Below are 57,671 nucleotides of genomic sequence, written 5' to 3'. Positions count from 1 at the left end.
GCAGACCGATATCAAACGTGTGCTGGCCTACTCCACCATGAGTCAGATCGGTTACATGTTCCTGGCGCTTGGCGTACAGGCATGGGATGCGGCGATTTTCCACCTGATGACCCACGCGTTCTTTAAAGCGCTGCTGTTCCTGTCCTCCGGTTCGGTGATTCTGGCCTGCCATCATGAACAGAACATCTTCAAGATGGGCGGCCTGCGTAAGAGCATCCCGCTGGTGTACACCTGCTTCCTGGTCGGTGGTGCCGCGCTGGCTGCGCTGCCGCTGATTACCGCAGGTTTCTACAGTAAAGATGAGATCCTGTTTGGTGCGCTGGCGAATGGTCACATCAATCTGATGGTCGCGGGTCTGGTGGGGGCGTTCCTGACCTCTATCTATACTTTCCGTATGATTTTCATCGTGTTCCATGGCGAAGAGAAAATCCATGCGCATGCCGGTAAAGGCATTACTCATCATCTGCCGCTGATTGTGCTGCTGGTGCTGTCCACCTTCATTGGTGCGCTGATTACGCCACCGCTGGCGGGTGTTCTGCCGCAGAACGAGTTTGGCGAAGGCGGCAAAGTGGCACTGGAAATCACCTCTGGCGTGGTTGCCATCGTCGGGATTCTGATTGCCGCCGCATTGTGGCTGGGCAAACGTCAGTTGGTCACCAGCGTGGCGAACAGTGCGCCGGGCCGCTTCTTTGGTACCTGGTGGTTTGCCGCCTGGGGCTTCGATTGGTTATACGACAAAGTGTTCGTAAAACCTTTCCTCGGCATTGCGTGGCTGCTGCATCGTGATCCACTCAACTCGCTGATGAACTTGCCAGCCCTGATTTCGCGTATTGGCAACAAAGGTCTGGTGGTCAGCGAAAACGGTTATCTACGCTGGTATGTGGCGTCGATGAGCGTCGGTGCCGTGGTAGTGCTGGCACTGTTGCTGGTGATCTAAAAGATTGATGAGCGGGGTGGTTAAGTTCACCCCAATTAAGAATGTTAAGAAATGCCTGACGCCAGGCAGAAAAAAGGGAAAAAACCGCCGTGTTATTACCTTGGCTAATTATCATACCCTTCGTTGGGGGCTTGCTGTGCTGGCTGGCTGAGCGCCTCGGCAAGAAGGTGCCGCGCTGGATAGCCCTGATCACCATGGGGCTGACGCTGGTGCTGTCACTGCAACTGTGGTTGCAGGGTGGCTACTCACTGACGCAGGCGGCAGGTATGCCGCAGTGGCAATCGACCTTCCAGGTCGCGTGGATTCCGCGCTTCGGTATCAATTTCCATCTGGCGCTGGATGGTCTGTCGCTGCTGATGGTGGTGCTGACCGGTCTGCTTGGCCTGATGGCGGTGCTCTGCTCGTGGAATGAAATCGAGAAGTATCAGGGCTTTTTCCACCTCAACCTGATGTGGATCCTCGGTGGCGTGATTGGTGTGTTCCTCTCCATCGACATGTTCCTGTTCTTCTTCTTCTGGGAAATGATGCTGGTGCCGATGTACTTCCTCATCGCGCTCTGGGGACACAAAGCATCGGACGGTAAAACCCGTATCACGGCAGCGACCAAGTTCTTCATCTATACCCAGGCATCTGGTCTGGTGATGTTGATTGCTATCCTGGCGCTGGTGTTTGTGCACTACAATGCGACCGGCGTCTGGACCTTCAGCTACGAAGAGTTGCTGAAAACCCCGATGTCCCACACCGTCGAATATCTGCTGATGCTGGGCTTCTTTATCGCCTTTGCCGTCAAAATGCCGGTGGTGCCGTTGCACGGCTGGTTGCCGGATGCGCACAGCCAGGCACCAACCGCCGGTTCGGTCGACCTCGCCGGGATTCTGTTGAAGACCGCAGCCTATGGTTTGCTGCGCTTCAGCCTGCCGCTGTTCCCGCATGCCTCGGCGGAGTTTGCGCCGATTGCCATGTGGCTGGGCGTTATCGGTATCTTCTACGGTGCCTGGATGGCGTTCGCACAGACCGATATCAAACGTCTGATCGCCTACACCTCCATTTCGCACATGGGCTTCGTGCTGATCGCCATCTACACCGGCAGCCAGCTCGCGTTCCAGGGCGCGGTAGTACAGATGATTGCCCACGGCCTGTCCGCCGCGGCGCTGTTTATCCTGTGTGGTCAGCTGTATGAGCGTCTGCATACCCGTGATATGCGCCAGATGGGAGGCCTGTGGTCACGTATCAAATGGATTCCGGGTCTGTCGCTGTTCTTTGCCGTGGCTAACCTTGGGATGCCGGGCACCGGTAACTTTGCCGGGGAATTTATGATTCTGACCGGTAGCTTCCAGGTGGTGCCGGTGATTATCGTGATTGCTACCTTTGGTCTGGTGTTCGCTTCGGTGTATTCCCTGGTGATGATGCAGCGCGCGTACTACGGCGAAGCGAAATCACAGGCCCCACTACCAGGCATGTCACCGCGTGAGTTCATTATGATTATGGTTCTGGTGGTGTTGCTGGTTCTGCTGGGGGTTTATCCGCAGCCGATTCTTGATACCTCCCATGCTGCAATGAGCAATATTCAGCAGTGGTTTACCGCTTCAATTTCAACTACAAGGCCGTAATTCGCCATGACAATAACTCCTCAACAATTGATCGCGTTACTGCCGCTGTTGATCGTCGGATTGACGGTGGTGGTTGTGATGCTGTCCATTGCATGGCGACGCAACCACTTTGTTAACGCCACGCTGACGGTGATTGGTCTTAACCTGGCGCTGCTTTCGCTGTGGTTTGTTGCCCATGTCGGGGCAATGGATGTGACGCCGATGCTGCGCGTCGATGGCTACTCCATCTTCTACACTGGGTTGGTGATGCTGGCGAGCCTGGCAACCTGTACCTTCGCCTATCCGTGGCTGGCCGGTTTTCCGGACAACAAAGATGAGTTCTATCTGCTGGTGCTGATTGCCGCGCTGGGCGGTATCGTGCTGGCGAGTGCTAACCATCTGTCGGCGCTGTTCATCGGTATCGAACTGCTGTCGCTGCCGCTGTTTGGTTTAATTGGCTACGCCTTCCGCCAGAAACGTTCGCTGGAAGCGGCGCTGAAATACACCATCCTGTCAGCAGCGGCGTCATCGTTCCTGCTGTTTGGTATCGCGCTGATTTATGCGGATTCCGGCAGCCTGAGCTTTGTGCAGCTGGGTAAAAGCCTGAATGACAGCATGATGCAGCAACCGCTGCTGCTGGTCGGCCTCGGTATGATGATTATCGGGCTTGGCTTCAAACTGTCTCTGGTGCCATTCCATTTGTGGACGCCGGATGTGTACCAGGGCGCGCCAGCGCCGGTATCGACCTTCCTCGCCACCGCCAGCAAAATCGCCATCTTCGGCGTGATCATGCGTCTGTTTATGTACGCGCCGGTGACCGACAGCGAAGCGGTACGCACCGTGTTGGGTGTGATCGCCTTTGTCTCCATCCTGTTCGGTAACCTGATGGCGATTTCGCAGAGCAACATCAAACGTCTGCTGGGTTACTCCTCAATCGCCCACCTCGGCTATCTGCTGGTGGCGTTGATTGCAGTGAAAACCCATCAGCTGTCGCTGGAAACCGCCGGGGTTTATCTGGCCGGTTACCTGTTCAGCAGCCTTGGCGCGTTCGGTGTGGTGAGCCTGATGTCCAGCCCTTACCGTGGCCCGGATGCCGATACCCTGTACTCCTATCGTGGTCTGTTCTGGCACCGTCCGATTCTGTCGGCGGTCATGACTATCATGATGCTGTCCCTGGCCGGTATCCCGATGACACTGGGCTTTATTGGTAAGTTCTACGTGATCGCTTCCGGTGTGAATGCCCATCTGTGGTGGCTGACCGGTGCGGTGGTGGCAGGTAGCGCCATTGGCCTTTACTACTATCTGCGCGTTACCGTCAGTCTGTACCTCAGCCCGCCGGAACTGCACACCCGCGATCGTGATACCCCGGCCAACTGGGCTTTCACTGCCGGTGGTGTCGTGGTTCTGATTTCTGCGATTCTGGTGCTGCTGCTGGGTGTGTATCCACAGCCGCTGATCACGCTGGTGCAGATGGCCCAGCCGCTGATGTAACCGACGCGTTATTGCTTCAGCTAAATCAGGCCTGCGGGCCTGATTTTTTTTGCCTGTCATCTGACAATTCCGCTGCGGATTGCTAATTTTTAAGCAATGTTCACTCGTCGCGCAGAGGCCTTGTGATCAAGTTGATATTTTTGCTCACCGGGGCACAGGTGATCCGCAGACGCTGGTACTGGCTGGCTATCGTTGGTCTGGTGTTACTGGTGTTGTCCGCATTGATCCTCTATGACATTAGTAGCGACGGCCTGCTTTCGGTGCCGCTGGATCTGCTGGCGGTATTTTTTATTATCGAAGGCCTGGTGCAGGTGACGTTGGCGTTTATCCGCGAAATGCGTATTGACGGTTTGACCCTGTTGAAAGCGCTGGGATTGTGCTTTATCGGTTTTCTGATCCTCAATATTCCGCAGGACAACAATGATGTTTCGGCGGTGCTGTTTGGCATCGCGTTTATGGTTGATGGTCTGTTCCGCTTTGTGGCGGCAATCGTATTACGGGGTTGGCGTTGGCGTAAACAATGTCTGACCGGGGTGGTGGAGTGGTTTATCAGCATCCTGATCCTCAGCGACTGGCCGTTTCATCATCACATCGCTGTCCCGTTGTGTTTTGCGTTGCTGCTGCTGAGCATCGGTACCACGCTGCTACAAATGGCGCGGCAGGCGCATTTGCTGACAGAAAACAGCACGGTCACCACGCTACCGCTGTTTAAAGTCGGGGGATTGCGGCAGTGGCACAGCAGCCAGTACGTCCATCCGCCGTTTCCTCATCAGCCACCCGCCCAGCCACTGGAAGTTTACGTCTGGACACCGTTAGGAGCCGGCAGGCTGCGCGAAAGTTACCGGCTAATCAATCGTTACATCGCTGCCGTCGATCAACATGGTGTGATCTCAACCGGACATGCGGCGATGGCCGCCGGAGAGGCGCTTTATATCAGCCACTATCCGCTGAATGATATTGATCGCGACAGCAGTAATTTCCGTGCGGTGTTGCGTTCGGGCGCACATAACGATGTGGCCGGACGTTTTCTGGCCTCTCTGCCGCAGGAGGTGGCTGACTGGTGCGCACCGGACAAGCAAATCCAGTTTGCACATTACAATTTCAAGGCATTACGTAATTTCTGGCACAGCTATCGCCTCGACAGCACCTACAATCTGACCGCGCGTAACTGTTCCTCTGCGGTTATCCAGGCGTTGGATGTGGCGATTGAGGGCATTCTGGCCAGAAAACCCTATGCCGGATTACGGTTGTTCAGCGACCCCAATTTTTGGCTATTGGGGGTGGTGCGCGGCAGGGCGGAGGAGATGACCTGGACGCCCGGTTTAGTCCTGGATTACGTGCGCCTATTGCACCGCGTTATTGATCCCCAACCCAGTACGCTGTGGACGGTACGACTGTGGCGTAGCCTGTGCCTGCGCTATGCGCTGTGGCAGCAGAAGCGGACACCCTCGCGGAGTGTGATTAAATGACGCGCAGCCGCGTAATTATCCTCCTCGCCATTACCCTCTTTGGTCTGACTTATGGTTTAAGTGCGCCGCTGATTGCCCTCCGGCTGTCGGCGGCGGGTTATAGTGAAACGCTGATTGGCCTCAATGCCGCGATGCATGCGGCAGGTGTGTTGATTATCGCGCCCGCCTTGCCGGGACTCTGCCGCCGTTTTTCACCGCAAGCATTGCTGATCACCGCGCTGCTGATATCCATGCTGCTGTTAATTCTGTTTCCCTGGTTACCGATTGCCAGCAGCTTCTTGTTACGACTGCTGCTCGGTATGGCTTCGGAAGTGATTTTGGTGGTGACGGAAACCTGGCTTAATCAACACGCTGCCGAACACCAGCGGGCGAAGATGCTGGCAACCTATACCGCGATGCTATCGGCAGGATTTGCGCTCGGCCCTTTTATATTGACGTTGCAGGGCAGCGGTGATGGCGCATTCATCACCGGCGCGGTGTTAGCTGCCATCGCCGCGCTGGCGTTGTTTGGCAGCGGTAACCTGCGTTTCAGCACAGAACAAGGGGTGCCACGTTCTTTTTCACGTTGGTTGCGATTGTTACCACTGGCGCTGTCTGCGACCATCCTTAATGCGGCGCTGGAAGCGGCAGGCATGAACTTGCTGGCGCTGTATGCGATCAATCTGGGTTGGTCCGAAACGCAGGCGACATCGTTGATCACCATTTTACTGGTCGGTGCGATCCTGTTGCAGCTGCCAATCGGGTGGCTGGCCGATCGCATGGATCGCCATCATTTAATTGTCTGGTTGGCCGCGTTATCCACCCTGGGCGCGCTTGCCTGGCCGCTGGCATTGCAGTCGTTGTGGCTGGCACGATTGCTGTTGTTCTGCTGGGGTGGGGTATTTGTCGGCATTTATACGGTGATCATCACGCTGGTGGGGCAGCGTTTTCAGGGTTCGGAACTGGCGGCAGCCTATGCGGTGCTGTCGGTGGCGTGGGGTATCGGTGCCTTTGTTGGCCCGGCATTGGGGGGATGGGCGATGTCGCTCACGCTGCATGGCCTGCCGTGGATGGCGGCGCTATTGTGCGCTTTCTTCACCGGTTTTGCCCTGCAACAACGGCGTTATTAAGGTAGAGTGGCAGGCCAATAAGGAGAGAACATGGATATTAACTGGCTGGATATTCATCACCGCGATTTAACGGTGCCACAACTTTATGCGTTGCTGGCATTGCGCAGTGAGGTTTTTGTCGTGGAGCAAAACTGTCCCTATCTCGATGTGGATGGACAGGATTTGGTGGCAGAAAATCGCCATCTGTTGGGCATGCTGGGTGATGAGCTGGTGGCGTATGCACGTATTTTATCGCCCGCCGATGCGCAGAGTCCGGTGAAGATTGGGCGGGTGATTGTTTCCGGTCGCGCCCGTGGTATCAACCTGGGCAACCGTTTAATGGTGCAGGCATTGCAGGTTTGCCAGCGCTACTGGCCACAGCACACGCCTTTTCTCTCAGCCCAGGCGCATCTGCAATCGTTCTATGCCGGTCATGGCTTTGTCGCGGTGAGCGCTATCTATCTCGAAGACGATATCCCGCATATCGACATGCAAAAATAATGGCGAGGTTGGCACCTCGCCATGGTCATCAACCCGGCGTCATCTGCCGGTCATCAACGTATTTACGCTGATCCGGCGCGGGTGGGAAGTATTGATACAACCAGGTTTCACTCAGGGTTTCGTCTTTGGTGCGCAGGAACAGACGCATATCCACCGGTTTGGTAGAATCGCTGTTGGGGTACCAGTCAAACAGGATACGGTAACCATCGATGGGCTCCACGTACAGAATCTCGACCTGCTTGATGGTTCCCGCTGACACGGTGATCACCGGCTCAATCCCCTTCGGCGCAGCGGCTTTCAGGTCACCACCGACGAAATCGATGGCAAAGCGGCGGCTCCATTGTTCCGGGAAGTGCTCGCCTGGCGCCCAACCTTCCGGGAAACCACCGATACCGGTACGGGTGGCATCCACACGCGCCAGTCCGCTACGCACCGGTGGCAGACCGCTCCAGTAAAGTTTGTACTGGAAGTTGAATTCGCTGCCCGCTTTCACCGGTTTTTCCGGTTGCCAGAAGCACACCACGTTATCCAGTGTTTCACCGGTCGTCGGGATCTCCATCAGGTTGATGGCCCCTTTGCCCCATTTGCCAATCGGCTCAACCCACAGGCTTGGACGTTTGTCGTACCAGCCAATCACATCCTGATAATCCTTGAAGTCATGATTGAGCTGTAACAGGCCAAAGCCACGCGGGTTTTCATCCTGATAGGCATTGAACTGCAAACGCTGCGGGTTATTCAGTGGGCGGGCAATCCATTCACCGTTACCGGTCCACATCGCCAGGCGATCAGAGTCGTGGATTTGCGGGTGATAGGTGTTGCACATACGACGCTCGTTGGTGCCGCAACTAAACATACTGGTCATGGGCGCGATACCCAACTGGCGGATATCACTGCGTGCGAACAGGTGGTTTTCCACCTCCATCACCACGCGTTTGGCTTCGCAGTGAATGGTGAACTTGTACGCGCCGGTCACGCTGGCACCGTCCAGCAGGGCGTACACCACAAAGGTGGTGTCTTCGGCTTTCGGCGTTTCAAACCAGAAGGCGGTGAAATCCGGGAACTCTTCATGACCGTTGCTGAAGGTGTTCACCGCCACACCACGGGCGGAAAGGCCGTACTGGTAGGTTTCATCAACGGCGCGGAAGTAGCTGGCACCGAGGAAGGAGACGATGTCGCGGCGCGCCAGTTCTGGTTTCTTAAAGGCACGGAAACCGGCAAAGCCGAGATCGGTTTTGCCGACCAGTTGTTTGGTATCAACGTTGGCGTCGTTGTAGTTAAACAACTCCGGGCGGAAGTGGATTTCACGCGCTTCGCGGCTGGCGGCATCAACGGAGAACATCTGGATGCGGCGTTTAAAGCCCATGCCAACATGGAAGAATTGTACATCCAGTTCGCGATTGGGGATGTTGTTCCACAGCGAATGGTTGGCGTCGTACTGAATGGCGTTATAGGCCTGTGGGGTCAGATTGGCCAGGGTGTCAGGCAGCGGGCCAGGCGCGCCGCCCCAGGGCTGTTTCGCCAGTGCGGCGGCTTTCTTTTTCAGTACATCGAAATCGAAGCGAACCGCAGTGCCGTCGGCAATGCCATCTGCCGCCCAGGCGGACTGTGCAAACAGCGTGGACAGACCCGTCATGCCACTCAGGGCAGAGAGGGCCATGGACGCTTTCATAAACTTTCTACGATTCATGCCAGAAATCTAATCCTTAGCTGCTCGGGTTTAAGGTGACTGCCGTGCATCATGCACGCATTTCAGACCTGATAGCGTCAGGCTACAGGGGGTTACGACAGTCGCCGAATGAAAAAATTCAGTCCGAAGAAATTTATCAGATAAATCATAGAAGCGAAGCAGATTTCAAATCTTTACCCTTTACGGATGAAACTCGGGCAATTCCTGGCCGCTCATTGCCCCGAATGGGCGTTTAATGACTATAGTTAACCGACAGGTAAGTTAAATACATGGAGGAACTACGTAATGTCATCCACCGATCAATTTGAAACCCGTCTTGATGACGATTTGGCGCTGCTGACCGAAACACTGGAAGAAGTGTTACGTTCATCCGGTGATCCAGCCGATCAAAAGTACATCGAACTGAAAAGCAAAGCGGAGCAGGCGTTGGAAGAGGTGAAATCCCGCGTCAGCCAGGCATCTGACAGTTACTACTATCGGGCGAAAAAAGCTGCTTACCGCGCCGATGAGTATGTGCACGATAAACCCTGGCAGGGCATTGGTATTGGTGCCGCCGCCGGACTGTTCTTAGGGTTGCTGCTGGCCCGTCGCTAATCGTTATCGGGCGCGTCGCGCGCGCCCATCCTCCCCTGAAATACCCCGTACCGCATCGACAGCGATTGTGTTTCTCTCGCCCTCTTTCTAAATTAAAGCGACAGGGATAAAGGAGAATTGACGTGATTCGAGTTGAAATGCTCTCGACGGGCGATGAAGTGTTACATGGGCAGATTGTCGATACCAATGCCGCCTGGCTGGCTGACGTGCTGTTCCAGCATGGCTTACCGATGACCAGCCGCAGCACGGTGGGGGATGCACTGCCTTCGTTGGTGGAAGCATTACAAAGCCGTAGCCAGATTGCTGACGTGTTGATTGTGAATGGCGGCCTCGGCCCAACCAGCGACGATCTCAGTGCGCTGGCGGCAGCGACCGCCAGCAATAGCCATCTGGTATTGCATCAGGAGTGGCTGGAGAAGATGGAAGCCTGGTTTGCCGGTCGTGGACGTGTCATGGCACCGAGCAATCGCAAGCAGGCAGAGATTCCCGCCAACGCAGAATTAATCGATAACCCGGTCGGCACTGCTTGTGGCTTTGCGCTGCAACTCAATCGCTGCTGGATATTCTTCACCCCGGGCGTGCCGTCCGAATTTAAGGTGATGGTAGAGCAGGAGATCCTGCCGCGTCTGCAAGCGCGTTTCGATCTGCCAGAACCACCACTTTGTCTGCGCCTCACCACCTTTGGTCGCGGCGAGAGCGACATTGCGGCTGAGCTGGAACCGTTACCGTTACCCGAAGGCGTGGTCATGGGTTATCGCTCTTCGATGCCGATTATCGAAATCAAACTGACCGGACCGGCCAGCCAGCGGGTAGCGATGGAGCAGGTATGGCAGCAGGTCAGGCTGTTGCTGGCGGAATGCACCCTCTTTGAAGGGACGGAAGGATTGCCGGTGTGGCTGGCACAACAGCTGGCCGCACGGGGGTTAACGCTGGCGGTCAGCGAATCATACACCGCCGGCTTGCTGCAATGGCAGCTGGCATCAGCCGAGGTGCCGTTGCGCGCCGGTAATGTGCTGCCGGAGCAAACGGAAAGCCTGGAACAGCAGGTGCAGCGTCTGCGTGATTTCGCGGCACAGCAGCAGGCTGAAGTCGGGCTGGCGGTCGGAACCTTGCATGAAGGGGAGGTGACGATTGCACTGCACACACCGGAAGCGAGCTGGGGTCAACGGGTGAAGTTCAACCACGGACGCCACAACCTTGAGATCCGTCAGAAAGTGGTCGCGATGATGGCGATGAATATGCTGCGTCGCTGGTTGCACGGTAGCGACGTTAGCACCGGGCACGGTTGGATTGATGTGCTGGAAACGGTGAAAATATAAGCAGCCCCGTAGCGGCGCGATTAATCGCGCGGTTTTTTCCGTCAGGCGCACGGATTGCGCGATAAATCGCGCCGCTACGGGAGCGTGGGTTACAGCTCGATCTCAATCTCGCCTTTGGCTTTACAGCAACAGGGTAAAAACTCACCCTGTTGAATAAACGCCAGTGGGGTCTCGGCGTAGTGCACTTCCCCTTTCAGCAAGCGCATGCGGCAGGAGCCACAGTAGCCTTCGCGACACTGATACTCAACGCAAACATTGTGTGCTTCGAGCGTGGTCAGCAGATTGGGATGATCTTCTGCGCACTCCAGCCGGGTGCCGGAGCTACGCAGAATAACAACAGAACGGCTCATACTTACAGCTGGAAGTCGTTAAAGTCGTCTTCGCCCACTTCCGCGTCAATTTGACCCACCAGATAAGAGCTGACTTCAACTTCCTGCGGGGCCACCTGAACGTTGTCAGACACCAGCCAGCTGTTGATCCACGGAATCGGGTTCGAACGCGTCTGGAACGGCAGATCAAGACCCACCGCCTGCATACGGATGTTGGTGATGTACTCAATGTACTGGCACAGAATGTCTTTGTTCAGGCCAATCATCGAGCCGCCGCTGAACAGATATTCTGCCCACTCTTTTTCCTGCTCGGCCGCTTTCTTGAACAGGTCGTAGCATTCATCACGGCACTCTGCCGCAATCTCTTTCATCTCCGGATCATCTTCGCCGGTACGCATCAGGTTCAGCATATGCTGAGTACCGGTCAGGTGCAGCGCTTCGTCACGGGCGATCAGGCGGATGATTTTGGCGTTACCTTCCATCAGCTCACGCTCGGCAAAGGCGAACGAGCAAGCGAAGCTGACGTAGAAGCGAATCGCTTCCAGCGCGTTGACGCTCATCAGGCAGATGTAGAGTTGCTTCTTCAGCGCACGCAGATCAACGGTCACGGTTTTACCCGCTACCTGATGCGTGCCTTCACCCAGCAGATGCCAGTAGTTGGTCATCTCAATCAGGTCGTCATAATACTTCGAGATATCCTGCGCACGGGCGAGGATCTGCTCGTTAGTGACGATATCATCAAACACCAGTGACGGATCGTTGACGATGTTGCGGATGATGTGGGTATAAGAACGCGAGTGGATGGTCTCGGAGAACGCCCAGGTTTCAATCCAGGTTTCCAGTTCCGGGATCGAGATCAGCGGCAGCAGCGCGACGTTCGGGCTACGACCCTGGATCGAATCCAGCAGCGTCTGATACTTCAGGTTGCTGATGAAAATGTGTTTTTCGTGCTCCGGCAGCGCCTGATAGTCGATGCGATCGCGTGACACGTCCACTTCTTCCGGACGCCAGAAGAAGGAGAGCTGCTTTTCGATCAACTTTTCAAAGATGTCATATTTCTGCTGATCGAAACGGGCAACGTTAACCGACTGACCGAAAAACATCGGCTCTTTCAGCTGGTCATTCTTGGTTTGTGAGAATGTGGTGTAAGCCATAGGGATGTCCAAATATGGGCGGAGCCGTCGCTCCGCCTCTGATTAAATCTTACAAGCGCCGCTTTCGCAGCCGTCGTCCTGAATGGAGGGGGCCAGATCGTCCTGCGCATCCTCAGCACCGTCACGGGTGTTCTGGTAGTACAGGGTTTTCACGCCAAACTTGTAAGCGGTCAGCAGATCTTTCAGCAACTGCTTCATCGGCACTTTGCCGTTCGCGAAGCGGCTCGGATCGTAGTTGGTGTTCGACGAAATGGCCTGGTCGATAAACTTCTGCATCACGCCGACCAGTTGCAGGTAACCGTCGTTGGACGGCATTTCCCACAGCAGTTCGTACTGATCTTTCAGACGCTCATACTCCGGCACCACCTGACGCAGGATACCGTCTTTCGACGCTTTGATGCTGATGTGGCCGCGCGGCGGCTCGATGCCGTTGGTGGCGTTGGAGATCTGCGATGACGTCTCTGACGGCATCAGCGCGGACAGCGTTGAGTTACGCAGACCGTGCGTTTTGATCGACTCACGCAGCGCTTCCCAGTCGAGGTGCAGCGGTTCGTTGCAGATACTGTCGAGATCCTTTTTATAGGTATCGGTCGGCAGAATGCCCTGCGCATACGTCGTTTCATTGAACCACGGGCAGGCACCTTGCTCTTTCGCCAGCTCGTTTGACGCCTTCAGCAGATAGTACTGAATGGCCTCGAAGGTTTTATGCGTCAGGTTGTTAGCGCTGCCATCGGAGTAGCGCACGCCGTTTTTCGCCAGGTAGTAAGCGAAGTTGATCACGCCGATACCCAGGGTACGGCGGCCCATCGCACCGCGTTTGGCGGCCGGGATCGGGTAATCCTGGTAGTCGAGCAGGGCATCCAGCGCACGTACCGCCAGAATGGCCAGTTCTTCCAGATCATCGAGGCTGTCGATAGCACCGAGGTTGAACGCTGACAGCGTACACAGAGCGATTTCGCCGTTTTCGTCGTTAACGTCTTCCAGCGGTTTGGTCGGCAGCGCGATCTCAAGGCACAGGTTCGACTGGCGTACCGGGGCGATGGACGGATCAAACGGGCTATGGGTGTTGCAGTGGTCAACGTTCTGGATGTAGATACGGCCAGTAGAGGCACGCTCCTGCATCATCAGTGAGAACAGTTCGACGGCTTTAACACGCTGCTTGCGGATGCTGTCATCTTTTTCATACGTGGTGTACAGACGCTCAAACTCGTCCTGATCGGCAAAGAATGCGTCGTACAGGCCAGGCACGTCAGACGGGCTGAACAGGGTGATATCTTCACCTTTCAGCAGACGTTGGTACATCAGTTTGTTGATCTGCACGCCATAGTCCATATGACGCACGCGGTTGCCTTCAACACCACGGTTGTTTTTCAGCACCAGCAGGCTTTCTACTTCCAGATGCCACATCGGGTAGAACAGGGTGGCCGCACCACCACGCACGCCGCCCTGCGAACAGGATTTCACTGCGGTCTGGAAGTGTTTGTAGAACGGGATACAACCGGTGTGGAACGCTTCACCACCACGAATCGGGCTGCCCAGCGCACGGATACGACCGGCGTTGATACCGATACCGGCACGCTGCGAAACGTATTTCACAATGGCGCTGGAGGTGGCGTTGATGGAATCCAGGCTGTCGCCGCACTCGATCAGCACGCAAGAGCTGAACTGGCGGGTTGGGGTACGCACGCCGGACATGATCGGCGTCGGCAGCGAGATCTTGAAGGTCGAAACCGCATCATAGAAACGCTTGACGTAATCCATACGCGTAGCACGCGGGTAGCCAGAGAACAGGCAGGCGGCGACCAGAATGTACAGGAACTGCGCGCTTTCGTAGATTTCACCGGTCACACGGTTCTGCGCCAGGTATTTACCTTCCAGCTGTTTGACGGCGGCGTAGGAGAAGTTCATATCGCGCCAGTGGTCAATAAAGCCGTCCATCTGCTCGAACTCTTCTTTGCTGTAGTCTTCCAGCAGATGGCGATCGTATTTGCCCATCTCGACCATTTTAACCACCTGATCGTACAGCGCTGGCGGCTCAAACTGGCCGTAGGCTTTTTTACGCAGATGGAAAATCGCCAGGCGTGCGGCGAGGTACTGATAATCAGGGGCATCGCGAGAAATAAGGTCTGCAGCGGCCTTGATGATGGTCTCATGGATATCGGAAGTCCGAATACCATCATAGAACTGAATGTGAGAACGCAGTTCAACCTGTGACACGGAGACGTTGTTCAGCCCTTCAGCTGCCCAGTCCAGTACCCGGTGAATTTTATCGAGATCAATGCGTTCCTGACGGCCATCGCGTTTAGTAACGAGCAGACTTTGGTTCATGTCGCGTTTTTACCTTTGCGTGAGTATCCAAAAATTAAAAGAAACCCCGGTTTATACACAGCATATTCATTGTGAATAATGTTGTGGATAAACACTACATCTAGGGGGTGAGGGGAGAAACCATAACAACATGGAGGCATATTTTAGTATTTTAACGCGGGTTAACAAGAGGAAAAAATGATGTTTGCGGGGGTTGTAATTTTTGCGAAATTTCTTAGGCCTTGTCTTATAAGGCCCGACCTCGTGTCAACCAAAATGCAGATTTTTTTCAGAACTTGATCGAGCGCGTATTTCTTATGCAATCCTCTCCGGCAAGCCAAATTTCTGGTGAAAAAATGGCAGCATAAGCTACGCGCAGTCGGACTTTTCTGGTTTTTCTTATGAAATTTTTATGAAATTAAGGTGCAGTTTTGCGCGATGAATCGTGCCGCTACGGCGTGTGCACCCAATCGTAGCGGCGCGATTTATCGCGCACGTCTTTACAACCCCGGCGCTTTCCACATTGAAGTGGTCAGTCCGTTATCCACTAACGCCAGCTGATCCGCATACACCTTCTGCCATACGGTCTTCTGTTGTTGATACAGGGCATGGTGGGTCGCATTGGGGGTAAATTCGCGCTCCCAGCGCACCAAATCCCGGCCAGTCTCTGCCAGATTGGCGTACAGCCCGGCCCCTACACCCGCCGCAATCGCGCAGCCCAGTGCGGTGGCTTCTTTGACCTGCGGCACCTTCACCGTCAGGCCGGTGACATCGCTGAGGATTTGGCTCCAGAGCTTGCCCTTGGCACCGCCACCGGCAAACACCAGATGCGACGCCCGCACGCCGGAAAAGGCGGCGACCTGGTCGAGGTTGCAGGCTGAGACAATGGCAGCGTTCTCCTCCAACGCACGGAACAGGGTTTGCTTATTACAGCGTTCGGGATCGATAGACAGATTAATAAAGGAGGGCGCGGCGTGATACCACTTATTGAAATGCATCGCGTCAGAGAACACGGGCATCACTCCCCAGGCACCGGCCGGGACACGCGCGGCCATCTCTTCCAGCAGGCTGTAACAATCAACCCCCAGCCGCTCTGCCAGCAACTTTTCCTCACCGCAAAATGCATCACGAAACCAGCGCATGGTTAGCCCGGTAAAAAAGCTGATGGCTTCGGCCTGCGCCATTCCCGGGATCACGTGGGGATTAATGCGGATATTCATTGCCGGATCAACCTGCGGCTGGGGCAGATTGACCACTTGTTGCCAGAAGGTCCCTCCCAATACCGCGGTTTCCCCGGCCCTGACCACGCCTAACCCCAGCGTACCGAGCTGGACATCGCCACCGCCCATCGCGACCACGGTCCCTTGTTGCAGCCCACAAGCTTCCGCTGCTTGCGCGGTGACAGCGCCGAGCGGCGTGCCGGTTTCCGCGACCGGCGACAGGATATCGCCACGCAGACCGGCCATCTCCAGCAGGTCGGGACGCCAGTTACGGGTAGATAAATCGAGCAGGCCAGTGGTCCCGGCATTCGAAGGATCGACCGCCAGTTCACCGCTGAGGCATTTCGCCAGCCAGTCGCTAATCATCGTCAGCGTGGTGGCCTGACGATAGATATCGGGACGATGATGCGCCAGCCACAACAAGCGCGGCATGGCACCCAGCGCCAACGTTTGCCCTGAGCATTGGTAGATTTCACGCTCAAACTCGCCGTGATGAATCTCTTTCAGTTCGCTGACTTCACGGTTGGCACGGGCATCGACATTGGCGCAGGCCCAGATGGCGTCACCCGCCTTGTTATACAGCACGATACCTTCGCGCATCGAACAACAGGCGACGCCACGAATGGCGCTGGCCGGCAGTTGTGCCTGATGCAGTGACTGGCGAATGCACTGACAGGCGAGCTGCCAGTTTTTGGCCAGATCAAACTCCATTGAACCGGGCACATCGGGCAGGGCAAGGTGCTGCCATTCCGCTTGTGCCACGGCAATTTGCTCGCCTTGCAGGTTAAAAATCACGGCGCGAATGCTGCCTGTACCGGCGTCGAGCGCCATCAAATGCGGGGCGTGGGATATCGTCATCTCAGTAACTCCTGCAAAAATCTGACTGGATCGACCCCGCCGCAGGGCTACGACAATAATGCCAACATCGCGCGGGCTGTTTCCTCTTCTGTCACCAGCGCATTAATCCGCGCCCCCTTGAGGGCGGCAATAATCGCTTCGGCTTTTTCAATACCGCCAGCCACCCCCACCACCACCGGAATGGTCGCCAGTTCATCAGGGCTGACGGCTATCAATTCATCATGTATCGGCATCGCCTCAGCCAGTTGTCCGTCGTGGCTCATAAAGTAGCCGAGGATGTCGCCGACCGCGCCTTTACGGCCATACATCAGCTGTTCACCTTCGCTGATATATCCCGAGCGCAAAATCGTGGCCTGCCGTTTCTGATTGAGTGCACCGATGCCGACAATCGCGACATCGGCGGCACAGGCAGTCAACATCACATCCTGTACGCTGCGTTCATGACGCAAAATTTGCGCGACGCTGGCACTGGAGGCACGCAACGGCGCAGGGATAATGCTGATGCCACAGGCAGGATCTAACTGCCCAATCCCGGTCATATACGGCCCCACACCGCCGGACAGCGTCACCATGCGGATTTGCTGTGAGGCGATAAAACCACTCAGATGTTGCAGCGTGTTCATGCTGGTCTCACCAAACCCCACCCCCAGCAGCTGCTGCGGTTGCAGCAGCGACATCAACATCTGCGCCGCCCCGACCCCCAGTCGCTGGCTGAGATTGGGGCCGGTCAGTTGCGGCAGCACCCGCACCTGCTTAAGGTTAAAGCGCGCCAGCAGCGCATGTTCCAGTGCCAGACAACCCTCATAACGTGAGTTGATCTGCACGCGGATCACCCCGGACTGACGGCCCTTCTCCAGCAGGCGCGACACTTTCAGGCGCGTCAAACCGAGCCGTTCGCCAATTTCGTTCTGTGTCAGTCCGTCGTGGTAATAGAACCAGGCGGTGCGCGCCAGCAGCTCTTCTTCACTCATACTGTTTTCCACAGTGAGACCCGTTGCCGGGATAAGATCGCTTTTCATGATGAACACTTTATAAAAAGTAAATCAATTGTTCGTTCAGGGTGTTAAAGAAAATGTGAAGTTGCTGGCAGTTCGCACAACAAGTTCGCCACAATCATACGCGCCATTGTCACGAAATAACAATCTGTGACCGCTGCGAGAGATTTATCGAAAAAGCTTATCCAGGATTGTGAACATAATGTTTTTAAAAAATCATTTGTTCGTAACGGGAGTGGCGATGGCGCAGGAACAGGATCACGGACAGCTGTTACACATTACCGGGGTGAGCAAGGCCTTCTCCGGCGTGCCGGTGTTGCGTGGTATCGATTTTCAACTGCTTAGCGGGCAGATCCATGCGTTGCTGGGCGGTAACGGCGCGGGCAAATCGACGCTGATGAAGATCATCGCCGGAATTGAACAACCGGATAGCGGTACGATCCGGCTTGTCGGGCAGCCTCTCACCCTGATGACACCGGCCAAAGCGCACCAGTGCGGCATTTATCTGGTACCGCAGGAGCCGCTGCTGTTTCCCAGCCTGACGGTGCGCGAAAACATTTTGTTTCGTCTGCCGCGAGGGCAGGCCGAACAACAAAAGCTGCACACTTTACTCAGCCAGATGGGCTGCGCGCTATCGCTGGATGCGCTGGCAGGCACCCTCGCCGTGGCCGACCAGCAACAGGTGGAGATTCTGCGTGGCCTGATGCGCGACGCCCGGGTACTGATTTTCGATGAACCCACCGCCTCGCTGACGCCGGTAGAAACCGAACGCCTGTTTCGCCTGATCCGTCAGCTCGCTGCGCAAGGCGTTGGCGTGGTGTTTATCTCCCATAAACTGCCGGAAATCCGCGCGCTGGCACATCAGGTCAGCGTGATGCGTGACGGCTGCGTGGTGCTGCATGGCGATATCGGCAGCCTCAATGATGACACGCTGGTGGCGGCGATGATGCCTCCCGAACGGCAGCCGCCCCTCAGCGCTGAGCAACAACTGTGGTTGCAGGCGGGTAACACGCCATCCGGGCGCCAGGGTGAGGTGTTGTTGCAGGTGGACGCGCTATGCGGTGAAGGTTTTCGTGAGATCTCTTTACAGGTCAAGGCCGGTGAGATCCTCGGGCTGGCGGGCGTAGTGGGTGCGGGACGCACCGAGCTGGCAGAAACCCTGTATGGCTTACGTCCCGCCAGTAGCGGCTCAGCACGTTTGCTACAGCAATCACTGCTGGCACTGTCGCCAGCACAGCGTCTGCGTGCCGGATTGGTCTATCTGCCGGAAGATCGGCAAACCTCGGGTCTCTATCCGGATGCGCCGCTGGCGTGGAACGTTACCGCATTAACTTTGCCACGCCGTAGCTGGTGGCTGCGGCCCGCGCAGGAGAGGGCAGTGCTGACGCGTTACCAACGGGCGCTGGGTATCAAATTCAGCCGTAGCGACCAACTGGCACGCACCCTGTCTGGCGGCAATCAGCAAAAGTTGCTGCTGGCGAATTGCCTGGAAGCGATGCCGAAAGTGCTGATCGTTGATGAACCCACGCGTGGCGTGGATGTGGCAGCGCGCGCTGACATCTATCAACTGCTGCGCTCTGTGGTGGCGCAGCAGATCGGTTTGATCATTATCTCCTCGGATCTGGATGAAGTCGCGCAGCTGGCGGATCGCGTCGTGGTCATGCATCACGGGGAGTGGGTCGGTGAATTAACCCAGTCGGCGGTCAGTGCCGAAAATATTGTCCAGATGGCCTGGGGACGAAACGCTCAGGCGGCAGGAGAACATCGATGCTGAAATACCTGCAAACTCACCGTGAGCTGAGCACGCTGCTGGCTATTCTGCTGCTCTTTATGCTGCCGTGGCTGCTGGATCGGCAAAATGTCAGCCTGCAACTGGTGGGGATGATTTTTGGCAGCGCGCAGATCGCCATGCTGCTGGCGATGGGGGCGACGCTGGTGCTGTTGACCCGCAACATTGACGTCTCCAGTGGTTCCACCATGGGGTTGTGCGCGGCGGTGCTGGGCATCCTGTTGAATCAGGGGATGGCACTGCCACTGGCCTGTTTCCTCACGCTGGCAACCGGCATGGGTGCCGGATTATTTAATGGGTTGCTGGTGACCGGGCTGCGGATTCCAGCGATTGTCGCCACGCTTGGCACCCTCGGGCTGTATCGCGGCCTGATGCTGCTGCTGACCGGCGGGAAATGGATTGAAGGGCTGCCCGAGCAATTGAAAACCCTGGCCGCGCCGCTGTTTGGCGGGGTATCGCCACTGGGCATCATGGTGTTACTGATTGCCGTGGCGATGATGCTGTTCCTGGCGCGCAGTGCGGCGGGCCGTAACTTTTATGCCACCGGCGATAACCTGCAAGGGGCGCGCCAGTTGGGCGTGCCGGTCAATCAGGTACGCCTGCTGGCGTTTACCGCCAACGGGGCGATGGCCGCGCTCGCCGGGATGGTGTTTGCCGCACAAATTGGCTTTGTACCCAATCAAACCGGTACCGGCATGGAGATGAAAGCGATTGCTGCCTGCGTTCTTGGCGGAGTAAGTCTGCTGGGCGGTTCCGGCACGCTGCTGGGCGCGGTGCTGGGGGCGTGGTTCCTGACGCAAATTGACAGCGTGCTGGTGCTGCTGCGCTTGCCCGCCTGGTGGAACGATTTTATCTCGGGGCTGGTGTTGCTGCTGGTGCTGGTGATTGATGGGCGTTTACGCCAGGCGTTGGCACGGCGTTTACATCGTCAACGCTACGCGCGCTTTTTAACCCCGCCGACACGAAAAAAAACGCAGTTAACCCGCCACCGACATCGGCGACGCGCCGGGGAGCGACCGAATGAAACGCTATCTGAACTGGGAAGGGGCGCTGGCGCTACTGTTGGTTCTGGAGATCTTGCTGTTCGGCTGGGCCAATCCACGGATGTTGAATATCGATACCTTATTGTTTAGCACCAGTGATTTTATCACCGTTGGCATTGTGGCATTGCCGCTGACGCTGGTGATTGTCAGTGGTGGCATCGATATCTCCTTTGCGGCGGTTACCGGTTTGTGTGCCATCGCCCTCGGCATCATGTTGCAAAGCCACTGGCCGTTGCCTGCCGCCTTGCTGTGTACGTTGTTGCTCGGCAGCCTGTGCGGATGGCTCAACGGGGCGCTGATCCTCTGGACCGGCGTCAACCCGCTGGTGATTACGCTTGGCACCCTTTATCTCTATGGCGGCGGCGCGCTGCTGCTTTCTGGTCTGGCCGGAGCCACGGGTTTTGAAGGCATCGGTGACTTCCCGGCCAGCTTCACCGATTTAGCCAATCTCACTCCGCTGGGCATACCGATGCCGTTGCTGCTGTTTACGCTGCTGTGCCTGGTGTTTTGGTTACTGATGCACCGCACCCGTACCGGACGCTATGTGTTTTTGCTGGGCCAGAACCTGCGTGCTGCGCGTTATGGTGCACTGCCGGTCAACCGCACCTTGCTGCTGCTCTACAGCCTGGTTGGCCTGGCATCCGCCGTCGCGGCGGCGGTAATGAGCGCCTATTTCGGATCTGCCCGCGCTGATCTTGGGGCACCTTTATTAATGCCCGCCATCACCGCCGTGGTGTTGGGTGGGGCAAATATCTACGGCGGAGCCGGTTCGGTGCTGGGCACGGCGCTGGCGACGTTGGTGATTGGTTTTTTGCAGCAGGGTTTGCAAATGGTGGGAGTGTCGAGTCAGGTCAGCAGTGCGCTTTCTGGTGCCTTGTTGATCCTTGCGGTGATCGGACGCTCCTGGAGCCTGAATCCAGGCATCGTGCGCCAGCTTAGCCGGCGCTTACGGGCGCGCTTCACGCGGGAACGTGCATCTTACCAGGAGTAAAAATCATGAAAATGCAGCGGTTATCACTGGCGCTTTGCTGTGTACTGGGCGTGAGCTTCAGTTTGCAGGCAGCTGAGCGCATCGCCTTTATCCCCAAGCTGGTCGGCGTGGGGTATTTCACCAGCGGCGGCAAAGGTGCCACCGATGCCGGAAAAACGCTGGGGGTGGATGTGACTTATGATGGCCCGACCGAACCAAGCGTCTCTGGCCAGGTTCAGATGATCAACAACTTCGTCAATCAGGGTTACAACGCCATTGTGGTCGCGGCGGTGTCCCCGGATGGATTGTGCCCGGCCTTGAAGCGCGCCATGCAGCGTGGCGTGAAGGTGCTGACCTGGGATTCGGATACCAAACCGGAATGCCGTTCAATCTACATTAATCAGGGCACACCGACGCAATTGGGTAGCATGCTGGTGGATATGGCGGCCAGCCAGGTGAAAAAAGACAAAGCCAAGGTGGCGTTCTTCTACTCCAGCCCGACGGTGACGGACCAAAATCAATGGGTCAAAGAAGCCAAAGCCAAGATCGCTAAAGATCACCCGAATTGGGAGATTGTCACCACCCAGTACGGTTATAACGATGCGACGAAATCGTTGCAGACCGCAGAGGGCATCCTGAAATCCTGGAACGATTTGGATGCGATTATCGCCCCGGATGCCAATGCGTTGCCCGCTGCGGCACAGGCGGCGGAAAATCTCGGGCGCAAGGATGTCACCATTGTGGGTTTCAGTACGCCTAACGTGATGCGCCCGTATGTCAAACGTGGCACGGTGCAACAGTTTGGCCTGTGGGACGTGGTCAAGCAGGGCAAAATCTCGATCGCGGTCGCCAACCAGTTGCTGAAGGGTAACCTTAATCCGGGGGATACCTTAGAGGTGCCTGACGTGGGGAAAGTGACGGTCTCGGACAACAGCGTGCAGGGCTACAATTACAAGGCCAAAGATAACGGCATCGTGCTGCTGCCTGAACGGGTGGTGTTTACCAAAGACAATATCGATAACTACGATTTTTAAGGAGCGAACGAATGGAAGTCACTTTGGTGGAAATTAATGTCAAACCTGACTGTATCGACGCATTTTTACGGGTTTTTCGCGAAAATCATTTAGGTGCCGTGCAGGAGCCGGGCAATATGCGTTTTGATGTTCTACAGGACAGCAAGATACCGACGCGTTTTTTTATTTATGAAGCTTACGCGGATGAAGCGGCGGTACTGGCCCATAAAAAAACACCGCACTATCTCGCCTGCGTCGACGCGCTGGAGGCGCTGATGTCCGAGCCGAGAAAGAAAACGGTGTTTAACGGTATATTTCCCTGATGGTTCCGGGCCGGGCCGGGTTGTTGCAGTTGGCACTGAGCATATTTCGTTCGCTATGGGCACTGGCAGTTGCATTTCGCCGGTGCGGCGACCGAGCAAAGGGTGCCTGGCCGCACCCTTTGCAATCCCGGGCCTCGCGCCAGCCTCCCTCGCCGCTACGCGGTGTTTTTGCGCGATAAATCGCGCCGCTACAACTGCCGACGGACCGGCGTCGATTCGCTCCTGCTCAACGCCGCCTTTCGCCGCATCCATGCGGCTCATCCTGGCAGCGTTCACTCGCTCAGCGAGTCCGGATGGCGCCCCACCTGCCGCTGCAGCTGCCGTTATCTTTTTGTTTGTTTCTTTTCGCTTTTTGCTTTTTTTCTGCGGTCTTTCAGGCGGTGGGGTGGGCGGCATCCGCAGCGCCGAGCGCAGAGGGAAGGCCAGGACGAGCCGCATGGATGCGGCGAGAGAGCGGAATGAGCCATGGATGGCGAATCCGCGCGGTCCGTGCGGCCTGAGTGATAAGCGAGGGGACAGCGCTATGCGCTGCGCGAGGACGCCGCAGGGCGCGGATTGCAAAGGTCCGCGCCCTCGGACCTTTGCCCGTCCGCCTGCACGTTGCAGCTGAAACTCCCCAATGCCTGGCGGGCGGAACTTTCTCAGAGCCAGACCGCTGCCGTCTGGCGGGCGGAACCTTCTCGGTGTTAAACCGCCGCCTGCCGGTGCGTATGCACCATATAATTCACATCCACCCCGCGACCGAGGCGGAACTGGTTGGTCAGCGGATTGTAATGCAAACCAATCATCCCCTGTTCACGCAGCGACGTCTCATCCACCCAGTTCAGCAACTCTGCCGGACGGATAAACTTCTTCACGTCATGCGTGCCGCGCGGCACCATGCGCATCACATATTCGGCACCGAATACCGCTAAAAGCCAGGCTTTCGGGTTGCGGTTGATGGTGGAGAAGAACACTTCGCCGCCAGGTTTTACCAGTTGCGCACAGGCCAGCACCACGGAACGGGGATCGGGCACATGCTCCAGCATCTCCATGCAGGTCACGACGTCATATTCCCCGGCATGGCTGGTGGCATGATCTTCCACCGTTTGCTGTACATAATTAACGCTGACGCCGCTTTCCAGCGCATGCAGACGCGCCACTTCCAGCGGTTCAGCGCCCATATCTAATCCGGTGACATTGGCACCTTCACGCGCCATGCTTTCCGCCAGAATGCCGCCGCCACAGCCAACATCCAGTACCTTTTTGCCAAACAGGCCGTTGCTGTGCTGGGCAATCCAGCCAAGACGCAGGGGATTAATACGGTGTAACGGCTTGAATTCACCCTCTAAATCCCACCAGCGCGATGCGACTGCCTCAAACTTGGCAATTTCGTTGTGATCGACGTTCTGGCGGCTTTCCTGCGGTTGTTCATTCATTGAATCATGACTCCAGACAAAATGTGGCCTCAGTATAAACGCTTAAGCACAGCCCGCGCACCTCTCAGTACAAATGAAAAGCGGTATTAAACCGCGCTTAACATTCACCGTGAGCAAGCTTTGTGATATACTTTCGCACCTTTGAAATCCGGGATTATGTAGAGGGATAGCGGCTCCATGAGCGACCTTGCGAGAGAAATTACACCGGTCAATATCGAAGAAGAGTTGAAAAACTCGTACCTCGATTACGCCATGTCGGTCATTGTTGGCCGAGCCTTACCCGATGTACGTGATGGCCTGAAGCCGGTGCATCGCCGCGTACTCTTCGCGATGAGCGAACTGGGTAACGACTGGAATAAACCCTATAAAAAATCTGCCCGTGTCGTCGGTGACGTAATCGGTAAATATCACCCGCATGGTGATTCTGCCGTTTATGACACCATCGTTCGTATGGCCCAGCCTTTCTCCCTGCGTTACATGTTGGTAGACGGTCAAGGCAACTTCGGCTCCATCGATGGCGACTCCGCCGCAGCGATGCGTTATACCGAAGTGCGCATGGCCAAAATCGCCCACGACCTGTTAGCGGACCTGGAAAAAGAGACCGTCGATTTCGTTCCTAACTATGACGGTACAGAGCAGATTCCTGAAGTTCTGCCGACTAAAATCCCCAACCTGCTGGTAAACGGTTCTTCCGGTATCGCCGTAGGTATGGCAACCAACATTCCGCCGCACAACCTGCGCGAAGTGATCAACGGCTGCCTGGCGTATATTGATGATGAGAACATCAGCGTTGAAGGGCTGATGGAGCACATTCCGGGGCCTGATTTCCCGACCGCCGCCATCATCAATGGCCGTCGTGGTATTGAAGAAGCCTACCGTACCGGTCGCGGCAAGATTTATATCCGTGCCCGTGGCGAAGTGGAAGCTGACGCGAAAAGCGGTCGTGAAACCATCATCATTCATGAACTGCCGTATCAGGTGAACAAAGCTCGCCTGATCGAGAAGATTGCCGAGCTGGTGAAAGAGAAGCGTGTCGAAGGCATCAGCGCCTTACGCGATGAATCTGACAAAGACGGCATGCGCATCGTCATCGAGATCAAACGCGATGCCGTCGGCGAAGTGGTGCTCAACAACCTCTACTCGCTGACGCAGTTGCAGGTATCGTTCGGCATCAACATGGTGGCGCTGCATCAGGGCCAGCCGAAGATCATGGCGCTGAAAGAGATCCTCGAAGCTTTCGTTCGCCATCGTCGTGAAGTGGTGACGCGTCGTACCATTTTCGAACTGCGTAAAGCCCGTGACCGCGCCCACATCCTGGAAGGCCTGGCAATCTCGCTGGCGAATATCGATCCGATTATCGAACTGATTCGCCGTGCACCAACGCCGGCAGAAGCCAAAGCAGGATTGATCGCGCAGTCATGGGATCTCGGCAACGTGGCAGCGATGCTGGAACGTGCCGGTGATGACGCGGCCCGTCCGGAGTGGCTGGAAGCGGAATTCGGTATTCGTGATGGTCGCTATTACCTGACTGAGCAACAGGCTCAGGCCATTCTGGATCTGCGCTTGCAGAAACTGACCGGCCTGGAGCACGAGAAGCTGCTCGACGAATACAAAGAACTGCTTGAGCAAATCGCTGAATTGCTGCATATCCTTGCCAGCGCAGAGCGCCTGATGGAAGTGATTCGTGAAGAGCTGGAAGCGATGCGCGACCAGTTTGGCGACGATCGTCGTACTGAAATCACCGCTAACAGCGCCGATATCAACATCGAAGACCTGATCAATCAGGAAGATGTGGTCGTGACGCTGTCGCATCAGGGTTATGTCAAATACCAGCCGCTGTCGGACTATGAAGCCCAGCGTCGCGGTGGTAAAGGCAAATCCGCCGCGCGTATTAAAGAAGAAGACTTTATTGATCGTCTGTTGGTGGCCAACACCCATGACACCATTCTGTGCTTCTCCAGCCGTGGCCGTCTCTACTGGATGAAGGTCTACCAGCTGCCGGAAGCCAGCCGTGGTGCGCGTGGTCGTCCGATCGTCAACCTGCTGCCACTGGAAGCCAACGAGCGTATCACCGCCATTCTGCCGGTGCGTGAGTACACCGAAGGTTTCAATATCTTTATGGCGACCGCTGACGGTACCGTGAAGAAAACGGCGTTGCAGGAGTTCAGCCGTCCGCGTAGCGCGGGCATCATCGCCATCAACCTGCGTGAAGACGATGAGTTGATCGGCGTGGCGCTGACCAACGGCAGCGACGAAACCATGCTGTTCTCGGCGGCCGGTAAAGTGGTGCGCTTCGCCGAAGCGGCGGTGCGTGCGATGGGCCGTTCTGCCTCGGGTGTGCGTGGTATCAAACTGGCTGAAGGTGACAAAGTGGTGTCGCTGATTGTGCCGCGTGAAGAGGGTGCCATCCTCACGGTAACGCAGAACGGTTACGGTAAACGCACCGCGAACAGTGAATATCCGACCAAATCCCGTGCGACTCAGGGGGTGATCTCGATTAAAGTCACCGAGCGTAACGGACCGGTCGTCGGTGCGGTGCAGGTGGACGACAGCGATCAGATCATGATGATCACCGATGCCGGTACGCTGGTGCGCACCCGCGTGTCGGAAGTCAGCGTGGTGGGTCGTAACACCCAGGGCGTGATTCTGATCCGTACTGCGGAAGATGAAAACGTGGTCGGTCTGCAACGTGTGGCTGAACCGGTAGAAGAAGAAGAACTCGATTCTATCGACGGCAGCGTGGCGGAAGGCGATGATGATATCGCGCCGGAAGTCGACAGCGACGATGACGCGCCAGATGCGGATGAAGAAGAGTAATCCGTCAGGCTAAGTATCAACGGCAGGTCAGGGCAACCGACCTGCCGTTTCTTTTTCTGAGTTTTCGCCTCAGCGGGCGCTCTGTCTGGCTTTTTAGGGATGATAAAGCTAGTGTATGGGCACCTCTGATCCCTGATATTCGCCGCGAGTGAGCCTGTTTTGAAATATCTCGTCTCCTTTCGTACCACGCTCCGTATCTCGCGCTATCTGTTCCGTGCGCTGGCATTGCTGCTCTGGTCATTGGGTGCGTTGCTGACCACCTTTTACATCATCAATGTGCTGCATGAGAAAGAGAATGCGGTGCGCCAGGAGTTCGCCACCAACTACGGACAGGCGGAATGGTATGTACGCCATTCGGCAGATGTCATGCGTGAGCTGAAATACATCACCGAAAATCGTCTGACCAGCAGCGCCAGCGGCCTCGATGTGCTCAACGGTATCCCGACCAGCAAAGGCACGCTGCCGCAATTCACGCCGCTGTTTTCCGACGGTGATTGCACCTCAATGAGTAGCACCTGGCGTAATTCCCTCGACTCGCTCAGTTACTACATCAACTACTGGAAAAGTAACTTTGCTTCGGCCTATGAACTGAACCGGGTGTTCTTTATTGGCGGCGAAAATCAGTGTCTGGCGGATTTCACCATTGGCAGCAATACCATGGATCGCGAACGTAGCCTGAAAGTGCTGCGCGAGCGTGTACTGCACTATCGCAGCAGTAACGAAGACGAACGCCGTAATCCGATGTACTGGATCACCGAAAGCTCTCAGCCGGGGGTGGGCAGTTTTTATATGGTGATGCCGGTGTATGTTGCCAACAAACTCCAGGCGTTACTTGGGGTGGAACAAAATATCCGTCTCGATGAATTTATTCAGCCAGGCGGTCTGCCGCTGGTGGCGACCATCACCGATGATAACTATCGCCCGCTGCTCAGTTCACGGCGTGGCGGTCCGGGTTACTCGCTTGATGAGTTACCGGATGACAAAACCTGGTTCGGCTATCTCGACGGCTACCGCCAACTGGTGCTGAAAAAACCGCTACCGCCCTCCGATCTCAACGTGGTGTGGTCGCTCTCCACCGATGTACTGGTCGATCAGTTGAAGCTGATGCTGATTAATGCCCTGTTGCTGAATATTTTTAGTGCGTTGCTGCTGTTTACCCTCGCCTGGGTGTTTGAACGCCGGATGTTTTTACCGGCGGAAGATAATGCGCATCGGCTGGAAGAACATGAGCAGTTCAACCGTAAAATCGTGGCTTCCGCACCGGTGGGCATCTGTATTTTACGCACCAGCGATGGCACCAATATCCTCAGTAACGAGCTGGCGCATAACTATCTGACGCTGCTGACCCAGGAAGACCGCCAGCGTCTGAACGAGATCATCGGGGGGCAGCAGGTAAACTTTGTTGATGTGCTGACCGGCAGTAACACCAACCTGCAAATCAGCTTTGTTCATTCGCGCTACCGCAACGAAAACGTTGCCATCTGTGTATTGGTGGACGTCTCGGCGCGTGTGCGTATGGAGCAATCATTGCAGGAGATGGCGCAGGCGGCGGAGCAGGCCAGTGCATCGAAATCGATGTTCCTTGCCACCGTCAGCCATGAATTGCGCACGCCGCTGTATGGCATCATCGGTAACCTCGATCTCTTGCAGACCAAGGCGCTGCCGAAAGGTGTCGATTCACTGGTCACGGCGATGAATAACTCCTCCAGTCTGCTGCTGAAAATTATCAGCGATATTCTCGACTTCTCGAAAATCGAGTCAGAGCAGCTGAAAATCGAACCGCGCCCGTTCTCGCCGCGTGAAGTGATCAACCATATTGTCGGCAACTACCTGTCGCTGGTGGTACGTAAGCGCCTGGCATTGTATGTGTTTATTGAAAACGATGTCCCGCTGGCGCTGGAGGGCGATCCGTTACGCCTGCAACAGGTGATCTCCAACTTGTTGAATAACGCCATCAAATTCACCCATACCGGCTGTATCATCCTGCATGCCTACGAGCATGAAGGTTATCTGGCATTCCGCGTGCGTGATACCGGCGTAGGGATTCCGGCTAAAGAAGTGACGCGCCTGTTTGACCCGTTCTTCCAGGTAGGCAGTGGAGTGCAGCGTAACTTCCAGGGCACCGGCCTTGGGCTGGCTATCTGTGAAAAGCTGATCAATATGATGGACGGCGATATCGAGGTCGATTCCGAACCGGGCATGGGTAGCCAGTTTGTGGTGCGTATCCCCATCTATGCCGGTCATTTGGCGGCACCGCCGTTGCTGGAAGGATTACAGGAAAAAGCCATCTGGCTCGATTTGCGTAACGATTATCTCGCCAGCTTCCTGCTGCGCCTGCTGCAACAACAGGGGATGCAGGTCGCGCGTTATCAGGGACAGGCGGGCAGCGATGATGTGATCATCAGTGATCATGATGATGCGCCAGCCCACAGCGTGCGCGCCCGTATTCGCATCAGCGGTGAGCACATTGATATGCCGCAGGAGATCGAACCGGGATACTGGCTACACAGCAGTGCCACGCTGCATGAATTGCCTGTCTTGCTGGGGCGCATTTATCGCATTGCGATCGACAGCGAAACCACCACGCCACTGGCGTTGCCGGGGGCGGTGGCTGAAGAGGCCTGCTATGAAGACATCATGGTGTTGATTGTCGATGACCATCCGATCAACCGCATGTTGTTGTCAGAACAGCTCGGCACGTTGGGCTATCAGGTGAAAACCGCGCAGGATGGCGTCGATGCGCTGAATGTACTCAGCCGTAACCATATTGATATCGTGCTGAGCGACGTGAATATGCCAAATATGGATGGCTATCGTCTTACGCAGCGTTTGCGTCAGTTGGGACACGCGTTCCCGGTGATTGGCGTGACAGCCAATGCGTTGGCAGAAGAGAAGCAGCGCTGTATGGAGGCGGGAATGGATAATTGCCTGTCCAAACCGGTGACGCTGGATGTGTTGAAAACGACACTGGCGATCTATGCAGAACGGGTACGGAAAACGCGGGAAGGCTGATGCGTAGCGGCGCGATTTATCGCGCGTTGACACCAAAGGTCAAAGGCGCGCGATGAATCGCGCCGCTACGGGATGGCTTTACCTGCGAGGCGATTACTCTTTGTCGACCTGGGTCGCGCTGACAGAAGAGAGATAATTCAGCAGCGCGATGTCGTTATCCACGCCCAGCTTCATCATCGCCGATTTCTTCTGGCTACTGATGGTTTTGATACTGCGGTTCAGTTTCTTGGCAATCTCGGTGACGAGGAAACCTTCAGCAAACAGACGCAGTACTTCGCTCTCTTTCGGTGACAAACGCTTGTCACCGTAACCACCCGCACTGATTTTCTCCAGCAGCTTGGCCACGCTTTCCGGCGTGTATTTCTTGCCTTTTTGCAGTGCCGCCAGCGCTTTTGGCAGGTCAGTCGGTGCGCCCTGCTTCAGCACGATCCCTTCGATATCGAGATCCAGCACGGCACTCAGGATCGCCGGGTTATTGTTCATGGTCAGAACGATAATCGAGAGATCCGGATAGTGACGTTTGATGTATTTGATCAGGGTGATACCGTCACCGTACTTCTCGCCAGGCATGGAGAGATCGGTAATCAGGACATTGGCATCCAGTTTGGACAGGCTATTAATCAGTGCTGTTGAGTCTTCAAACTCACCTACAACGTTGACCCATTCAATCTGTTCCAGAGACTTACGAATACCAAACAGAACAATTGGATGGTCATCGGCAATAATTACATTCAGGTTATTCATCTTATGGGTTACCTTGCTGCAGCAGTTGATTGACGTAAGTGTCAATGTCACTGGTGGTATTTTTAATGGTTAAATCGTCACATACTTTAATGTGCTGTTCTAACTCTTCACAAAGCTGTTTACCTGGCACCAGATTTAGCATGGCAAACACGCCTTTCAGGCGATGCGCTGTCTGAGCAAGCGAGGGGTAATCCTTCTCCGCTGCCTCAGTATACAGTCTCTTGACATCAGGCGGTACTGTCTCGGTAAACAGCTGAAAATAGCCTCCGCTTAGCAGCGGTGTGGCAGTCTCATCGTCGTTATTCTCCTCCATCAAATCATGGGCCAGTTGCTTCTCGATCAGTGCCAGCAACGCATCCAACAGCGCATTGCTGAGATTGAAATTGACACGGAATTGTTGATCGTTGAGCGCGTGATGGCCCATTTCGTCACCGGCCAGTAACAATGCCCAGCCGTTCAGGCGGGCGGGATCGTCAGTGACCAGCACATCGTGTTCCTGCCCTGACAGTCGCTCGTCAGAGGTCAGGCATTTCGCCCCCCAGTTCTCCAGGTGGCGGCAAACAATTTTGTGCACATCTTCCATCGCGATATCGACTAACACGCTGACGCCTTCCAGCAGCTTCTCTTCCTGCTCGGTTTGCTGCTCCAGCGCCAGCGGCAGTTGGATATTGTAGCGGGTGCCAATATCCGGTTTCGCCACGATCTCCAGCGTACCGCCCATCTGCTTACACAGTTGTTTACACAGGAAGAACGCCATGCCAGAGGCCTGACCAAAGCGGTCCTGCGTGGTGTCACCCAGGAACGGGAAATCGACATTTGCCAACTCGTCAACCGTCAGACCCGAGCCGGTGTCCACCAGTTGCAGCAGGATGCGATCGGCTTTGCCTTCGCTGGCTTTGATCTCCAGCGAGATCTTGCCCCACTGCGTGGTGGTCAATGAATAATGCATCAGGGTGGTCAGGACTTTGCGCAACGCACGGCGATCGCCAAAACGCATTTCGTCGTTGGCGAGGTGATTATTCACGACCAATGCCAGCCCTTTACGGCGCAGCAGCGGCAGGCTCTCCAGTGCGATGTCATCCAGCAGTTCTTGCAGATTGAAACGGCTGGCATCCGGCGACCAGTCATGCGCTTCGAGACGATTGAGCAGCACAATGTCATCCACCAGGCGCGCCAGCCCTTGGCTTTCGTCGAGCAGGTCGAGCACGCTTTCATCATCATCACGCTGGCTGAGCTGCACCAACTGCGTCACCATGCTTTCCAGTGGGCGGTGCAGGGCATGACCCAGGTTATGCATCAACTGTTGGCGCATCTGGTGGTTACGATCCAATACCTGCTGGGCTTTTTGCAGCTTTTTATTCACCAGCAGTTCGCGATCCTGATCGCGCATCATAAACAGCTGCGTATGCGGTGACAGCACGCTGCGGGCATGACGGATCTCATACACTTCGTTATTGATGGTGGCCTGCAACACGCCCTGATGTTGATCTGACATATTAATGATTTTTTGCAGATTCAGGTGCGGCAGCAGATGCTCGGCGATTTTGTTGCTGAGGAGCGTGCGGTTGGTGGCGAAATCGTACACCAGCAGACCGACCGGCAGGCTGGCGACAATCTCTTCATTCAGCATACGCAGCGAGTCCAGCTCGGCGCTTTGGTTTTCATTAGGACGCAGCGACTGCTGACGCAGCAGGGTAATGCCAGCAATCGAAAGCAGGAACAGCACCAGATTGATGAGCAGCGGCCACAGCAGATTATGCAGCGTGTCCATCACCAGACTGGTGAGCGGCACACGATACACGAGTTGCAAAGAGGTGCTTGGCAGTGAAGCGGCAATTTCCAGATTGGGGTTCGCCAGCGATACGTGGGTGCTTTCACTCGTCTGATCATCGGTGCTGCTGGTCTGGGTGGTATCCTGACGCAACTGGAAATTCTCCAGCGGCATACTGCGCGGAATAAGGTCATTCACCGGCAAATCAAACGCCACCACCGTCGCCAGATGACCTGGCTGATTAAAGGTGGTACGCAGGGTGAAGTAGTGATCGTTTTGCCAGGCAAAGTGGCGCAGTGGCGAAAAGCTTTCGCGTTCATCCAGCGCATTGGCCTGTTGCAGCATCTCTGCCCGGCGACTGTCCACCAATGAATTGATGGCGCTTTCTTTATAACGTGTCGCCATGTCTTTCAGCGGCAGGGTCGAGATCATGATCAGGCTATTGTCCTGACCATTGAGGAAATACATTGACCAGGTCGGATTCTCCGCACCCCACAGCGTATCGAGGTAGTTGGACATCCGCATGGTCATATCCAGCGTGCTGCTGTCATGTGAGCCGAAAATCAACGCTTCCGTCTTGCGGCGGGTTTTTTCCAGATAATAGACATCCGGGCGCAGGCGGGTTTCCTGCAAGCTGCTATTCGGTGCAGAACCGGCAGCACTGGTTGCCAGATTTTCATAGATTTGCCAGGTGGCGAAGCGGTAGGCATCAATGCGCTTTTGCATGGCGCGCGCCAGATCGGTCATGGCGTAGCGTTTTTCTGTCACCCAGGCGTTGACGCTGTTGTGAACCATCGCGCCCAGCGCCAGAAAAAGCACCAGGTTGAACACCACAAAAAAGCGGGTCACATTGCCGGATGTCAGGGGGAATTTGTAAGGCAGCATAGCGTCTCAGGCACCTGAAATTATCGCGCAACCAGTCGGGCACTGGCAGCCACGGCCAGCAGCAGCAAAGCGATAAGCAGAAATGCGCCGCTCAGGCTGATCCACTGGGATATCAATCCGATCAAAGCCGGACCTGAAAGAATACCTGCATAGCCTAAGGTTGTCATGGCGGAAATCGCCAGATTTGACGGCATATCGTGTTGATTTCCTGCCGCATTGAACAACATCGGCACCGTATTGGCGAGGCCGAAACCCACCAGCAGAAATGCCAGCAGCGCCAGTAACGGCCAGGGGATCATCACCGCCAGCGTCATCCCTGCTGCTGCGGCCAACGCGCCACCCAGCATCACCGGGTAACGGCCACAGCGCTGAATAATCTTATCTCCGGTGAAACGTCCCAGCGTCATGGCAACCGAAAACACCGCATAGCCCAGCCCGGCGAGGCTGGTTGTCATCTCCGGGCTTTGTAACAACAGCAGCGCACCCCAGTCGAGCACCGCGCCTTCCGCCAGAAACAAGATAAAACACAGCAAACCGAGAAAGGCCACCCAGCCACGAGGACGCACCAGCCACGGTTGATCGGGTTGATGCAGTCGGGTGGTCATCATGCCAGATTGACTCCGTAGCAACAGCAACAGCAACACCATCACCACCATCACCACGCCCACAGCGGCCAGCGGCGACAAACCCGCGCTCATCAACAGGCTGACCGTACCGGCACCGAGAATCCCTCCCAAACTAAAGAAGGCGTGAAAACCGGACATCATCGGGCGGCGTGCCGCTTTTTCGACTTCTACTGCCTGATAGTTCATCGCCACGTCCAGCGTACCCAGCCCGGCACCGAACAGCATCAACGTCAGTGCCATCAATACGCTGTGATGAAGGGTAGCCAACAGCGGCAGCATCGCCAGCACCAGCGCGGTGGAGCAAAGCATCACGCCTCTACAACCAAAGCGCGCCACCAGTTTGCCGGTGACCGGCATGGCGGCCAGAGAGCCAATACCCAGGCAGAGCAATAATGCACCCAGCATACTGCCGGATAAGTGCAGACGATCGCGGGCAAAGGGCACCAGAGGAGCCCAGGCAGACATACCGAGACCATTGATCAGAAACACGGTACGGGTTGACCAGTGCAGATGGCGTGCGTCTTGTGATTGTTGTGCGGCGTCCAGTGCTGTCATGAGGTTATTATCTTTCTCTGTAAAAGGGCGATTTTAGCATCAACTCGCCGCCACAGCAGGTGCTGCGCGGGTTTAAAGACCCGTACCGTGCCATCAAAAATAAGAATCAAGAGGGCATTTTACCGACTTTTGAGCCGCTGCATTTTTTTTCCAGAACTTTCCTGGTGCCGGATAACCGAACGGAAAGGACTTAACTCAAATTATAAAGCGTAGATTCAATAGGTTAGCTGAAGAGGAGACAGGAGATGACCAGATAATCTGTGATATTTGTCACGATTTTCTCATAAATATGCCGGGGTTATATTCTGAAGTTCACTGCGTACAATGCAACAATAAATCCGGTCCAGCCGCTGACAAGATATTTTCCTGCCGATTTTCCCTGAGACGAAACCGGTATAAATAAAACTGGCTATAAATGCACCATTAATGAGGTGTTTAAGCCACTGAATAAAATCAAAGAAACAATCGGTAGACGTTAATATTGCAGTCCGCAAATAAATGCAATCCACTTTGTTGCGCGTAGAAATTAACATTGTGGATTTTCTGTTTGTTATTAAACAAAACGTGCGAAAATAAGCAAATAATGTGATCGCGGGATTGCCTTAATTATGCCCGGTCAATTAAGTTTACGGAAAATGACAATGGGGGGTGGGATTGCAGGTAAAAAAATGCCGGACAATCATGTCCGGCGGGAATTTAGGGTAAACATCTCATTCGGGGTGAATGAAGGTAATAATGAAATAAATGATGATAGCGGGAGTAATTGTATTCTCTGATGGCTGGAAAGTTTTATCATTCAGTGCTGAAAGAGGGTTGTTGGTATTTAGTTGATTTTAAAGGATTAAGAATCGGTTTATCAATCTGTGCTATATTTTTTACCGATGCGTGCTGATTATTAGTTCCCCTATTTTTACATTTTGAAATATCTATTTAATACAATGAAACACTTTTGGAAATTTAGTATCATTTTCGTGATAGATTATTGCCCGGTATAAAATAACAATGGCTTGCCGGCTGATTTTTATTCACTCAGCTCGCAGTGGCATAAATAAGGCACATTACAGAGGGTAATAAAATGAAACTTCGCGTTCTCTCCCTGATGATTCCTGCACTTCTGGTAGCAGGCGCTGCAAATGCAGCGGAAATTTACAATAAAGATGGCAACAAATTAGACCTCTACGGCAAAGTTGACGGTTTGCACTATTTCTCCGACAACGACAGTAGCGACGGTGACCAGTCTTACCTGCGCTTCGGTTTCAAAGGTGAAACTCAAATCACCGACCAACTGACCGGTTATGGCCAGTGGGAATATCAGGCAGCACTGAACACCACTGAGTCACAGGGCACTGCCAACAGCTTCACCCGTGTTGGTTTTGCTGGTCTGAAATTCGGCGATGCCGGTTCTTTCGACTACGGTCGTAACTACGGCGTGCTGTATGACATCGGTTCATGGACTGACGTCCTGCCAGAGTTCGGTGGTGATACCTACGGTGCGGACAACTTTATGTTCCAGCGTAGCAACGGCCTGGCGACCTACCGTAACAGCAACTTCTTCGGCCTGGTGGATGGCTGGAACTTTGCTGTGCAGTATCAGGGCAAAAACGATAACCCGACCGAATCTTCATCTGGCCGTGATGTACTGGGTGAAAACGGTGACGGTTATGGTCTGAGCACCACGTATGACATCGGTTCCGGTTTCGGTATCGGTGCTGCGATGATGTCGTCTGACCGTACTAACAACCAGAACGGCGGTTCTGCGGGTATCCTCGGTCGTGGCGATCGCGCTGATGCGTATACCGGTGGTCTGAAATATGACGCCAACAATATCTACCTGGCGGCGATGTACACCCGTTCCTACAACGCAACCCGCTTCGGCTCCAGCGATGCTTCAGCTTACGGCTACGCTAACAAAGCGGATAACTGGGAATTGGTTGCGCAGTACCAGTTCGACTTCGGTCTGCGTCCGTCCCTGGCCTTCATCTCTTCTCGTGGTAAAGACATCGAGGGTTATGGCAGCCAGAACCTGAAAAAATATATCGACGTAGGCGCGACCTACTACTTCAACAAAAACATGTCCACCTATGTTGACTACCAGATCAACCTGCTGGACGACAACAACTTCACCCAGGCCGCCGGTATCAACACCGACGACATCGTAGCACTGGGCTTGGTTTACCAGTTCTAAGAAGTGTTGCGGAGCGTGGCCTGCCGGTCACGCTCCGGTTTGCAGCAGCGTAACAAGCGCCGCACGCACCCTCTCAATCGTATCCGATACCGCCTCACCCAATTGCACCTGCACAATCGCGCCGTCTACCAGCAACACAATCTGACCGATCTTATCCTGCTGTTCAGCGGGGAGCTTTTGCGCAATCGCCGCCGCCATTGATCTTTTGTGCGCCAGGATCAACGCGTTGGCTTCTGGCAGGCTGTCCCCTAATTCGGCTGCGCTATTAATAAAGGCGCAACCGCGGAAATCCGCTTCATTAAACCAACTCAGCAAGGCGTCGGGCAGGGCGTCGACCACGGCTGGTTGTTGCGCCAGCGCTGCGTCAAAGGCGGCCATCCAGCGTTGATGGCGTTGTTGCAGGAAGGCCAGAATCAGTGCGTTTTTGGCCGGGAAGTGGCGGTAAAAGGTCACCTTGGTCACGCCTGCTTCAGCAATCACTTTATCAATACCGGTGGCACGAATGCCCTGCTGATAAAACAGGCGTTGGGCGGTGTTCAGGATGCGATCGCGCGCGGCAGCCTGGGGATCAAAGATAAGAGGAGCGAGCATAGCGTCACCAATAAATTAAGGTAGACAGAATTGTCTACATGCGGCAGGATGAATCAAGTAGACAGATCTGTCTACATCAAAGGAGACGATGATGCTGATTCCCCCGTTTGATGAACAAAGTGCCACGCAAAAAGTACGTATGGCGGAAGATGCCTGGAACAGCCGCGACGCGCAGCGGGTGTCTCAGGTTTACAGTGAGGATACGCGCTGGCGTAATCGCAGCGAATTTGTTAACGGACGGCCCGACGTGGTCGCGTTTTTACAGCGAAAATGGGCAAAAGAACTTGAGTACCGGCTGATCAAAGAGTTGTGGGCATGGCATCATGACCGGCTGGCGGTGCGGTTTGCCTATGAATGGCGTGATGATAGCGGTAACTGGTTTCGCAGCTATGGCAATGAAAACTGGCACTTTGGGGCTGACGGTCTGATGGTCGCGCGTTACGCTTGCATCAACGACCTGCCGATCGCTGCGTCTCAGCGTTTGTTTCACTGGCCGTTAGGGCGACGCCCGGACGATCATCCGGGCCTGAGTGAATTAGGGTTATAGCGCGTTTAGGGCATGGCACGCCATTTTTTCGCTTTGGGTGCCTGCTGCAAGGGCGGTTGAGCCGGAGGTAAGCTGCCTTCCAGTGCGACACCCGCCAGGGTGAAGGCTGAAAAGCTCAGCCACTGTTGCCATTTGTCCTGTGATGTTTTTGCCTTTTCCATTCTGCTGCCTCACTGATGTTCAACTCAGCTTCAACGTTGCAGAATTCATGCCACACCACCGCTCTCAGCGCCACGCGGCTTAGTCTGGCTTTGCTACACTGCGCCAGCGCTGTCGCGGTGCATCGCGGGCATTTCTGGTGCAGAAATTTAACGCCCGCGCAGATGACGGTGGCGATAGTGTTGCCAGCATTTCAGGCTGCTGTAGAAAAACAGGCCAGCGGCCACGACAAGAATTGCATAGATCATCTGACGCTCCGGTATTCGCGGTTGTACAGGAACGGGTTATCCTGCGGCAGCCTGGACTTCACTTCAAGCAACTTTAGCCTGATTTACAAGCGAGTTATGCTTTGAAACAGCCATTATTAAAGCGTTACAGATGAGGATGAGATGCGTTTTAAGAATATTCTGCTGACTTGCCTGGTGGTGATGGGATTAAGCGGCTGCGATCAAACGTCCAATCGGTCAGCCCTGATACTGGAAGGCAAAACCATGGGCACCGTGTGGCGCGTGAGCCTTGCGGGTGTGGATCAACAACGTAAAGACGCGCTCCAGCAAGCGATCCAGCAGCAGCTGGACCGTGATGATGGTGAACTCTCCACCTGGAAAGCGGATTCGGTGCTATCGCGCTTCAACCAGTATCAGGGGACCGATCCGCAACCGGTCAGTGCCGACATGGCGGATATTGTCACGGCAGCCTTGCGCATCGGACAGAAAACCGGTGGGGCAATGGATATCACCGTTGGGCCATTGGTGAATTTGTGGGGGTTTGGTCCAGCAAAGCAACCTGCGCATACGCCCACTGACGCGGAAATTGCCGCAGCCAAAGCGCTGACCGGTTTGCAGCATTTGCGGGTGATTCAGGCCGTTAACGGTCAGTGGCTGCAAAAAGATTTGCCCGGCTTGTATGTTGACCTCTCGACCATGGGTGAGGGCTATGCCACCGATCATCTGGCGCGATTGATGGAACAGCAGGGAATTACCGATTATCTGGTATCGGTGGGAGGGGCGGTGCTGAGTCGTGGACGCAATGCGCAAAATCAGCCGTGGCGCGTGGCGATCCAAAAGCCCACCGATCGCGAAAATGCCGTAGAGGCGCGGGTCGATTTGCAGGGGCACGGTATCAGCACCTCCGGCAGCTATCGCAACTATTATGAACTGGATGGCAAACGTATTTCTCACGTTATCGATCCCAGTACCGGACGACCCATTGATCATAAACTGGTATCGGCAACGGTGATCGCCACTACCGCGCTGGAAGCCGATGGCTGGGATACCGGTTTAATGGTGTTGGGCACCGAGCGTGCGCAAGCCCTGGCGTTGAAAGAGCATCTGGCGGTGTATCTGATCACCAAACAGGGCGATGGTTTTAGCCACTGGATGTCGCCCCAGTTTAAATCCTTCCTGATTTCCCAGGATGATCAGCCATAACGGAGGCGCAAATGCTGGATCTGTTTAGTGATGAAGCGCCGTGGCAGGAGCCGCTGGCAGAAGGTGCGGTGATCCTGCGTCGCCGCGCACGCGAACAGGCGGATGCGCTGCTGGCGGAGATATACGCCATCGCCGCGCAGAATCCGTTTGCCCACCGCATTACACCGGGTGGGCATCGCATGTCGGTGGCGATGACCAACTGCGGCGATTTAGGCTGGTCAAGCGACTCGCGCGGCTATCAGTACACCGAACAGGACAATCACAGCGGGCACAAATGGCCGCCGATGCCCACGCTGTTCCGCGCGCTGGCGCAACAGACGGCTCAGGAAGCCGGGTTCAGCGGCTTCAATCCGGATGCCTGCCTGATTAACCGTTATGAACCGGGGGCAAAACTGACGTTACATCAGGATAAAGATGAGAAGGACCTGCGGCAGCCGATCGTGTCAGTGTCACTTGGACTGCCCGCTGTTTTCCAGTTCGGCGGTTTTGAGCGAGGCGATGCGACGCAACGCGTGTTGCTGGAGCATGGCGATATCGTGGTATGGGGCGGGCCTTCCCGTCTGCGTTATCATGGCATCCTGCCACTCAAACCTGGCATCCATCCCGAGGCCGGTGCTTTCCGCTACAACCTCACGTTCCGCCGCGCCCATTAAGGGCGCATTGGTTGAGAATTATTCTTGCTATCATTTGAAGCACCATTAAACTGCAGGCTGCTTTTTTACTTGCTGGAACCGTTTAATGGCTCTGCTTCAGGTTGTTTATCGCCAGTTCCGCTGGCCTTTTATTGGCGTCATCCTTCTTACTTTACTCAGTGCTGCACTTGGCATCGGTATGATCGCCTGGATCAACAGCGAATTGATCACTGTGGTGAACACCTCGGTCGGCGTCTTGCCGGAATTCCTGTTGCAACTCTGTCTGCTGATGGCGGTGACGCTGGGTTCGCAGCTGTCATTAACGTTGCTGGGGCACCAGTTTGTCTGGCGTCTGCGTGGCGAATTCATTAAACGTATTCTCGATACGCGCGTCGAGCGCCTCGAACAGATCGGTAACGCGCAGCTGCTGGCCGGGCTGACCAGCGACGTGCGCGCGATTACCATTGCCTTTGTACGTCTGCCGGAACTGATCCAGGGCATCATTATTACCCTGGGTTCCGCGCTGTATATGGCATGGCTCTCGCCCAAAATGTTGCTGGTCACCTCGGTATGGCTGGTGGTGACGCTGGTGGGCGGCTGGCTGCTGGTTTCACGCGTGTATCAACATATGGCGAAGTTACGCGAAGTGGAGGATGACCTCTATCGCGACTATCAAACCATTATTGAAGGGCGCAAAGAACTCCAGCTGAACCGCCAACGTGCACAGCTGATTTACGACAGCGTGTATCAGGAGAATGCCAAAAGCTATCGTCATCACATCGTGCGTGCTGATACTTACCACCTCAGCGCGGTGAACTGGTCAAACATTATGATGCTCGGGGCGATTGGCATCGTGTTCTGGATGGCCAATGGTCTTGGCTGGGCCAATACCGCGGTGGCCGCCACCTATTCGCTGACGTTGCTGTTTCTGCGCACGCCGCTGCTGGCGGCGGTCGGTGCGTTGCCGACCTTGCTCAGCGCCCAGGTGGCGTTCCGCAAACTTCATACGTTTGACCTTGCGCCGTATCAGGCGGAATTTAAAACCTTACCCGCAATTACGGACTGGCAAACGCTGGAGCTGCGCGATGTGCGCTTCCACTATGGTGAACATGGCTTTGAAGTTGGGCCGATTAACCTGACCTTGCGTCGTGGGGAACTGGTGTTTTTGATTGGCGGTAACGGCAGTGGTAAATCGACGCTGGCGATGCTGCTCACCGGCCTGTATCAACCGCAATCTGGCACCTTGTTGCTGGATGGCAAGGTGGTTGACTGGCACAACCTTGAAGCGTATCGCCAGCATTTCTCTGCGGTGTTCACCGATGTGCATCTGTTTGATCGCCTGATCAATCGGACAGGCCAGCCCGCTAACCCGGCGCTGGTACAACAGTGGCTGGAGCGCCTGAAGATGCAGGATAAGTTGAAGCTGGAAGGCAACAGGGTGCTGAATTTGCAGCTGTCAAAAGGGCAGAGCAAGCGTCTGGCACTGCTGCTGGCGGCAGCGGAGGAGCGTGACATCCTGCTGCTCGATGAATGGGCCGCAGACCAGGACCCGCACTTCCGCCGTATCTTCTATCGTGAATTGCTGCCGTGGTTGCAGGAGTCGGGCAAGACGGTGTTCGCCATCAGCCATGACGATCACTATTTTATCCATGCCGACCGCCTGCTGGAAATGCGTGACGGCAAGCTGAGTGAACTGACCGGCCGCGAACGTGAAATGGCAACGCTGGATGCGGTAAAACGCACCGATACCGGCCATTAACGTCGTAGCGGCGCGATTTATCGCGCAATATTGGCAAAGCTTAGCGGAAAGGGTTATTGGGCAGCCGAAGCGGAGCGCGCTAAGGTAACAGCCAGCAGAGACTGCGGTTTCTGCCTCCCTGGAACATTTTCTGTCGTCTTGTGTTGTTACCGGCTCTGGTTATTTCTGAGCCGGTTTTTTATTGCCTGAAAAATGGATGCGTCACCAGCGTGGTGATGCGTTGCTCGTCCCAGCAAAAACGCGCCTGCACAGCGAGGTGCCGCGCAAATCCACGGGCAAAATCTTCGGTTAGGCGTAATACCGCGCGGCCAGTGGTCAGCTCGACTTCACACAATTCTGCCTGCAAGAAATCCATCGGCTGATGTAACTGCGGCCACAGCGCTTTATACACACTCTCTTTCAGAGAAAACAGCAGCGTCGCGCCCCGGGCAAAAGGCAGCGCCAGCTGTGCCAGCAACGCGCGTTCCTGGGCGTTCATCAGCATCTCTGCCGTTTCCCGGGCGGTATCATCGCTCATCACTTGTTCCACATCGATCCCGACACTCAGCGGTTCTCGCGTGGCGGCCATCACCACCTGATTGTGGCTGTGCGACAGCGAGGCCTGGATGCCGTCTGGCCAGCAGGGAGAGCGATCCGGCGCGTTGTACAACACAAAATCGGCTACGCCACAGTGCGCCAGCAGCTCACGCGCCAGCCAGCGGCTGGCCAGATGTTCGGACTTGCGTTTGACGACAGCATGGGACAGCGCAACCGGCAGCGGCAGCTGCCAACGCTGATGCAGCTCCGCCTGCCAGTGCTGTTGATCAAACTGACACCAGCCCAGCAGCAGGGTATCCGCACGCACACCGGCAGCGGTGAAAAAGGGGGAATCTGGCAGGGTGAGCGGTGAGGCCGAAGTAAACATAAAGAATCACGGCTGACGGAAAAGGTTATTTAATCAGTCAGCCGGAGAGAGGGCAAGCTTAGCGCTCACCGTCTTTAGTCATTGGGGGGAATGGCAAAACTCTTGATCGATACCACAAAATGCTGATGGCCTTTGCTGATGCGCGCTCCGCGATCGCACCAGCGAGACGCCAGGCGGAAGAAATCGTCGCTACCAATATCGTAAGCCAGTTCGACTTTGCTGATACCGGAGTGCAGGAGTTCTTCAGCGTCCTGCAGGTTTTTTGCTTTGATGACCATATCGGTTTTCCATCGAAAAACAGGAGGCTTAAGGTTAGGGTAATTGTGTGACAGTTTTGTTTCAGTCAGATGAATTGCTGTCATAATCTGCCAAATATGTGATCTGTAACCATATTGATTGCTTACGGTAACTGACTGATATTTTTGTGAAAACAGTGTTAAAAGTGAACTTTTTCTGATAAAGCTTAGGCAGTTGCCCAACAGGAGGTTGAGATGACCGTACCCCGCTTTACCACCCCACGTTTGTTGCTTGAACCGTTACAAAGTCATGATGCCATTCAGGTGCAGCAGGTTTTTCCGCGCTGGGAAATTGTTCGCCATTTGACCAATGCCGTGCCCTGGCCGTATCCGGCGGACGGTGCCCGTTTTTACATTGATCAGATCGCCTTACCGGCAATGGTTGCCGGACAGGCGTGGCACTGGAGCTTGCGTCATCGCTCTGAACCGCAACAGTTGATCGGGCTGATCTCGTTGCGCGCCGGGGAGGAAGATAACCGTGGCTTCTGGCTGGTGCCGGAGTGGCAGGGGCAGGGTTTGATGAGCGAAGCCTGTGCCGTGGTGACGGATTTTTGGTTTCAGACGCTGCAACAACCGCGCCTGCGCGTGCCAAAAGCGATGGATAACCTCGCATCGTGCCGCATCTCGGAACGCAGTGGGATGCGGCTGATTGATACCTTCAGTAAAGCCTTTGTCGGCGGATCAATGCTGGCAGGCAATTGGGAAATCACCCGCGAAGAGTGGTTGGCACAGCATCCGTCGTCATGATCGGTTATCACGGCGGGTAAACAGCCACATCATATAAGGTGCACCCAATAAGGTGGCGACCAGTCCTGCCGGGAGTTCCTGCGGGGCCAGCAGGTTACGCCCGGCCCAGTCGGCCACCACCATCGTCAGTGCGCCACTGGGAATGGCCAGTAACAACTGCTGACCGGGGCGGCGCGCGCCCAGCAGGCGGGCAATATGCGGCGCGGTGAGGCCAACAAAAGATATCGGGCCAACGATCAGGGTCGCCCCTGCCGTCAGCATGGCAATCAATGCCAGGGTGAGTAGACGTGCCTGCGCCAGTGTCACGCCGACGGCAGCCGCGCTGGTCGGACCGAGCGGCAAAATCATCATCCAGCGACGGAAAAAAAACGTCAGCACACTGAGTGCCAGCGCCAGTAATGTCGCAGTAACGGCATCGGCGGGCATGATGCTGTAGGTGGAGCCAGACAACCAGTTCAACAGGGTGACGGCGCGCTCATCGCCTGCGGCGATCACCGTCGCTACCAGGGCCTGAAATAACGCGCTGATGGCAACGCCCACCAGCAACACGCGATCCGGGGCAAAATGGTGGCGGCGTGAGAAAGATAAGATAACCAGCAACGCCAGCAGGGCACCCGCGCTGGTGGCACCCAGTTGCAGACTATGCGATACCGATCCCGCGACCAATGTTAACGCCAGCATCCCCAGGGCGGCACCGGCACTGACCCCCATCATTTCCGGGCTGGCAAGCCGATTGCCCGTGATGCGCTGCAACAGCACACCCGCTGCCGCCAGCATCATTCCGGCGGCACAGGCAGCCAGCGTGCGTGGCCAGCGCCAGGGTAACAGTGACGGCAGATGAGCCAGTGGGGTGATCGTCCAGCCGTCGGGCGCACGTGCCAAAACCAGCGAAAGCAGCAGGGCCAGCGCCAACAGCAGCATCAGCCCCAGAGCAAGAGGAGAGAGCCGACTATCCGCCAGCTGGCTACCGGCAGTGGGGGCGCTCACCGGGCTGACGGACAGGGTCGTGGTACGTATTCTGAGCAGCAGCCAGAGGATTAACGGTGCGCCAAACAGCGCGGTAGCGGCACCGGTTGGCACCAGTTCACCCAGCGCGTTGGCGAAGGGTTGTACGGCTTGATCGGTGGCCCACAGCAAGACCGCACCGCACAGCGGGGTCAGCAGCAATCGCTGTGCCAGGCGACGAGCGCCCAGTAACTGCGCCAGCGCCGGAGCGGCCAGCCCGACAAAACCAATCACGCCAACCGCACTGACCACCGCTGCGGTAAGTAGCACCGCCAGCGCAAACCCGGCCAGTCGTGCGTAACGGGTGGGTAAGCCGAGGCTGCTGGCATGCATATCGCCCAATCCCAGTAGCTGCAACGGACGGCGCAACATCAGGGCCAGCAACCAGCCCACCAGCAGTTGTCCACCCAACATACGCACCGTGCTCCAGCCTTGTTGCACCAGCGAACCCGCGCCCCAGATAAACAGGCTGTGCAGATACGGGGCATACAGCAGTTGCAGCACCGTGATTAACGATCCGCAGAACAAACTGACCACCAGTCCGGCAATCGCGACCCTGGACGGTTCCAGCCCACGTGAGGCTGACAGCGCCAGCACCAGCGCGGCGGCAATAACCGCCCCGCCGAGGGTGATCCAGGCACCGGCGGCCAGCCAGTGCGGGAGAAACACGGTAACGCCCGATAGCGCAAGCTGCGCACCTGCCGCCACGCCGAGCGTCATTGGCTCTGCCAGCGGGTTACGCAGCGTTTGTTGAAACAGCAGACCGGCCAGTCCCAGCGCGGCCCCGCACAGCAGGCTGATGGTCAGACGTGGCAGCCAGCTCTGTAACACGATCAAGCGGCGAATATCGTGACCTGCGGCGCGTGGCAACAGTTCACGCCACTGCACCACAGGCAATAACTGCGACAGGTTATGCAGGCTCAGCAACAACACCAGCAGCAATAAGGCGACAGCGAAACGACGTTTCATCATGTCAGCACCGCAGCTAACTGTTGGGCAAAGCGGATAGCGGAAGGCAGCATGCCAAAGCCCCAAAACGCCGGTAATGCCGCGCTATGCCCGGCCTGTACGGCTGGCAGGGCATGCCACAGCGCATTGTCCGCCAGACCCTGGGTCATATTAGCGGGCAACGGGGTGAAGTAGAGAATCCGCACTTCCCGGCTGGCGGCCAGACTATCCAACCCGGTGACGCTGATGCCCCAATAATCGGTCGCCTGCTGCCAGCCGTTAGTCAGCCCGAAGGCGTTCAGTACGTCCTGGAATAGGCTGTGCTGACCATAAACACCAATATGGCGGGCATCGAAAAAGCGGATCAGCAATAGGGGCAGGTGCGTTGTGTCAGGCGGGAGGGAGGGCTGCAATGCGTGGGCTGCCTGAGCGATCAACTGTGCGGCCGCCGCCTGCTGGTGACAAAGTTCGCCTAACTGACGGGTGGCGGTAATGGCGTGCTGATAAGGTGTGCCGTTATCGCTGTAGATGGCAAAGGCGCGTACCGGCGCGATGCGTTCCAGCATGGCGCGCTGTGACTCCTGGCTGGAGTTGATCAGAATGTAGTCCGGTGCCAGCTGTTGTAGCCATTCCAGATTGGGTGCGAGTCGCAGCCCGACGTCCGGCACCTGAGCCGGAATCACTGGCGTCACCACGTTAGCGTGATAGCCCTCAATCTCTGCGACGCCTGCGGGAACAATCCCCATCGCCAGCAGTGTTTCCACCAGCCCCCAGTCAAGCACCACCAGACGGGGGATGGACAGAGAAGACGCACCCACCGGGCACGCCATGCCCGCCAACGGGAACAAGGCGATTGCTTGCAGCAACGTGCGTCTTCTCATCGCATTACCAGCGGTAGCGCGCCGTTGCCAGCACGTCAGCACCTTCGGCATAAGTACAAGTCGAAGCGCTATAGCAGGAGGCGACATAGTGGCGATCCAGCAGGTTGCTGGCATTCAGGCTAAACAGCCAGTGTTCACCGGTGTCGTAATGGATACCGGCATCCATCACCGTGGCAGAGGCGACGTTAATGGTGTTGGAGGTATCTTTACTGGCCCCGATATACCGTACCCCGGCATTTACGCCAAAGCCCTGCAATGCGCCCTGATGGAAGGTGTAATCCAGCCAGGCTGAAGCGGTATTGCGCGGCATTCCCCACAGACGTTTGCCCTGCATCGAGGTGGTACCGCCGTCCAGCGTGGTGGCGCTGTCATTGGAGTCGATGGTGACGGCGTTCAGCCAGGTGTACGCAGTGATCAGTGTCAGATCCTGTGTCAGATTGGCGTGGCCTTCCACTTCGACCCCTTTCGATCTCACTTTTCCTGCCTGGGTATCATAGCCCGAATGCTCAGGATCGCTGGTCAGCACGTTCTTCTCGGTCAAATCAAACCACGAGGTGGTGATAAAGCCGTTGAAACCGGTTGGCTGATATTTCACCCCCACTTCATATTGATTGGCGGTGGTCGGTTGCGCCATGCCGCCGCCATACAGGGTGCCCACCTGCGGGATAAAGGATTTGGCGAAGCTGGCATAGGGTGCGATGCCGTTATCAAACTGATACACCAAACCGGTACGCCAGGTAAAGGCGCGGGCGGATTGCTCGGTGGAGGAGTCGGTCACCGGATTGACATCATCGGCATGCGCCCAGTCCTCGCGGATGCCCAGCAAGTAGCTCCAGTTGCCGAAGCGCATCTGATCCTGGCTATACACGCCCAGTTGCTTTTGGCGGATATGATCGTCTGAGCTGGTGGCCGGCATGCTGATATCGCTGTAACTCGGAGCGAAGGCATCGATGGTCGAGGCGGCACCTAAACCGACGGTTTCACGATACAGCACGCGCTGGAAGTCGACGCCTGACAACAATTGGTGCGAGATCGCGCCGGTGTTGAACTCGGCTTCGAGCTGGTTATCGACCGACAGTGTTTTCGCCTGTTCGTGGTTAAAGAACGCGTAGCGATTCAATACCCGGTCGGAACCGCTGGCATAGCCGTTGGTGAACACATTCTCCAGATTATCTTTTACATCGCTGTAATGGACATTTTGCCGCATCATCAGGCTGTCGTTCAGGCGATGCCAGAATTCGTAGCCCACCGAGAATTGGGTGCGTGAGTGGTGATCAAAGTTGGGATCGCCAAGGTTGGTATGCGGTGAAATTTTCCCGTTAGGCGTGTTGAACACGCTGCCAACCGCCGGAACAAAGTTGTAATAACCCACATCAGGATCACGCTGATACTTCGCCAACACCGTCAGTGAGGTGTCATCATTTGGCTTCCAGGTCAGTGCTGGCGCGACATAAACATGCTTCTGGCGGGTATCATCCACCTGGGTTTTGCTGTCGGTGCCGCTGGCCGTCAGGCGATAGAGCAGGGTGCCGTCATCATTGGCCTTACCGCCAACGTCAAAGCCGGTTTGCAGATGGTCATGGCTGCCTGCGGTGACAAAGACCTCGTGTACCGGTGTTTCGGTGGGTTTTTTGCTGGTCAGATTGACCACGCCGCCCGGATTCACCTGGCCGTACAGGACCGATGCCGGGCCGTGCAGCACTTCAATGCTGCTAAAACCGTAAGTGTCATAGTTGGCGATGGCATAGCCGAAACTGCTATCGCTCGGCATCCTTGCGCCATCAAGGAACTGCTCCAGATAGAAACCACGGCTGAACATGTATCCGGCACCGCTGCTGGATGCACCACGGATCTCGGAGACGACGCCGGAGGTGTATCGCAACGCTTCAGCGGCGGTTTGTGCTGCCTGCAAATCCATCTGCTTACGCGTCACGCTGGAGACCGATTGCGGTACCTCAATTTTGGGCGTGGCGGTTTTCGTGGCGCTGGTGGTGCTGGTAGCTACGACGCCGCTGCCGTCCATCCGCTGCGTTTGGTTATCTGGCTGGGTAGCGGTGACCACCATTTGCTGATCGGCAGCACTGGTTCTGCACGCGATCAGCAGTAACGCAATCATGCTGAGTGCGAAAGGCGCTTTGCTCATGCCTGTCATTTTGCACATCAATTTTCCCTATCTCTGAAGAAGTTAAAGAAATGCTCACCATTAAAAATGCATACTGGATAAGGCTTTTTTGACTCGCGTTACGATAAGGAGAGGGCAGCGTAACGGGTAATCCTGACCAGGAGAAGGCGAATGATAATGATTTTATTTCTTATTAAAAGATGGCAGTTGTCTGTTAATCTGTGTCTGAATAATTAACCCTGAAAATGCGACAAAGGTTGTCGCAAACGACAAATCGTGACCAAATTTTCAGATATCCCGCGAGGAGGGCGATGAAAGGCCAAATACCGCAGCTCAAGCCTGAGATGCTGACTGCAACCCCGGCACCCACAGCGGTAGCCTATTTTTATGCCCAGGAGCAGGCGCAGGCCTGGCATTCGCACGCAACGGTGCAGTTAACCTGGTGCAGCCGTGGCGCGCTGACCATCCACACCGAGCAGGCGAGCTGGACGCTACCCCCCTGGCGAGGACTGTGGATACCCTCGGGGCTGCCACATCAAACCCATGCTCAGGCCGGTACGCAAACCCACAATCTCTACCTGTCTGATGCGGGGGAAAAAAAATGTATTGAAGCGTTATGTCCGCTGCAGGTGACTCCGCTGGTGCATCAGTTGGTCAATGAACTGCATGCGCAGCACCCGTCACGCAATGCATTGATTCTGCCACTGTTATTCAATGAATTGAGCCAGGCAACGCCTGCCATGGTGGGGTGTCTGCCGAGGGTGACCGAGCCGCGATTGCGGGCGTTAACCGGGATGCTGCTCGCGCAGCCAGACAACAATGCCACGCTGGAGACGTTGAGTCAGCAATTGGGGACAACATCGCGTACCATCGCCCGTTTGTTCCGTCAGCACACCGGTATGACGTTTGCACAGTGGCGGCAGCAGCTCACCATTATGGCGTCCATTCATCAGTTGTCCCAGGGCGTGTCGGTGGAAGAGATCGCCCTTCGGCAGGGATATTGCAACGGCAGCGCGCTGATTACCATGTTCAGCAAGGTACTGGGAATGACGCCGCAACGCTACTTTGCGCTTAAGAGTTGATATGTTCCTTGCAGTAGCGACGTTTCCAGCCCGCCGGGGTCAGACCGGTATGTTTACGAAAGATCTGGCGAAAGTAGCTGGTGTCGTTGAATCCGCACTGTCGGCCCACTTCGGTCAATGACAACGAATTGTTGATCAGTAGCTTCTCGGCCATCAGCACCCGCTGGCGGTGGAGGGCTTCCGTCAGCGTCAGACGAAAGGTACGGCGATAAACGCGTCCGAGATAATCGGCGTTGCAGTGCAGCTCTTTTGCCAGTGAGGAGGTGGAGAGCGGCAGGTGGAATTGGGTGCGGATGATCTGATGGGCTTTCCACGCCAGCGCCAGTCCGGGGCTATCATTGGCGCTCTCCTGCGCAGCGGGCGCGGCGATTTGTTGCAGGATCAGCAATAAAATACACTCCAGCGCGATGCTGCGGTGAATGTTTTCCTGCTCGCTGAGAAACTGGCGAAACAGTGAAATGACGTATTGGGGATCGCTGACGCGCGTGTACTGAGGGATGTCGAGGTGCGCTGGATGTAACCCCGTTTCACCCATCCCTTTCAGCCAGTCAAAATGCAGCCAGTAGAATTTGAGGTCAGCAGGAAACGCGCCTTCCCCCACATGGCGATGCCCAGGACGCAGCAGCAAGCTCTCGCCCGCCTGCACGGTAAACAGACGATCATCTTCGCGGATTTGCAGTTGGCCGCGCTCGACAAAAATCACTTCCCACGAAGTCAGGGTGCGTGCCGGATGGCTTCCCACCCCACGTGAAATAAACAACCCGCCATTCTGTACCTGAATCGGAAACGCTATGGATAATTCGAGCATCGGTATTCACTTTTTCGCTTGTTTAACGGCGTAAAATTCATTTTGTGATTGATTATTAAACATTAATTACTTCGATGCCCGATCCAGTTCACATTTTGCGAACAAGGTCGGAATTACCCCCTTTTTATACTTTTCCCTTCCCTTGTTGCCCGTAGTATTCCGGGCAGAATAAATCCGTACCCACGAATAAGCCCGCCCAGATGCGGGTAATGGACTCTGACCCTGATGAGGAGTTGGCAATGACTTCTACCCCGATTACCCAAACCGAACTGGCGCAGCAGGCCACGAGCGATGCGCTCTCCCTGCGTGAGAAAATCGGTTACGGGTTGGGTGACGCCGGTGGCACGGTGATCACCTGCCTGATCATGAATTTCCTGACATTTTTCTATACCGATGTCTTCGGCCTGACACCCGCGCTGGTCGGAACGCTGTTTATGGCGCTACGCGTATTTGATGCGGTATCCGATCCGATCATGGGCATCCTGGCTGACCGTACTCAGAGCCGCTGGGGACGCTTTCGCCCGTGGCAGCTTTGGATTGCCGTGCCGATTGGCATCATCGGCGTACTGACCTTTACCGTCCCTGATGTCAGCATGAACATGAAGATCGTCTGGGCGTTCGGCACCTATCTGTTGCTTTCGGTCAGCTATACCGCGATTAACGTGCCTTACTGCGCGCTGATTAACACCATGACCAGCCGTCATAGCGAAGTGATTTCCTGCCAGTCATGGCGTTTTGTGTTGTGTGGCGTGGCGGGTTTTCTGGTTTCGGTCGGCCTGCCGTGGCTGGTTGCAACGTTGGGTAACGGCAATGCCGCACAAGGCTATCAATTGGGCGTGGGGATACTGTGTAGCGTAGCGGTGGTGATGTTCCTGTGCTGCTTCTTCTGGGTACGTGAGCGTGTCTCACTTGACCACATGGGTAAATTTACCCTGCGCGAGCATCTGGCCGGATTACGCCAAAACGACCAACTGTTATTGATGCTGTTGATGTCATTCCTGTTGATCAATGTGTTCAACATCCGGGGTGGCGGGTACATGTACTTCATCACCTATGTCTTGCAGGGCAGTACCGCTTACACCTCATTGTTTTTTACCATGGTGACCTTTGCCTCGATCCTGGGTTCGGTGCTGGTCAGCCCGCTGTCAAAACGCGTGGACACCGTCAGACTTTACTACTGGACCAACATCGTGCTGGCGGCGCTGGCGGTGTTGATGTGGTTGCTGCCCACCGGCCCGGCCTGGCAAACCCTGTGGCTGGCGGTGATCCTCGGCAATGGCGTCATCCTTGGCTTCACGTTGCCGCTGCATTTTGCGCTGATGGCCTTTGCCGATGATTACGGCGAATGGAAAACCGGCGTGCGCTCTTCGGGGATGAACTTTGCCTTTAACCTGTTTTGCATCAAGCTTGCCTGGGCTTCCAGTGCCGGGATTATCAGCCTGGTGTTTATCTTCGTCGCTTATCAACCTGGCGCAGGCAACCAGACAGCGGCATCTCTGCACGGCATGACCAGCATGGAAACCCTGCTGCCTGCCCTGTTTCACTTGCTGCTGGCGTTTACCATTCTTGCCTGCAAACTCAATAATCCCTTGATGGCGCGTATTGCCAGCGATCTGCGTGTCCGCCATGTTCAGTCTTAAGGAGAACATTATGTCTGTGATGGAAGTCGATCTGCATAAGCTTAAAATTAACGATCCGTTTCTGGGTCAGTATCAGCAACTGGTGCGGGAGGTCGTGATCCCTTATCAGTGGGAGGCGCTGAACGATCGTATTGCGGAAGCCGATCCCAGCCATGCGATTGAAAATTTCCGCATCGCCGCCGGGTTACAGAGCGGTGAGTTCTACGGCATGGTGTTTCAGGACAGTGACGTGGCAAAGTGGCTGGAAGCGGTGGCCTGGTCGCTTTGCCAGCAGCCGGACGCGGAGCTGGAGAAAACCGCCGATGAAGTGATTGAACTGATCGCCGCCGCCCAGTGTGACGATGGCTATCTCAACACCTATTTCACCGTCAAAGCGCCTGGCGAACGCTGGACCAACCTCGCGGAATGTCACGAGCTGTATTGTGCCGGGCATATGATCGAGGCCGGTGTCGCGTTCTTTCAGGCGACCGGCAAACGCCGTTTGCTGGAGGTGGTGTGTAAACTTGCCGACCATATCGACAGCGTGTTCGGACCGGGCGACACGCAGTTGCACGGTTATCCGGGGCACCCGGAAATTGAACTGGCGTTGATGCGCCTGCATGAAGTGACGCAGCAGCCACGTTACCGGGCACTGGTAAACTACTTTGTCGAGCAGCGTGGCACGCAGCCGCATTTCTACGATAGCGAATATGAAAAGCGCGGCAAAACCTCTTACTGGAACACCTATGGCCCGGCATGGATGGTCAAAGATAAAGCCTACAGCCAGGCCCATCAGCCGATTGCCGAGCAACAAACCGCGATCGGCCATGCGGTACGCTTTGTCTATCTGATGACCGGGGTGGCGCATCTGGCGAGGCTCAGCCAGGATGAGGCGAAACGTCAGGACTGTTTGCGCCTGTGGCATAACATGGCTCAGCGTCAGTTGTACATCACCGGCGGTATCGGTTCGCAAAGCAGCGGCGAAGCCTTCAGCAGTGATTACGATTTGCCGAACGACAGCGTATATGCCGAAAGTTGTGCATCAATTGGTCTGATGATGTTTGCCCGCCGCATGCTGGAGATGGAGGCCGACAGCCAATACGCCGATGTGATGGAACGGGCGTTGTATAACACTGTGCTGGGCGGTATGGCACTGGACGGCAAACACTTCTTCTACGTTAATCCGCTGGAGGTACACCCAAAAACCCTCAGCTTTAACCATATCTATGATCACGTCAAACCGGTGCGCCAGCGTTGGTTCGGTTGTGCCTGCTGCCCGCCCAACATTGCCCGTGTACTGACCTCTCTCGGTCATTACATCTACACGCCGCGTGAAGAGGCGTTGTATATCAATCTCTATGTCGGCAACAGCCTTGAAGTGCCGGTGGGCGAGCAGACTCTGCGATTGCGCATCAACGGCAACTTCCCGTGGCAGGAGACGGTAACCATCACCATTGATTCACCGCAACCGGTGCAACACACGCTGGCGTTACGCTTGCCGGACTGGTGCGATGCGCCACAGGTCACACTGAACGATGCCGCGGTAGCCAGCGATATTCGGAAAGGCTATCTGCACATCAACCGTAGCTGGAGCGAGGGCGATACCCTGACGCTGACCTTGCCGATGCCGGTACGTCGCGTCTATGGCAATCCGCTGGTGCGTCATGTGGCGGGCAAAGTGGCGCTGCAACGTGGGCCGCTGGTGTATTGTCTTGAGCAGGCGGATAACGGTGAGGAGCTGCATAACCTGTGGCTACCGCAGACGGCGACTTTCCGTACCTTCGAAGGCAAGGGGTTGTTCGCGCACAAGGTACTGATTCAGGCCGAAGGCAGCAAACACAGCACCCGCGCGCCGGAGCAACAATCACTGTGGCACTATGACCACTCTCCCGCTATTCGCCAGACGCAGACCCTGACCTTTATTCCGTGGTTTAGCTGGGCTAACCGTGGGGAAGGGGAGATGCGTATTTGGGTGAATGAGGGCTAAGCCTGTCGGCGAGGGCAGCAGTTATCTGCCCTTTGTAGTTAGATTTTTTGTTGATTAACGCGAGCCATCAGTTGCTGGTGGCTTTCTTTACGTTCGCTATAACGATCTGCCAGATATGCGGTATGACTTTTGAGAATCAGCGTGATTTTGAAGAGCTCTTCGACCACATCAACGATACGATCGTAATAAGCAGAGGGCTTCATTCGGCCTTCCTCATCAAATTCCTGCCAGGCTTTAGCAACCGATGATTGATTCGGAATGGTGAACATCCGCATCCACCGCCCCAGTACACGCATCTGATTCACTGCATTAAATGATTGTGAACCGCCGCAAACCTGCATCACTGCCAGGGTTTTTCCCTGAGAAGGGCGGATTGCACCTTCCGTCAACGGAATCCAGTCGATCTGAGCTTTGAGGATACTGCTCATTGCACCGTGGCGCTCGGGGGAACTCCACACCATACCATCGCACCATCTGACCAGGCTTCGTAACTCCAGCACCCTGGGATGGGTTTCGGGAGCATCGTCCGGCAGTGGCAAGCCAGACGGATTAAATATCACCGCCTCTGCGCCCATTTGGGTCAGTAGTCGTGCGGCTTCTTCAGCACAAAACCTGCTGAAAGAACGCTTCCGAACTGAACCATAAAGGATGAGGAATTTTGGTGGCTGTCCAACACTGCCAAGGTTTTTAGCGATGGCCGGATCAAAGTGCCCGGCATCCAGGGCGGGGAAAACCTGCATGATAAATTCTCCAGTGGTCAAAATTTTCCATTACTATTAACATATATGAATTATCATATGTATTAAATTTTCACTGGACGATGAAAGATGCACCCTGTTCAACTTTTCAAACTGCTGGCTGACGAAACACGCACGACGATTATGTTGCTGTTACGTGAGGCTGGCGAGCTGTGTGTATGCGACCTTTGCGTTGTTACAGACCAGTCTCAGCCGAAGGTATCGCGGCATATTGCTTTACTTCGCGATGCTGGCCTGGTCCTGGATCGGCGCCAGGGCAAATGGATTTATTACCGTCTCTCGCCACACATACCCGCTTGGGCGGCAAGCATTATTGATGCTGCCTGGGATAGCCAGCGAAGTGCAATACGGGAAGCATTAGCGCGTACAACGGCTGATGCTTGCAGATGAACACATGCGCTAAAACATAGGTGTCTGGCTGTTGGAAAACATCGATGTGAGAACCACCATGACTGATATCACCCTCTATCACAACCCTGCGTGTGGCACGTCACGCAACACGTTGGCATTAATTCGTAACAGCGGCGTTGAACCTGTAATCATTCTTTATCTGGAGACGCCACCGGATCGGGACAAGTTAAAAGAACTGATAGGCGCAATGGGTATTAGCGTGCGCGCATTACTCCGCACGAATGTCGATCCTTACCAGGTGCTCGGTTTGGTGGATGAGCATTTCAGTGATGATCAATTGCTTGATGCGATGTTGGCACATCCTATCCTGATCAATCGTCCAATTGTGGTAACGCCATTAGGAACGCGTTTATGCCGTCCCTCAGAGGTGGTGCTTGATATCCTTCCTGATCCACAACAGGGGGAGTTCAGCAAAGAGGACGGCGAAAAAGTGATTGATAAGGATGGTAACAGGCTGGTGTGATGACGACATTTTTATAAAAAAAGCAGCCATGAAGGCTGCTTTTTTTTGGGAATTTTGGTCGGCACGAGAGGATTTGAACCTCCGACCCCTGACACCCCATGACAGTGCGCTACCAGGCTGCGCTACGTGCCGAACGTGGAGGCATATACTACCTTTTCCGCGCACGATTGCAAGATGCTACGGATTTAACTGCCTCATAATTAATCAGTTTGCGATGAAACGCTTCTGTTCAGTCAACACTTGCAACAGCAACGCCAGCTGCGGTTTGTGATCTCTCAGGGGTTTCCCCTGCGCATTATAGGCGTAGTAGCTGCCATTGTTGTTCAGCACCAGCGTAATTTCCGGCGTGGTCACCACCAGCCTGCCATCTTCACTGCTCGCCACCCAGTTATGGCTGCGCTGTGCCGCAAACAGATCTTCACCCTGTGAGTAGTTTACCGGGTTGGTGCGCACATGTAGCAGACGCTGCATCAGTGTGGTCATCACATCCTGTTGATCGGTCAGGCGGTCGATGGTCTGTGCTGGCGTATTTGGCCAGTGCACCACCAGCGGCACCTGGAGAGTGGCGCGATTACCTGGGTTGTCATCATCACCATCCAGCGCAATGGCGCGCTGAGCGGTAATCACCACCACGGTATTTTTCAACAAATCACGCTCCTGCAACGTTTGCAGTACCGCAGCGATTTGGTTGTCAACGCCAGCGGCCTGGCGCAGATAGCTGCGCTGTTGGGCTTTAACGGTATCGCCATTGACGGTGACACCGTTCAGTGCCACCCATGAGAACCACGGAGCGCTGTTGTCTTTCTGTCCATTCAGCCAGTTTTGCCACTGGGCAACCGTCGCGCTATTGGGCTGGCTGTCCATCGTTGGCAGCGAATAATCCGCCAGCAATGCCTGGCGATACAGTGGCTGGTTGAAGCCATCGGACGAGAACAGGCCGAACTGATAGCCCTGACTGTTCAGCGCGCTGAGCAAGGCTGAAGGCATACGTGCGGCCAGCACACCATCCATATAGCTGGAGGAGATGCCATAGAACAGGCCAAACAGCCCTTTTTCCGGCTGATTGCCCGCGCTGTAGTGCTGCGTGAAACGCACATTGTCGCTGGCAAATTGATTGAGCGACGGCAGCGCTTTGTCTACCGTGGCATTGTTGAGGCCATTGACCGTCAGCACCAGCAAGTTATGTCGTGTGCCACCATCGCGGAAGGTAATATCGCTAAGCGGATACTGTACCGATAAGGCTTCCGGGTCCCCTTGCTGCACCAGACGACGTTGATACTCCTGGGCATCCAGCAGGCCATGGCGTTCAAGGAAGCGCCGCGCCGTCATCGGGTAGGAGAGCGGCAGGTTCGCGCGCTGCATGGTAATCGGGCGATAGAAATTGGCATCAGCCCAGATATACAGCAGATGGCTGGCGAAGAACGCCGAGATAAACAGTGCGGCCAGCGGCTTGCCAAATGAGCGGCGGTTGAGGCTGCGTAGTTTCTGCCAGCTCCAGGTGGCGAACAGCATCTCCACCAGAAAAATGATCGGCACGCCAATAAACATCAACTGCCAGTCGCGCGCCATCTCGCTTTGATCGGGGTTAATCACCAGTTCCCACACCACCGGATTGAGGTGGAGATGGAAGCGATTGAACACCGCGCTGTCGACCATAATCAGCGTCAGGCCCGCCGTGGCGATAATCGCCGACAGGAATCTCAACAGCCGTTGCGACATCACCACGAAGGTGAGGGGAAAGATTATTAGCAGATAGCCGGCAAACACCAGGAAGCTAAAATGGCCAATCCAACTGCTGTAAGCATAGATACGACCAGCCAGCGAGGCAGGCCA

46 protein-coding genes and 1 tRNA gene (2 of these 47 cut by a window edge) are annotated in these 57,671 nt (G+C 55.6%); 26 read left to right on the top strand and 21 right to left on the bottom strand.

Going from position 1 to position 57,671, the window contains the following annotated elements:
- The 6 genes from nuoL to PAT9B_RS13680 all read left to right on the top strand — a co-directional run.
- Positions 1 to 937, top strand: partial view of an NADH-quinone oxidoreductase subunit L gene (gene nuoL / locus PAT9B_RS13705; protein ID WP_013509876.1) — the 3' portion only. Its footprint begins 899 nt before the window's first position; the window shows 937 of its 1,836 coding nt (coding positions 900–1,836); the start codon falls outside the window, past its left edge; its stop codon occupies positions 935 to 937.
- 89 nt (positions 938 to 1,026) lie between these two features.
- On the top strand, positions 1,027 to 2,547 hold the full coding sequence (nuoM, locus tag PAT9B_RS13700; protein ID WP_013509875.1) for an NADH-quinone oxidoreductase subunit M: 1,521 nt from the start codon (positions 1,027 to 1,029) through the stop codon (positions 2,545 to 2,547).
- Between the two features lie 6 nt (positions 2,548 to 2,553).
- A complete protein-coding gene (gene nuoN / locus PAT9B_RS13695) occupies positions 2,554 to 4,017 on the top strand; it encodes an NADH-quinone oxidoreductase subunit NuoN (protein ID WP_013509874.1) in 1,464 nt (487 codons plus the stop codon).
- A 122-nt stretch (positions 4,018 to 4,139) separates the two neighbouring features.
- Complete coding sequence (locus PAT9B_RS13690; protein ID WP_013509873.1) at positions 4,140 to 5,486, top strand: HdeD family acid-resistance protein; 1,347 nt, start codon at positions 4,140 to 4,142, stop codon at positions 5,484 to 5,486.
- The gene (locus PAT9B_RS13685) at positions 5,483 to 6,595 is read left to right on the top strand and encodes an MFS transporter (RefSeq protein ID WP_013509872.1); all 1,113 of its coding nucleotides are present in this window, start codon (positions 5,483 to 5,485) and stop codon (positions 6,593 to 6,595) included. Before PAT9B_RS13690 ends, PAT9B_RS13685 begins: the two co-directional genes overlap by 4 nt.
- A 30-nt stretch (positions 6,596 to 6,625) precedes the next feature.
- Positions 6,626 to 7,075: a GNAT family N-acetyltransferase gene (locus tag PAT9B_RS13680; RefSeq protein ID WP_013509871.1), complete on the top strand. Its 450-nt coding sequence runs from the start codon at positions 6,626 to 6,628 to the stop codon at positions 7,073 to 7,075.
- A 28-nt stretch (positions 7,076 to 7,103) separates the two neighbouring features.
- Here PAT9B_RS13680 and PAT9B_RS13675 read toward each other — a convergent pair whose 3' ends face one another.
- Entirely contained in the window at positions 7,104 to 8,762 is a 1,659-nt protein-coding gene (locus tag PAT9B_RS13675; protein ID WP_013509870.1) for a glucan biosynthesis protein D, read from the bottom strand.
- Positions 8,763 to 9,047: 285 nt separating this feature from the next.
- Here PAT9B_RS13675 and elaB point away from each other — a divergent pair, with 285 nt between their 5' ends.
- Together elaB and PAT9B_RS13665 are read left to right on the top strand one after the other, a co-directional pair.
- A complete protein-coding gene (gene elaB / locus PAT9B_RS13670) occupies positions 9,048 to 9,356 on the top strand; it encodes a stress response protein ElaB (RefSeq protein ID WP_013509869.1) in 309 nt (102 codons plus the stop codon).
- Between the two features lie 122 nt (positions 9,357 to 9,478).
- Positions 9,479 to 10,675 carry a nicotinamide mononucleotide deamidase-related protein YfaY gene (locus PAT9B_RS13665; RefSeq protein WP_013509868.1) on the top strand — a complete coding sequence of 399 codons (1,197 nt, stop codon included), beginning with the start codon at positions 9,479 to 9,481 and terminating at the stop codon, positions 10,673 to 10,675.
- A gap of 89 nt (positions 10,676 to 10,764) precedes the next feature.
- On the opposite strand, the gene yfaE is transcribed toward PAT9B_RS13665, so the two are convergent.
- From yfaE to lsrR, 5 genes are all read right to left on the bottom strand, one after another.
- Positions 10,765 to 11,025, bottom strand: a complete 261-nt coding sequence (gene yfaE, locus PAT9B_RS13660; RefSeq protein ID WP_013509867.1) for a class I ribonucleotide reductase maintenance protein YfaE — start codon at positions 11,023 to 11,025, stop codon at positions 10,765 to 10,767.
- A 2-nt stretch (positions 11,026 to 11,027) separates the two neighbouring features.
- Positions 11,028 to 12,158: a class Ia ribonucleoside-diphosphate reductase subunit beta gene (gene nrdB / locus PAT9B_RS13655; protein WP_013509866.1), complete on the bottom strand. Its 1,131-nt coding sequence runs from the start codon at positions 12,156 to 12,158 to the stop codon at positions 11,028 to 11,030.
- A 42-nt stretch (positions 12,159 to 12,200) separates the two neighbouring features.
- Positions 12,201 to 14,486: a class 1a ribonucleoside-diphosphate reductase subunit alpha gene (gene nrdA, locus PAT9B_RS13650; RefSeq protein WP_013509865.1), complete on the bottom strand. Its 2,286-nt coding sequence runs from the start codon at positions 14,484 to 14,486 to the stop codon at positions 12,201 to 12,203.
- A gap of 479 nt (positions 14,487 to 14,965) precedes the next feature.
- On the bottom strand, positions 14,966 to 16,543 hold the full coding sequence (lsrK, locus tag PAT9B_RS13645; protein ID WP_013509864.1) for an autoinducer-2 kinase: 1,578 nt from the start codon (positions 16,541 to 16,543) through the stop codon (positions 14,966 to 14,968).
- A gap of 47 nt (positions 16,544 to 16,590) precedes the next feature.
- Positions 16,591 to 17,562, bottom strand: a complete 972-nt coding sequence (gene lsrR / locus PAT9B_RS13640) for a transcriptional regulator LsrR (protein WP_013509863.1) — start codon at positions 17,560 to 17,562, stop codon at positions 16,591 to 16,593.
- Between the two features lie 217 nt (positions 17,563 to 17,779).
- Between lsrR and lsrA the strand changes: the two genes are divergently transcribed.
- Genes lsrA through lsrG form a run of 5 tightly spaced genes read left to right on the top strand, consistent with a single transcriptional unit; the run spans position 17,780 to position 22,676 of the window.
- Positions 17,780 to 19,312, top strand: a complete 1,533-nt coding sequence (gene lsrA, locus PAT9B_RS13635) for an autoinducer 2 ABC transporter ATP-binding protein LsrA (RefSeq protein ID WP_013509862.1) — start codon at positions 17,780 to 17,782, stop codon at positions 19,310 to 19,312.
- The gene (gene lsrC / locus PAT9B_RS13630) at positions 19,306 to 20,460 is read left to right on the top strand and encodes an autoinducer 2 ABC transporter permease LsrC (RefSeq protein ID WP_013509861.1); all 1,155 of its coding nucleotides are present in this window, start codon (positions 19,306 to 19,308) and stop codon (positions 20,458 to 20,460) included. The genes lsrA and lsrC overlap by 7 nt, the downstream gene beginning before the upstream one ends.
- Positions 20,348 to 21,361 (top strand): autoinducer 2 ABC transporter permease LsrD, encoded by a 1,014-nt coding sequence (gene lsrD / locus PAT9B_RS13625; protein WP_013509860.1) that lies wholly within the window; start codon positions 20,348 to 20,350, stop codon positions 21,359 to 21,361. Before lsrC ends, lsrD begins: the two co-directional genes overlap by 113 nt.
- A gap of 5 nt (positions 21,362 to 21,366) precedes the next feature.
- On the top strand, positions 21,367 to 22,374 hold the full coding sequence (gene lsrB / locus PAT9B_RS13620) for an autoinducer 2 ABC transporter substrate-binding protein LsrB (RefSeq protein ID WP_013509859.1): 1,008 nt from the start codon (positions 21,367 to 21,369) through the stop codon (positions 22,372 to 22,374).
- 11 nt (positions 22,375 to 22,385) lie between these two features.
- Complete coding sequence (gene lsrG / locus PAT9B_RS13615; RefSeq protein WP_013509858.1) at positions 22,386 to 22,676, top strand: (4S)-4-hydroxy-5-phosphonooxypentane-2,3-dione isomerase; 291 nt, start codon at positions 22,386 to 22,388, stop codon at positions 22,674 to 22,676.
- Between the two features lie 686 nt (positions 22,677 to 23,362).
- Here lsrG and ubiG read toward each other — a convergent pair.
- On the bottom strand, positions 23,363 to 24,094 hold the full coding sequence (gene ubiG, locus PAT9B_RS13610; protein ID WP_013509856.1) for a bifunctional 2-polyprenyl-6-hydroxyphenol methylase/3-demethylubiquinol 3-O-methyltransferase UbiG: 732 nt from the start codon (positions 24,092 to 24,094) through the stop codon (positions 23,363 to 23,365).
- A gap of 177 nt (positions 24,095 to 24,271) precedes the next feature.
- Here ubiG and gyrA point away from each other — a divergent pair, with 177 nt between their 5' ends.
- A complete protein-coding gene (gene gyrA, locus PAT9B_RS13605) occupies positions 24,272 to 26,911 on the top strand; it encodes a DNA topoisomerase (ATP-hydrolyzing) subunit A (protein ID WP_013509855.1) in 2,640 nt (879 codons plus the stop codon).
- A gap of 159 nt (positions 26,912 to 27,070) precedes the next feature.
- Entirely contained in the window at positions 27,071 to 29,923 is a 2,853-nt protein-coding gene (rcsC, locus tag PAT9B_RS13600) for a two-component system sensor histidine kinase RcsC (protein ID WP_013509854.1), read from the top strand.
- A 93-nt stretch (positions 29,924 to 30,016) separates the two neighbouring features.
- Here rcsC and rcsB read toward each other — a convergent pair whose 3' ends face one another.
- From rcsB to PAT9B_RS13585, 3 genes are read right to left on the bottom strand one after another with little or no spacing between them, the layout of a single operon-like run.
- Positions 30,017 to 30,667 carry a response regulator transcription factor RcsB gene (gene rcsB, locus PAT9B_RS13595; RefSeq protein ID WP_013509853.1) on the bottom strand — a complete coding sequence of 217 codons (651 nt, stop codon included), beginning with the start codon at positions 30,665 to 30,667 and terminating at the stop codon, positions 30,017 to 30,019.
- Between the two features lies 1 nt (position 30,668).
- Complete coding sequence (rcsD, locus tag PAT9B_RS13590) at positions 30,669 to 33,320, bottom strand: phosphotransferase RcsD (RefSeq protein ID WP_041525972.1); 2,652 nt, start codon at positions 33,318 to 33,320, stop codon at positions 30,669 to 30,671.
- A gap of 23 nt (positions 33,321 to 33,343) precedes the next feature.
- Positions 33,344 to 34,504, bottom strand: coding sequence for an MFS transporter (locus PAT9B_RS13585; RefSeq protein WP_013509851.1), 1,161 nt, complete (start codon positions 34,502 to 34,504; stop codon positions 33,344 to 33,346).
- A 1,075-nt stretch (positions 34,505 to 35,579) separates the two neighbouring features.
- Between PAT9B_RS13585 and ompC the strand changes: the two genes are divergently transcribed.
- Positions 35,580 to 36,689: a porin OmpC gene (gene ompC / locus PAT9B_RS13580; RefSeq protein WP_013509849.1), complete on the top strand. Its 1,110-nt coding sequence runs from the start codon at positions 35,580 to 35,582 to the stop codon at positions 36,687 to 36,689.
- A gap of 27 nt (positions 36,690 to 36,716) precedes the next feature.
- On the opposite strand, the gene PAT9B_RS13575 is transcribed toward ompC, so the two are convergent.
- Positions 36,717 to 37,280: a TetR/AcrR family transcriptional regulator gene (locus PAT9B_RS13575; RefSeq protein ID WP_013509848.1), complete on the bottom strand. Its 564-nt coding sequence runs from the start codon at positions 37,278 to 37,280 to the stop codon at positions 36,717 to 36,719.
- Positions 37,281 to 37,371: 91 nt separating this feature from the next.
- On the opposite strand from PAT9B_RS13575, the gene PAT9B_RS13570 reads away from it, so the two are divergent.
- Complete coding sequence (locus tag PAT9B_RS13570; RefSeq protein ID WP_013509847.1) at positions 37,372 to 37,827, top strand: nuclear transport factor 2 family protein; 456 nt, start codon at positions 37,372 to 37,374, stop codon at positions 37,825 to 37,827.
- A gap of 5 nt (positions 37,828 to 37,832) precedes the next feature.
- Here the strand turns inward: PAT9B_RS13570 and PAT9B_RS30945 are convergent, their stop codons facing one another.
- Complete coding sequence (locus tag PAT9B_RS30945; RefSeq protein ID WP_013509846.1) at positions 37,833 to 37,988, bottom strand: hypothetical protein; 156 nt, start codon at positions 37,986 to 37,988, stop codon at positions 37,833 to 37,835.
- A 387-nt stretch (positions 37,989 to 38,375) separates the two neighbouring features.
- On the opposite strand from PAT9B_RS30945, the gene apbE reads away from it, so the two are divergent.
- The 3 genes from apbE to PAT9B_RS13555 all read left to right on the top strand — a co-directional run bounded on the left by apbE (position 38,376) and on the right by PAT9B_RS13555 (position 41,807).
- On the top strand, positions 38,376 to 39,416 hold the full coding sequence (gene apbE, locus PAT9B_RS13565; RefSeq protein WP_013509844.1) for an FAD:protein FMN transferase ApbE: 1,041 nt from the start codon (positions 38,376 to 38,378) through the stop codon (positions 39,414 to 39,416).
- 11 nt (positions 39,417 to 39,427) lie between these two features.
- On the top strand, positions 39,428 to 40,069 hold the full coding sequence (alkB, locus tag PAT9B_RS13560; RefSeq protein ID WP_013509843.1) for a DNA oxidative demethylase AlkB: 642 nt from the start codon (positions 39,428 to 39,430) through the stop codon (positions 40,067 to 40,069).
- Between the two features lie 85 nt (positions 40,070 to 40,154).
- Positions 40,155 to 41,807 carry a multidrug ABC transporter permease/ATP-binding protein gene (locus PAT9B_RS13555; RefSeq protein ID WP_013509842.1) on the top strand — a complete coding sequence of 551 codons (1,653 nt, stop codon included), beginning with the start codon at positions 40,155 to 40,157 and terminating at the stop codon, positions 41,805 to 41,807.
- A 178-nt stretch (positions 41,808 to 41,985) separates the two neighbouring features.
- On the opposite strand, the gene PAT9B_RS13550 is transcribed toward PAT9B_RS13555, so the two are convergent.
- Together PAT9B_RS13550 and PAT9B_RS13545 are read right to left on the bottom strand one after the other, a co-directional pair.
- Positions 41,986 to 42,711 (bottom strand): 4'-phosphopantetheinyl transferase, encoded by a 726-nt coding sequence (locus PAT9B_RS13550; protein ID WP_013509841.1) that lies wholly within the window; start codon positions 42,709 to 42,711, stop codon positions 41,986 to 41,988.
- A 74-nt stretch (positions 42,712 to 42,785) separates the two neighbouring features.
- Entirely contained in the window at positions 42,786 to 42,989 is a 204-nt protein-coding gene (locus PAT9B_RS13545; RefSeq protein ID WP_013509840.1) for a hypothetical protein, read from the bottom strand.
- Between the two features lie 213 nt (positions 42,990 to 43,202).
- On the opposite strand from PAT9B_RS13545, the gene PAT9B_RS13540 reads away from it, so the two are divergent.
- Positions 43,203 to 43,754 carry a GNAT family N-acetyltransferase gene (locus tag PAT9B_RS13540; RefSeq protein ID WP_013509839.1) on the top strand — a complete coding sequence of 184 codons (552 nt, stop codon included), beginning with the start codon at positions 43,203 to 43,205 and terminating at the stop codon, positions 43,752 to 43,754.
- Here the strand turns inward: PAT9B_RS13540 and fhuB are convergent.
- Genes fhuB through PAT9B_RS13525 form a run of 3 tightly spaced genes read right to left on the bottom strand, consistent with a single transcriptional unit; the run spans position 43,749 to position 48,749 of the window.
- Positions 43,749 to 45,731, bottom strand: a complete 1,983-nt coding sequence (gene fhuB, locus PAT9B_RS13535) for a Fe(3+)-hydroxamate ABC transporter permease FhuB (RefSeq protein ID WP_013509838.1) — start codon at positions 45,729 to 45,731, stop codon at positions 43,749 to 43,751. The genes PAT9B_RS13540 and fhuB overlap by 6 nt on opposite strands.
- Positions 45,728 to 46,588 carry an ABC transporter substrate-binding protein gene (locus PAT9B_RS13530; RefSeq protein ID WP_013509837.1) on the bottom strand — a complete coding sequence of 287 codons (861 nt, stop codon included), beginning with the start codon at positions 46,586 to 46,588 and terminating at the stop codon, positions 45,728 to 45,730. Before PAT9B_RS13530 ends, fhuB begins: the two co-directional genes overlap by 4 nt.
- Positions 46,589 to 46,592: 4 nt before the next feature.
- A complete protein-coding gene (locus tag PAT9B_RS13525; RefSeq protein ID WP_013509836.1) occupies positions 46,593 to 48,749 on the bottom strand; it encodes a TonB-dependent siderophore receptor in 2,157 nt (718 codons plus the stop codon).
- A gap of 272 nt (positions 48,750 to 49,021) precedes the next feature.
- On the opposite strand from PAT9B_RS13525, the gene PAT9B_RS13520 reads away from it, so the two are divergent.
- The gene (locus PAT9B_RS13520) at positions 49,022 to 49,792 is read left to right on the top strand and encodes a helix-turn-helix domain-containing protein (RefSeq protein ID WP_013509835.1); all 771 of its coding nucleotides are present in this window, start codon (positions 49,022 to 49,024) and stop codon (positions 49,790 to 49,792) included.
- Here PAT9B_RS13520 and PAT9B_RS13515 read toward each other — a convergent pair.
- The gene (locus PAT9B_RS13515) at positions 49,782 to 50,600 is read right to left on the bottom strand and encodes an AraC family transcriptional regulator (protein ID WP_013509834.1); all 819 of its coding nucleotides are present in this window, start codon (positions 50,598 to 50,600) and stop codon (positions 49,782 to 49,784) included. The two genes, PAT9B_RS13520 and PAT9B_RS13515, sit on opposite strands and share 11 nt — an antisense overlap.
- Positions 50,601 to 50,839: 239 nt before the next feature.
- On the opposite strand from PAT9B_RS13515, the gene PAT9B_RS13510 reads away from it, so the two are divergent.
- Both PAT9B_RS13510 and PAT9B_RS13505 read left to right on the top strand, forming a co-directional pair.
- On the top strand, positions 50,840 to 52,240 hold the full coding sequence (locus PAT9B_RS13510; RefSeq protein WP_013509833.1) for an MFS transporter: 1,401 nt from the start codon (positions 50,840 to 50,842) through the stop codon (positions 52,238 to 52,240).
- A 10-nt stretch (positions 52,241 to 52,250) separates the two neighbouring features.
- Positions 52,251 to 54,206, top strand: a complete 1,956-nt coding sequence (locus tag PAT9B_RS13505; RefSeq protein WP_013509832.1) for a glycoside hydrolase family 127 protein — start codon at positions 52,251 to 52,253, stop codon at positions 54,204 to 54,206.
- A gap of 38 nt (positions 54,207 to 54,244) precedes the next feature.
- On the opposite strand, the gene arsH is transcribed toward PAT9B_RS13505, so the two are convergent.
- Positions 54,245 to 54,946, bottom strand: coding sequence for an arsenical resistance protein ArsH (gene arsH, locus PAT9B_RS13500; RefSeq protein WP_013509831.1), 702 nt, complete (start codon positions 54,944 to 54,946; stop codon positions 54,245 to 54,247).
- Between the two features lie 87 nt (positions 54,947 to 55,033).
- On the opposite strand from arsH, the gene PAT9B_RS29715 reads away from it, so the two are divergent.
- On the top strand, positions 55,034 to 55,354 hold the full coding sequence (locus PAT9B_RS29715) for a metalloregulator ArsR/SmtB family transcription factor (protein WP_013509830.1): 321 nt from the start codon (positions 55,034 to 55,036) through the stop codon (positions 55,352 to 55,354).
- 58 nt (positions 55,355 to 55,412) lie between these two features.
- Positions 55,413 to 55,838: a glutaredoxin-dependent arsenate reductase gene (gene arsC / locus PAT9B_RS13495; RefSeq protein WP_013509829.1), complete on the top strand. Its 426-nt coding sequence runs from the start codon at positions 55,413 to 55,415 to the stop codon at positions 55,836 to 55,838.
- Between the two features lie 55 nt (positions 55,839 to 55,893).
- Here the strand turns inward: arsC and PAT9B_RS13490 are convergent.
- Both PAT9B_RS13490 and yejM read right to left on the bottom strand, forming a co-directional pair.
- Positions 55,894 to 55,970: transfer RNA gene (locus tag PAT9B_RS13490), tRNA-Pro, on the bottom strand.
- Between the two features lie 72 nt (positions 55,971 to 56,042).
- Positions 56,043 to 57,671: the 3' portion of an LPS biosynthesis-modulating metalloenzyme YejM gene (gene yejM / locus PAT9B_RS13485; protein ID WP_013509828.1), read on the bottom strand. 126 nt of this gene lie beyond the right edge of the window; only the last 1,629 of its 1,755 coding nucleotides appear in the window; the start codon falls outside the window, past its right edge — the gene reads right to left on this strand; the stop codon is at positions 56,043 to 56,045.

The organism is Pantoea sp. At-9b (assembly GCF_000175935.2).
Classification (GTDB): Bacteria; Pseudomonadota; Gammaproteobacteria; order Enterobacterales; family Enterobacteriaceae; genus Pantoea.
The sequence above is the reverse complement of the archived record's forward strand: the minus strand, read 5'-3'. Positions and strand labels throughout refer to the sequence as shown.

Excerpts from the sequence above, each read along its gene's own strand:
- PAT9B_RS13575 (WP_013509848.1), bottom strand. The coding sequence starts at position 37,280 with ATGCTCGCTCCTCTTATCTTTGATCCCCAGGCTGCCGCGCGCGATCGC.
- PAT9B_RS13680 (WP_013509871.1), top strand. The coding sequence starts at position 6,626 with ATGGATATTAACTGGCTGGATATTCATCACCGCGATTTAACGGTGCCA.
- lsrD (WP_013509860.1), top strand. The coding sequence starts at position 20,348 with ATGAAACGCTATCTGAACTGGGAAGGGGCGCTGGCGCTACTGTTGGTT.
- PAT9B_RS13550 (WP_013509841.1), bottom strand. The coding sequence starts at position 42,711 with ATGTTTACTTCGGCCTCACCGCTCACCCTGCCAGATTCCCCCTTTTTC.
- lsrB (WP_013509859.1), top strand. The coding sequence starts at position 21,367 with ATGAAAATGCAGCGGTTATCACTGGCGCTTTGCTGTGTACTGGGCGTG.
- elaB (WP_013509869.1), top strand. The coding sequence starts at position 9,048 with ATGTCATCCACCGATCAATTTGAAACCCGTCTTGATGACGATTTGGCG.
- arsC (WP_013509829.1), top strand. The coding sequence starts at position 55,413 with ATGACTGATATCACCCTCTATCACAACCCTGCGTGTGGCACGTCACGC.
- nrdA (WP_013509865.1), bottom strand. The coding sequence starts at position 14,486 with ATGAACCAAAGTCTGCTCGTTACTAAACGCGATGGCCGTCAGGAACGC.
- PAT9B_RS29715 (WP_013509830.1), top strand. The coding sequence starts at position 55,034 with ATGCACCCTGTTCAACTTTTCAAACTGCTGGCTGACGAAACACGCACG.
- PAT9B_RS13585 (WP_013509851.1), bottom strand. The coding sequence starts at position 34,504 with ATGACAGCACTGGACGCCGCACAACAATCACAAGACGCACGCCATCTG.
- gyrA (WP_013509855.1), top strand. The coding sequence starts at position 24,272 with ATGAGCGACCTTGCGAGAGAAATTACACCGGTCAATATCGAAGAAGAG.
- PAT9B_RS13570 (WP_013509847.1), top strand. The coding sequence starts at position 37,372 with ATGCTGATTCCCCCGTTTGATGAACAAAGTGCCACGCAAAAAGTACGT.
- PAT9B_RS13685 (WP_013509872.1), top strand. The coding sequence starts at position 5,483 with ATGACGCGCAGCCGCGTAATTATCCTCCTCGCCATTACCCTCTTTGGT.
- lsrA (WP_013509862.1), top strand. The coding sequence starts at position 17,780 with ATGGCGCAGGAACAGGATCACGGACAGCTGTTACACATTACCGGGGTG.
- ubiG (WP_013509856.1), bottom strand. The coding sequence starts at position 24,094 with ATGAATGAACAACCGCAGGAAAGCCGCCAGAACGTCGATCACAACGAA.
- rcsB (WP_013509853.1), bottom strand. The coding sequence starts at position 30,667 with ATGAATAACCTGAATGTAATTATTGCCGATGACCATCCAATTGTTCTG.
- ompC (WP_013509849.1), top strand. The coding sequence starts at position 35,580 with ATGAAACTTCGCGTTCTCTCCCTGATGATTCCTGCACTTCTGGTAGCA.
- PAT9B_RS13520 (WP_013509835.1), top strand. The coding sequence starts at position 49,022 with ATGAAAGGCCAAATACCGCAGCTCAAGCCTGAGATGCTGACTGCAACC.
- lsrC (WP_013509861.1), top strand. The coding sequence starts at position 19,306 with ATGCTGAAATACCTGCAAACTCACCGTGAGCTGAGCACGCTGCTGGCT.
- PAT9B_RS13510 (WP_013509833.1), top strand. The coding sequence starts at position 50,840 with ATGACTTCTACCCCGATTACCCAAACCGAACTGGCGCAGCAGGCCACG.
- PAT9B_RS13675 (WP_013509870.1), bottom strand. The coding sequence starts at position 8,762 with ATGAATCGTAGAAAGTTTATGAAAGCGTCCATGGCCCTCTCTGCCCTG.
- lsrK (WP_013509864.1), bottom strand. The coding sequence starts at position 16,543 with ATGACGATATCCCACGCCCCGCATTTGATGGCGCTCGACGCCGGTACA.
- PAT9B_RS30945 (WP_013509846.1), bottom strand. The coding sequence starts at position 37,988 with ATGGAAAAGGCAAAAACATCACAGGACAAATGGCAACAGTGGCTGAGC.
- PAT9B_RS13545 (WP_013509840.1), bottom strand. The coding sequence starts at position 42,989 with ATGGTCATCAAAGCAAAAAACCTGCAGGACGCTGAAGAACTCCTGCAC.
- alkB (WP_013509843.1), top strand. The coding sequence starts at position 39,428 with ATGCTGGATCTGTTTAGTGATGAAGCGCCGTGGCAGGAGCCGCTGGCA.
- arsH (WP_013509831.1), bottom strand. The coding sequence starts at position 54,946 with ATGCAGGTTTTCCCCGCCCTGGATGCCGGGCACTTTGATCCGGCCATC.
- PAT9B_RS13540 (WP_013509839.1), top strand. The coding sequence starts at position 43,203 with ATGACCGTACCCCGCTTTACCACCCCACGTTTGTTGCTTGAACCGTTA.
- PAT9B_RS13530 (WP_013509837.1), bottom strand. The coding sequence starts at position 46,588 with ATGAGAAGACGCACGTTGCTGCAAGCAATCGCCTTGTTCCCGTTGGCG.
- PAT9B_RS13505 (WP_013509832.1), top strand. The coding sequence starts at position 52,251 with ATGTCTGTGATGGAAGTCGATCTGCATAAGCTTAAAATTAACGATCCG.
- PAT9B_RS13555 (WP_013509842.1), top strand. The coding sequence starts at position 40,155 with ATGGCTCTGCTTCAGGTTGTTTATCGCCAGTTCCGCTGGCCTTTTATT.
- nuoN (WP_013509874.1), top strand. The coding sequence starts at position 2,554 with ATGACAATAACTCCTCAACAATTGATCGCGTTACTGCCGCTGTTGATC.
- PAT9B_RS13525 (WP_013509836.1), bottom strand. The coding sequence starts at position 48,749 with ATGTGCAAAATGACAGGCATGAGCAAAGCGCCTTTCGCACTCAGCATG.
- yfaE (WP_013509867.1), bottom strand. The coding sequence starts at position 11,025 with ATGAGCCGTTCTGTTGTTATTCTGCGTAGCTCCGGCACCCGGCTGGAG.
- lsrR (WP_013509863.1), bottom strand. The coding sequence starts at position 17,562 with ATGAAAAGCGATCTTATCCCGGCAACGGGTCTCACTGTGGAAAACAGT.
- fhuB (WP_013509838.1), bottom strand. The coding sequence starts at position 45,731 with ATGATGAAACGTCGTTTCGCTGTCGCCTTATTGCTGCTGGTGTTGTTG.
- nrdB (WP_013509866.1), bottom strand. The coding sequence starts at position 12,158 with ATGGCTTACACCACATTCTCACAAACCAAGAATGACCAGCTGAAAGAG.
- lsrG (WP_013509858.1), top strand. The coding sequence starts at position 22,386 with ATGGAAGTCACTTTGGTGGAAATTAATGTCAAACCTGACTGTATCGAC.
- PAT9B_RS13515 (WP_013509834.1), bottom strand. The coding sequence starts at position 50,600 with ATGCTCGAATTATCCATAGCGTTTCCGATTCAGGTACAGAATGGCGGG.
- apbE (WP_013509844.1), top strand. The coding sequence starts at position 38,376 with ATGCGTTTTAAGAATATTCTGCTGACTTGCCTGGTGGTGATGGGATTA.